The following is a 54,714-nucleotide window of genomic DNA, read 5'->3' as shown; positions in this document are numbered from 1 at the left end:
CAATTTTCCATCAGCGCCAACAATATAGTGCATCCAACTGCGTGATAGCTCAGTCAGAAGTATCAGAAAATACGCCCGATTGCTTCAAGAGATGCTCGCTTTTTTATACCGTCGCCCAGTAATATATAAATCGTATTAAACGTTTTGAAGATAAATCCGTCCTCGAATTTGCAAAGGGGGCTGGTGCGCACGAAGTCACCGACATCCCATCGACGACGACTGTCATAAATAACATCTTTTGCGTAAATAATGACTGGTTGCCGTTGTGTTTTGGTTAATTCCTCTAATTGCTTAGGAGTGACATCAAGATCAATCCATTCCCAGCCTGATACGATGCAGTATCCAGCGTAAGGATATCGGTCTTGAACAATTCTTACAGCTTCATCCTGATCAACCTTCGCTCCATGCATTGGGATGCCATCGCCGTAAAGAATATCAAGGGTCTCACTAATTTCGTTCATGGTTATTATCCTGCATTCCTGTTTAATGAAGATGATGATTCATAGAGAGAGCTGTATTTGCAATTTGCTAACTGATCAGGCGCAAGACCAACTTTGCTGTCAATCTGTATCACTCCGAAAATAGTTCGCAGGTGATGAAACACCACGCTTCCTTCTGAGCTTGCTTCGATAATATCTATAACCTCTGCAACGGTTATTCCTAATTCGCTTGGCACTACCACTTGCATTGACTTAATGAAAACATTCTCGTGGGAAGAAGAGAGTGCGCCTTTGACTTGCTGAATATCATTGGTCTCGATTATGCCGGCAATCGATTTGTCGACAGTGCGTGCAATGGTCAGGCTCATCCAGAGTTGATCTCCGCGCTTGGTCAAGCTCCATTTTTCGGGTAAGGACGAAGTAGATAGAACGTCTACCGTTTTTTGTTGAGAGCTCATACCGTTTGTGCCTCGACTTCACTTGTTAGCTACCCAGCAGAGAGGTGGCTGGATTTCTTGGGAGCGATTTTGGGCGGGGAAATCAACTGGCAGTGCATCGCCCCAATTATTTAATTGGCATGTATTGACAATTATTAGGTAATGCTTAGCGCCACATCATTAGTGTATTCGCTAACGATGTGGCGCGTCAAAGCTGTTCTGATGCTTAATTTTGAGCGCAAGAAAAATGAGGTTCGAAGAGGTTTTGGGGCAGGTGCTCCGGGATGCGAGGTTACAGGCAGGTCTAACACGTACTGAGTGCGGTGAGATCCTCCACATTTCAAACCTAAGTAAAGTTGAGAATGGCCAGGCCCTCCTGCGGATAGATACGCTTGCTGCCCTCTGTGAGGCGCTGGGAGTAGGACTCTGCGATGTGCTTTTGGTTGTTGAAGCGCGCCAATCTGGACTGAGCATTGAACAGCAGATCGCGGTGAGTAATAAGAGGATTGGGGCACTGCTGAGTGCTGGGCGTTTTGAGCCGGTCGCTCAAGATGACGCGCTTCGTGGGGTTCGGGGGCGAAAAGCGGATACTACTCGTGATGCAGTAAAGCGCTTGCAGCGGCAAGGGCTTACTAAGGAAGAGATCGCTCGGGAGCTCGGGGCTGGTCTTCGGACTGTGCAGCGGTATTGGTCTAAAGGGGAATGAGGGCTAGTTACTCGGCTTTCGCGTACCTGCACCGCTGACAGTGGATACTTTTGGGAGTTGTCGATTCTTTATTTCCTATAAATAGTCCAATAAAAAAATCATATTTATCAGTATCCTTCACTCACTCACGCACTGTTTTTGGGTTGTTTAGGGTTAACTAAGACCGAAATGTATACCCAGGAGCAGAAGAAATTCCGTGCCCGCGATGAAATGCAGGTGCTGGAGGAGATTCGCCGTGCCGGTGAGCGGCTGATCGTCCAGCGGGTATTTCTCGCCGATGGCGATGCCCTGGTGCTGCCGACGCGCCGTCTCTTGAGCATCCTTGAGGCGATCCGCCAGCACCTGCCCGACGTCGAGCGGGTGTCCAGCTACTGCCTGCCGCGCAACCTGCGCAAGAAATCGGTCGAGGAGCTCAGGGAGCTGGCCGATGCCGGGCTGAAAATGGCCTACGTCGGCTGCGAGTCGGGTGACGACGAAGTGTTGGCGCGGGTCAATAAGGGTGAGACCTTCGAGTCCAGTCTGAGCGCCCTGGACAAGCTTGGGCAGGCGGGGATCAGCCGTTCGGTGATGATCCTCAACGGCCTGGGTGGCACGGTCTTGAGTGAGCAGCACGCGGACAACTCGGCGCGCTTGATGAATGCGGCGCAGCCGGAGTTTCTCTCGACCCTGGTGGTCAGCTTTCCCCAAGGCGAAGTGCGTTTTCGCCAAGGCTTTGCCGATTTTCAGCCGCTCAATCAGCAGCAGCTGTTTGTCGAGGTCGAGCGTTTGCTGCTAGGTCTGCAACTGCGCGACACAGTTTTTCGCAGCGATCACGCCTCCAATTATCTGGTGCTCAAGGGCAGCCTGGGCGCTGACAAAACGCACCTGTTAGCCCAGGTGCGTGAGGCCATCGAGCGCCCGCAGCAGGCTGGGCTGCGTCAGGAATGGCAGCGCGGTCTGTGACTGGCGTGGATTCTGCATCGCTGCGCTGTTCGCCGGTTTTCCGTCACCGGCCGTGGGAGAAATGCGATGCGTAGTCTGATTGTCGTGCTGGTGCTGCTGGCCCTGAGTGGCTGCATGAAGGTCAGCGACCTGGCCGATGGCGCTGGGTATCATTTGCGCGATGCGGGCGTGCTCGACCACGGGCGTACCGAACGCATGGCCTCGCGCCGTGTACAGCAGGACTCGTTTATCTATATCGCCCAGGGCCATTTCGTACCGCCGGGCGATGCCTACCCGCGGCCTAATGTGGTCGCGGAAGAGGCCTTCAAGGGCTTTGTCGAGTATTTCCCGATGGTGCGCCGCGCACGCGCGCCGGCAGGGCTGGAAGAGGCGATGAGCGAGGCGCGGGCCGCTGGTGCGCATTACCTGCTGTACAGCCGTTTTGCCTACGCCGATGATCGTATCGGCACGGTGGAGGAGTGGGAGGATCAGGAAGCGCTGGATCGCCTCGGCACCGACCGCAGCGTGCTGCAGTTGATGCTGATCGAGACTAATACCCACTATCTGGTCGACACCGCGCGCATTCGCAGCCGTGGCGGCTTTCTGACGTTCTACGATGCCAAACCGGAAGATTTGCTCGGCCCGCCGCTGCAGGACTACGCCCGCAGCCTGCTCGGGCTCAGCCAGTAAGGAATTCGAGATGAGCGACCCAGGCAAGGCCAGCGATCTGTTGGCACAGATCCCCAAGAGCGAGAAAGGGCTGCCGCCTGTGCACCTGTGGAACCCGGATTTCTGTGGGCATATCGACATGCGTATCGCTCGTGATGGCACCTGGTACTACATGGGCACGCCGATTGGTCGCAAGCCGATGGTCAAGCTGTTCTCCACCATCATTCGCCGCGACGGCGACGATTACGTCCTGGTGACGCCGGTGGAGAAGGTTGGCATCACCGTCGATGATGCGCCGTTCGTGGCGGTCAGCGTGCAGGTCGAGGGGGAGGGCGAGGCGCAGGTACTGCGCTTCACCACCAATGTCGAAGAAGAGGCCGTTGCCGGCGCTGAGCACCCGCTACGGGTCGAGCTGGATGCGCAGACCCAGGAGCCTGCGCCTTACGTGCATGTGCGCAGCAACCTGGAAGCGCTGATCCATCGCAATGTGTTCTACCAGTTGGTTGAGTTGGCAGTGCCGCGTGAAGTCGACGGCAAGACCTGGCTGGGTGTGTGGAGCAGCGGGCAGTTCTTTCCGATCGGACCGCTGCCGGATTGAGGTCTTTGCCTCTGTCCGAGTAGGCGCTACAGCGGTTATCTCGGGTGGGTTAGCGGTGCATGATGCCGTGAGGCGTGCCTCGATAATCGAGCGCCGCGTAACCCACCGAGTTCACCGCAATAACGATATCGCCAAAGAAAAAGGCTCCCGAAGGAGCCTTTTGTGTTTTTACATGTTGGGGTAGTTCGGCCCGCCGGTGCCTTCCGGGGCCACCCACGTGATGTTCTGCGCCGGGTCCTTGATATCGCAGGTCTTGCAGTGCACGCAGTTCTGCGCGTTGATCTGGAACTTCTGCTCGCCGTCTTCCTGGGTGACGATTTCGTAAACGCCGGCCGGGCAGTAGCGCTGCGCCGGTTCGTCGTACAGCGGCAGGTTCTTGCTCAACGGAATGCTCGGGTCGGTGAGCTTCAGGTGACAGGGTTGTTCCTCTTCATGGTTGGTGTTGGAGAGGAATACCGAGCTGAGCTTGTCGAAGCTGAGTTTGCCGTCCGGTTTCGGGTAGCTGATCTTCTGCGCGTCGGCCGCCGGCTTCAAGCAGGCGTAATCCGGTTTGGTGTCGTGCAGGGTGAAGGGGATCTTGCCGCCGAAGATGTTCTGGTCGACATAGTTGAACGCGCCGCCTCCCAGAACGCCAAACTTGTGGATCGCTGGGCCGAAGTTACGGCTGCGGAACAGTTCGTCGTACAGCCAGCTGGCCTTGAAGGCGTCGACATAACCAGTCAGTTGGTCGCCGCCTTCGCTACCAGCGAACAGCGCATCGGCCACCGCGTCAGCGGCGAGCATGCCGGACTTCATGGCGGTGTGGCTGCCCTTGATCTTGGCGAAGTTCAGGGTGCCGAGGTCGCAACCGATCAGTGCGCCACCGTTGAACACCATCTTCGGCAGCGAGTTGAGGCCGCCCTTGGCGATGGCGCGGGCGCCATAGGCGACGCGCTTGCCGCCTTCCAGGTACTGGGCAATCACCGGGTGGTGTTTGTAGCGCTGGAATTCGTCGAACGGCGACAGGTGCGGGTTGCTGTACGACAGGTCGACAATCAGACCGACCACTACCTGGTTGTTTTCCAGGTGATAGAGGAACGAACCGCCGGTGTTTTCGCTGTCGACCAGCGACAGCGGCCAGCCGGCGGTGTGTACCACCAGACCTTGTTCGTGCTTGGCCGGATCGATGTCCCAGATTTCCTTGATGCCGATGCCGTAGTGCTGGGCATCCGCCTCGGAGTCGAGGTTGAATTGCTTGATCAGTTGCTTGCCGATATGGCCACGGCAGCCTTCGGCGAACAGGGTGTATTTGGCGCGCAGTTCCATGCCTGGGGTGTAGTAACCCTCTTTTGGATGGCCTTCGCGGTCGACGCCGAGGTCGCCGGTGAGGATGCCGTAGACTGCGCCTTTTTCGTTGACCAGGGCTTCTTGAGCGGCGAAGCCTGGGTAGATTTCTACGCCGAGATTTTCCGCCTGCTGCGCCAGCCAGCGGCACAGGTTGCCCAGAGAGATGATGTAGTTACCCTGGTTGTGCATGGTTTTCGGCACAAACAGGTCAGGGATCTTGCTGGCTTTTTCGGCATTTTTGAGCAGGTAGATGTCATCGCGCTTGACCGGAGTATTCAGCGGTGCGCCGAGTTCTTTCCAGTCCGGGAACAGTTCGTTCAGTGCGCGCGGCTCGAATACGGCGCCGGAGAGGATGTGCGCACCGACTTCGGAGCCTTTCTCGACCACGCAGACGCTGATTTCTTTACCCGCTTCGGCGGCTTTCTGCTTCAGTCGGCAGGCGGCGGACAAACCGGCAGGGCCGGCGCCGACGATGACGACGTCGAACTCCATAAATTCGCGTTCCACAGGCTATCTCCTACTCAAGGCTCTCTAATTTTATTTGACGATCAGGCTCGTTCCCTGGGCGATGCTGGCGCATTATATCTGCACCCTCCCAGCGGGCCAATACAAACGTTTGTTTGAATTTTCTGTAGGCCTGCTAGAATCCTACTACATCGCGGATGACTGGCTGGTTCGCTGTATTGACCAGGCTAGGTCGTGCGGTCAAGATACGGGCGGTTTTGCGCTCGCCGTCTGGGCTGAAAGTCGGTTCCGGCCGATTTGCATCACCCGCCATGTTCGCTTTGGCGACATTCCTATTCACCGGAGAGTAACGAGGAATCCATGAAGGTTCTTGTAGCTGTCAAACGAGTGGTCGACTACAACGTCAAGGTTCGCGTCAAGGCGGACAACAGCGGCGTTGATCTTGCCAACGTCAAGATGTCGATGAACCCCTTCTGCGAAATCGCCGTGGAAGAAGCGGTACGCCTGAAAGAGAAAGGCGTGGCGAGCGAAATCGTCGTCGTCACCATCGGCCCGGCCACTGCTCAAGAGCAGCTGCGTACCGCGCTGGCCCTCGGTGCCGACCGTGCCATCCTGGTTGAGTCGGCCGATGAGCTGAACTCGCTGGCCGTGGCCAAGCTGCTCAAGGCTGTGGTCGACAAAGAGCAGCCGCAGCTGGTGATCCTGGGCAAACAGGCGATCGACAGCGACAACAACCAGACCGGCCAGATGCTCGCCGCGCTGAGTGGCTACGCCCAAGGCACCTTCGCCTCCAAGGTTGAAGTGGCTGGCGACAAGGTCAACGTGACCCGTGAAGTCGACGGCGGTCTGCAGACCGTTGCGTTGAACCTGCCGGCGATCGTCACCACCGACCTGCGCCTGAACGAGCCGCGCTACGCGTCGCTGCCGAACATCATGAAGGCCAAGAAAAAGCCGCTGGAAGTGGTCACGCCGGACGCCCTGGGCGTTTCCACCACCTCCACCGTGAAGACCCTGAAAGTTGAAGCGCCGGCTGCTCGCAGCGCGGGTATCAAGGTCAAGTCCGTGGCTGAACTGGTCGAGAAACTGAAGAACGAGGCGAAGGTAATCTAAATGACTATCCTGGTTATCGCTGAACACACCAATGCCGCCCTGGCGCCAGCCACGCTGAACACCGTGGCTGCTGCTGCAAAGATCGGTGGCGACATCCACGTGCTGGTTGCCGGTGCCGCGTGCGGCGCCGCCGCCGAAGCCGCCGCCAAGATCGCTGGCGTGGCCAAGGTGCTGGTGGCTGACAACGCCGCTTTCGCTCACCAGCTCCCGGAAAACGTTGCGCCGCTGGTTGCCGAGCTGGCGCAAGGTGCCTCGCCGGCTGCCTACAGCCACATCCTGGCGGCTGCCACCAGCAACGGTAAGAACATCCTGCCGCGCGTTGCCGCCCAGCTGGACGTTGATCAGATCTCCGAGATCATCGCCGTCGAAAGCGCCGACACCTTCAAGCGTCCGATCTATGCCGGTAACGCCATCGCTACCGTGCAGTCTTCGGCTGCCGTGAAAGTCATCACCGTGCGTTCCACCGGTTTCGATCCGGTGGCTGCCGAAGGTGGTAGTGCTGCCGTTGAAGCGGTGTCGACTGGCGCTGACGCCGGCAAATCGGCGTTCGTTGGCGAAGAGCTGGCCAAGTCCGATCGTCCGGAACTGACCGCTGCCAAGATCGTCGTTTCCGGCGGCCGTGGCATGCAGAACGGCGACAACTTCAAGCACCTGTACGCCCTGGCCGACAAGCTCGGCGCTGCCGTGGGTGCCTCGCGCGCCGCGGTTGACGCCGGTTTCGTGCCGAACGACATGCAGGTCGGCCAGACCGGCAAGATCGTCGCGCCGCAGCTGTACATCGCCGTTGGTATCTCCGGCGCGATCCAGCACCTGGCCGGCATGAAAGACTCCAAGGTGATCGTTGCGATCAACAAGGACGAAGAGGCACCGATCTTCCAGGTGGCTGACTACGGCCTGGTGGCTGACCTGTTCGAAGCCATTCCGGAGTTGGAAAAACTGGTGTAAGCCAGCGATTTCCGCGCTACACAAAAACCCGCTCATTGAGCGGGTTTTTTGTTAGCGCTGTACTCGTTAACGGTTGCTGCGCTCCAGCGCCTCAAGCGGTTTTAATCGCGAAAAAGCGGCAGTCGATCCGCACACAGGCGCCATGCGCTGGTTGGGTGCAGGGGCTTTGTGATGTCTTGAGCGCGTTGCCTGAACCGCTTGCGGTCAAGACCATCCCCGCAAAAGCCTGACTACTCAGGCAGCGCATAATCGAGACAAAGCCTTTTTTGCCACCCTACGGTGCCGTCACTCACGCACGCTGGCATTGAGAAACGCCTGATAATGGGCAGCGGTTTCCTGGGGGCGTTCGATCATCGGGGCGTGGCCGCAGTCCTGCATGATGACCACGCTTGGCTGCTTGAGCAGCGCTTGCATGACCTCGATGCTGGACACGTCCAAGACCCGGTCGTGCTCGCCCCAGAGCAGCAGGGTCGGTGCCTGGATTTTCGGCAGTTCGGGCTCCAGGGGGATGTAGCGCTCGACCAAGTGCTCGAACACCTGCTGGTAGTGGGCGCTGTTGGCGATGGCTTGCTCCGCCAGGTAATGCTTGACCCCGCGCGGTAGGGGTGGCGGTTCGACGAAGACAAACTCCAGCAGGCGTTCGAAGTCTTCAGGGGCTTTTACCACCAGTGGATTGGCGTCGCCGCGCTCCAGTCGGGTGATAAATTCGCTCTTGCGCGGGGCGTCGATGCCGCCATTGTCGAACAGCGCCAGGGACGCCACCTGCTGCGGGTAGCGCGCGGCATACAGGGCGGTGATATGGCCACCCATGGAGTTGCCGATCAGGTGCAGGCGTTTGATCTTCAGCGCTGCGGTGAAGGCCGCGAGGCGCTCGGTCTGGGTGCCGACGTCGTAGCTGGCCTGTGGCTTGCTGCTGTCGCCAAAGCCAGGCAGGTCGAGGGCGATGACGTGGTAGCGTGCGGTGAAATGCCGGGCGAAGCGCAGCCAGTTGTCCTTGTTGGCGCCAAAACCATGGACCATCAACAAGGTTTCGCCGCTGCTCGGGCCGCCCTCGTAGTAATGAATGCTAAGATCGCCCACGGTGAGTTGTTTGCTGTCGAGTTCGGCCAACTGCCGCTCGACCAGACGCATGCTGGTGACCAGTGCGGCGGGGCTGAAATAGAGTGTGCCGGCGATGCCTGCAAGTAGCAGCATCAGGCCCAGTATCAGTTTTTTCATGGCGCGTCCTTATCGCGAATTATTATTGAGCTGGTAGTACGCTAGCATGAAGAATGCATCTCCCGTCGTGTATGCGCCATGGATGCCCATCAAAGGTTGAGCCGGGAAGTCGCTAATGTTTGAGCGTGGTCTATTAAAGTCTTTGCTGTTGCTGGTTGGTTTGCTCGTGTTACCTGGTCTGGCCGCCGCTGCCAAGGGTAAGTGCGAGCGCCTGGTGGCGACCGGCAACCCCGAGTATCCGCCATACCTCTGGCGCGACCCGCAAAATCCGCAGCAGTTGATCGGCGCCAATGCCGATTTGCTCAAGCACCTGGCCGACGAGTTGGGGGTGGTGATTGACGTGATCTACACCGGTCCGTGGTCGCGCGCCCAAGATGAGGTGCGCACCGGCCGCGTCGACCTGATCGCCGGTGCGTTTCTGACTCTGCCGCGTCTGGAAAGCATGGACTACGTGCATCCGGCCTTTTTCTCGACGCCCAGCGTGGTCTGGGTACGCCAGGGCGAAACGTTTCCCTACAGCGGTTGGCAAGACCTGCAAGGGCACACGGGTGACACCTTGGTGGGCAATAGCTTTGGTCAGCAATTTGATGCCTATGCCCAGGTCAATCTGACTCTGGAGGGCGTCTCCAGCTTGACCCAGGCGTTCCAGAAGTTACTGCTCGGGCGCACCGATTATGTGCTCTACGAGCGCTACCCGGGGTTGGCCCTGGCTGAAACCCTGGGGATGGAAGACGATCTGCAAGTGCTGGAACCGCCGATTTCCAGTGAGGGGCTGTACCTGACCCTGTCGCACAACTCTGCCTGCAACGATCCTTGGTTGCGCGGACAGCTGGCGAAAAAAATGACAGAATTGTCCGTTGCCGGCCTGCCGGAAACGCTGTTGCAGCGCAATTTGTTGCGTTGGAAGGAACAGCAGTTGCAACCCGCAAGTGTCCAGAATCCGTAGGAATTTTTCGTGACTAATCGATTTTTATGCGTCGCATTGGCGCTGCTGGCATTGGCTGGTTGCGCCAGTGATCCGGCGCCGACCGAGCAATTGCGCCTGACCGAGCAAGCCCTGGCACAAGCCAAGGCCGTTGGTGCCGATGAGCATGTGGCTGAGCTGAAGCTGGCTGAGGAGAAATTGCTCCAGGCTCAAGCCGCCATGGCCGAGGAGTCGTTCAAGGAGGCACGCATGCTTGCCGAGCAGGCCGAGCTGGATGCGCGTCTGGCAGAGGCGCGAGTGCTTACGCAAAAAAGCCAGGATCAACTGACGGAGCTGAATAATCGGATCAATCGTCTGCGCCTGCAGTTGAGGGATTTGCAATGAATACTCCTGCTCAGGTGATTGGCGGCGCGCTAGTGGTGTTGCTGTTAAGCGGTTGTGCCGGCTCGCAGCAGCGCAGCGGCGAAGCGCTGGAGGCGGCGCGCACTGGTTTTCAGTCCGTCAAGGAAAACCCCGATGTGCTGCGCAGCGCACCGAAAGACGTGATCCGCGCCGGTGAGTCCCTGGCGCGTGCCGACCGTCTGTCGAGCTATTGGGGGAGCGCGGACGACGTCAGCCATTACGCCTATCTCAGCCAGCGTTACAGCGAGATTGCCGGCCAGCACAGCGCTCTGAGTCTCAATCAGGAGCGTGCGGCCAAGCTCGAACTGGAGCGCCAACGCCTACAGTTGGCACTGCGCGAAGCCAAGCTGCTCAGCGTGCAGGAGCAGAGCAATTGGCTGGAAGAGCAGATGGTCAGTTTGGCCACCACGGAAACCGAGCGTGGGTTGGTGATGACCCTGGGCGATGTGCTGTTCGATGCCGGACGCGCGGAACTGAAGGCCTCGGCCAACCGTACCGTGTTGAAGTTGGTGCAATTCCTCCGTCTCAATCCGCGTCGCGTGGTGCGCATCGAGGGCTACACCGACAGCCGTGGTGATAAGCAGGAGAACCTTGAACTGTCCCGCGCGCGGGCGCAGATCGTGGCCGATGTGCTGGTCGATCTGGGCATCGACGCCAAGCGCGTGCAGGTGGAAGGGCATGGTGAAAGCTTCCCCGTTGCCGAGAATGCATCGGCCAGAGGCCGCGCGCAAAATCGTCGCGTCGAGATTGTCTTCTCCGACGAGCAGGGCCGTTTGGGCGCTAGTCGCTAAGCCCCCAGTTAGGCCCCGATAAACCCCGGCCGTTAACACGGTCGGGGTTTTTTATGTGTTAGGGCGCAATTGCGTATTGCATGTGCCGCCAGGCTTTTGCAGATAAATCCGCGAAAATCTTCGAAAACTGCAGATCTTTCGCTGCACGCGGCCGCGCTCTGCATCAACAGTTAAGGCAATGCCTGGCTCTCGTCTGATGCTTCTTCTGAACAGTCCGCTATGGTTTTTGATTAAACCGTTACAGTTCATGGCGCAAGTCAACTGTATTGGCCACAATCAATAAAGCTGTGCCGGTACAGATCGAAATGGCTCGATTACTGTTACGGTCCAGTGATTCGGAGAAGGCGGCCATGACCAGTCTGTTGCTCTACCAGCGTATCGCCCAGCAATTGGCGGAAGATATTCGTCGTGGCGTTTACCAGCCGGGAGAGCGCGTGCCATCGGTGCGCAAGATGAGTTCGCAGCTCAGTGTCAGCCACGCCACGGTGTTGCAGGCGTACGCCAACCTGGAAGACCTCGGGTTGATCCGCGCGCGACCGCAATCCGGTTTTTACGTGCACCAGACTCCCGCCTTGACTGCGCCAACCCCGGACATCGCCCGGGTTGAACGACCAGGCCTGGTGACGCGCAGCAGCATCATCAATCAGGTGCTCACCGAGTCGCGCCGCGAAGGGGTGTTTCCCCTCGGCGCGGCGGTACCGCATGTCGACTATCTGCCGGTACGTGCCTTGCACCAGCAACTGGCCAAGGTCACCCGCTTCCACAGTGCGCGGGCGTTCAGTTACATGTTCAGCCCGGGGTTCGAGCCGCTGCGGCGCCAGGTGGCGATTCGCATGCGCGATGCCGGGGTGGTGGTCGACCCTTCCGAGGTGGTGATTACTCACGGCTGTGTCGATGCGCTGCAGATGTCGTTGCGGGTGCTGACCAAGCCGGGCGACCTGATCGCTGCCGAGTCGCCGACTTACTATGGCCTGTTGCAACTGGCTGACTTGCTGGGCCTGAAGGTCATCGAAATCCCCAGCGACCCGACTACCGGCATCAGTATCGAGGCCTTGCAACTGGCGGCCAGCCAATGGCCGATCAAGGCGCTGGTGTTGACGGCGCGCCTGAGCAACCCGTTGGGCGGCACTATCCCCGAAGAGCGCCAGAAACACTTGCTGCGCCTGGCGGACAACTTCGATATCCAGATCATCGAGGACGATATCTACGGCGAGTTGATGTTCGAGCAGGGGCCGACCAAGGCACTCAAGGCCCACGACCGCGAGGGGCGGGTGGTGTACTGCTCAAGCTTCTCGAAAACCCTGTCACCCGGTGTGCGCATCGGCTGGATGATTGCCGGCAAGTATCAGGATGAAATCCAGCGCTTACAGACGTTCAGCACCCATTCGGCGTGCAGCGTGACGCAGATGGCGGTGGCCGCGTACCTGGAGAACGGCGGCTACGACCGCCACCTGCGCTATATCCGCCAGGAGTACCGCAAGAACCTCAGCGCCTTCCAGTTGGCGGTGCAGCAGTATTTCCCCGAGGGTACGCAGATTACCCGGCCCAATGGCGGTTTCATCCTTTGGGTCAGCCTGCCGGCCCGGGTCAATACCAAAGACCTGCACGTGCGCGCGTTGCAGCAGGGCATCAGCATCGCGCCGGGGCTGATCTTCAGCAATACCGAGCAGTTCAACCACTGCGTGCGGCTGAATTGCGGCATCCCGTGGAACCGTGAAGCCGAGCGGGCGTTGATGACCTTGGGGATGCTGGCCAATCAGCTGTGTCAAGAAACCACCGGCACGTTCTAGCAGGCCGTTGAAAAACTACCGACGTTGCCGATACGGCGTTAAAAACGGCTTGCCAGTGCTGCGACACCGAGCAACTTGCGGCTGAACGGCCTCGCCTGGAGTGGATCGGGCCGCGCAGGTTAGGCGCCCGTTGCCGGTCGCGATGCTCCAGCAAGATCCTGGCTACCGTTAACCCGAATCGAACAGGCACTGCGTCTACTCAAGCGAAGAGATTTTCGCCCCGAGGAGACGTGCCATGTTCAAGGTTATCGCCTTATCCCCGCAGCCGTTGCTGCACGGTTTCGCCGGCAGTCTGCTGCTGGCGTTGACGGCCTGTAACGCGACTCAGCCCGAACCACCGCGGGTTCAGGCCCCTGAACCGGTGCGCGAAGCGCTCTTGCTGGCTCGCGAGTCGCGCGAGCAGCCGCTTGTGCAAAAAGCCGAGATGGCGCGCTACGGCGTTTCGTCATGGCCCGCCGCGGCACTGCCGGCGGCGCCCCTGGCGGACAGCGTTTCGCCGGCTTACCGTGAGGCGTACCGCGAGCAGTATCAGCAGCTCGCCGCCAATCCGGTGCATGCCGTCGCCGCAACGCCGATGTCGACCTTCAGCCTCGATGTCGACACCGGTAGCTACGCCAACGTGCGGCGCTTCCTCAATCAGGGCCAGCTACCGCCCAGCGACGCCGTGCGCCTCGAAGAACTGGTCAACTACTTCCCCTATGCCTACCCGCAGCCGAGCGGGGATAGCCCATTCGGCGTCGCCACCGAGCTGGCGCAAACGCCATGGAACCCCAATAGCCGCCTGCTGCGCATCGCCATCAAGAGTGGGGAGCGTAGCGTGGCATCACTGCCGCCAGCTAACCTGGTGTTTTTAGTGGATGTCTCCGGCTCGATGGACCGCCGCGAAGGCCTGCCGCTGGTGCAGAGCACCCTGAAGTTGCTGGTCGAGCAGTTGCGCGCCGAGGACAAGGTTGCCCTGGTGGTGTATGCCGGTGAGTCGAGTGTGGTGCTCGAATCCACTGCCGGCTCGCACAAAGCCAGGATTCGCGCGGCCATCGAGCACCTGCGCGCCGGCGGTTCGACCGCCGGCGAGTCGGGCATCCAATTGGCATACCGCCAGGCGCAGCAAGGATTCATCGATGGCGGTATCAACCGCATCCTGCTGGCTACCGATGGTGACTTCAATGTCGGCATCAGCGATTTCGACACGCTCAAGGCGCTGGCCGCCGACAAGCGCAAGAGCGGCATTTCTCTGACTACCCTGGGTTTCGGCACGGACAACTACAACGAGCAGCTGATGGAGCAACTGGCCGATGCCGGCGATGGCAACTACGCCTATATCGACAACCTGCGTGAAGCGCGCAAGGTGTTGGTCGACCAGCTCGGCTCGACCCTGGCAGTGGTGGTCAAGGATGTGAAAGTGCAGGTTGAGTTCAATCCCGCCCAGGTCGCCGAATACCGTTTGTTGGGTTACGAGAACCGCCTGCTGCGACGCGAGGACTTCAGTAACGATAAAGTCGATGCCGGTGAAATCGGCGCCGGGCAGAGCGTCACTGCGTTGTATGAAATCGTCCCCGCAGGCGGCCAGGGCTGGTTGGAGCCCTTGCGCTACCAGGCCAAGGCCGAACCCGCCGCGCGCTCGGGCGAGCTGGCCTTGCTGCGTATCCGCTACAAGACGCCGCAGCACGCACACAGCCGGTTGCTGGAAATCCCCATCGAGGCGCCGCGCCAGGTGGCCGCCATGGCCGACGCCAGCGAGGACCTGCGCTTTGCCACGGCGGTGGCGGCCTTTGCCCAGCAGCTCAAGGGCGGCCAGTACACTGGCGCCTTCGACCTGGCGGCGAGCGCCGAGCTGGCCCGCAGTGGCAAGGGCGAGGACCGTTTCGGCCTGCGTGGCGAGTTCGTACAGCTGGTCGAATTAGCACAGAGCCTGCACACTCAGCAGCCTGTTCCCGACACTGCCAAGGTCGATTGAGTGTGACTGCCAATCCGGTTGCGAGTATTCCCGGCGATGACGACGCGCAGTTGCTGCGCCGCTATCGCCAGGGCGATGGCGAGGCTTTCGCGCAGCTGTATCAGCGCCATCGCCTCGGCCTGTTCCGTTTTCTCTGTGGCCTGTGTGGCGACCCGGTGCTGGCCGAAGAGGTGTTCCAGGAAACCTGGCTGAGCCTGATCCGTAGCGAGTCGCTGCAACGCGAGGCGGTGCTGTTCAAGACCTGGCTGTACCAGATTGCGCGTAACCGGCTGATCGACCATTGGCGCAAGCACGGCAAGCAGCAGGGCTTGCAGGACGAGTACGATGCGCAGCTGCACGACCAGCCCAGCAGCGAGGCAGGCCCCGAGCAACAGCTCAACCTGAGCCGCGACCGCCAGCGTTTGCAGGCGGCACTGGACGACTTGCCCGCCGAACAGCGCGAAGTGTTCCTGCTGCGCGCCCATGGCGATCTGGAGCTGCACGAGATCGCCGAGTTGACCCATACCCCGGCGGAAACGGTGAAGAGCCGCCTGCGCTATGCGTTGCAGAAGTTACGTCGGCTGCTGGCTGATCCCGCCGCCGAAGAGGTGTCCGCATGAAAGACCCACACGCCACGCCCTCGACCGCCGAGCAGCAACTGCTCCAGCATTACCGTGCGCACCATCACGACGAGCCTTCAGCGGCGCTGGATGCGCGTATTCTGGCCGCTGCCGCCGCACAGGTGGCCACGCCGCCAGCAAGCGCCCTGGCCCGCCTGCACGCCTGGCTATTCGGCGCTGCGCCGCGCATGCGCTGGTCGGTGGCGCTGGGCAGCGTCGCGCTGCTGGGCCTGGGGCTGGGCTTGAGCCTGAATACTCTGGAGCAGGCGCCGCCTGCCTACGACCACCCACTGCCCGCTGCACCGGCCATCCAGCGCTATGCCGCACCGGCGCCAGCAGCCCCCGCGCCGCTGGAACGCAAGGCCTTGGCCGAGTCCGCGGCGGCTCTGGCCGAGTCCGCGGCGGCTCTGGCCGATTCGGTGGCGACAGAGGAGCAGGCGCGCGCGTCCAGCAGTGCACCGCTGGCGCGCAGCAAAGTCACGGCCGCGCCCTGGTTGGACGAGTTACACGAGGTGCTGGCGTTGCGCGCCCGCGGCCAGCAGGCCGAAGCCGATACCTTGCTCGACAGGCTGCGGCAGCGTTATCCGCAGCAGGACATCGATAAACGCTTGCAACAACTGGAGCAGGCCGATAAGTGACAACGGGCTTGTCAGGCGCGTTGCGGCGCGCCAGCATGGCGGCTTCTGCCACACCTGCCCAGACCGATCATGACTGCACTGCGTTACCTAGCCCTGGCCTTGCTCATTCCCTTGTTCAGCGCGTGCGACACCAAGCCGACGCCAGCCAAGGTCGCCCCCGCCGCTACGCCGCCGGCAGCGGTCGAGGAAAAACCGCTTAGCGACAATGTCGAGCCGGCGACTGAGCCGAAGGCCGAGACCGTGCCGGTAAAACCGCATGCCACGCCGACCGTGAAGCATGCCGAACCGACGGCGCCAGCCGTGGTGGCCAAACCGCCTGTCGAACAAGCGAAGACCAAGCTGGATCTGTCGCTGCCGCCTGAGCTGGCCGAGCAGCTGAATGCCGAGGACCACGGCGGCGAAGTGGCGCTGGCGCCGCTGCTGCCGCCGCTGTTCGAGGAGAGGAAACCGGTGGCCAACCCGTTCCAGCTCAGCGGCCGTCTGCTCACCAATGAGGCCGACAAGGACTACTGGGATTCGGTGGAAGGCGCCGAGTTGCAGTTCGAGTTCAAGCGCTGAGATTGCCCCCAGCCGCTCAAAAACGGTATTGCTGCGCGTGAATCGCCGCGAACAGCAGCGTGTCCAGCGGCTGAAACGTATCCGTGCCGGGTAGCCTGACCCAGAGGGGTTCACTGACCACTTGCGGGTTGTAGGCCATCTGCTTGAGGTCACTTTTCTTGTATTTGAAGGTGCCGGTGGTTTCCACCTCGTCGAGCAGGCGGATAAACAGCGGCGCGGCATACACCGGCAGTTCGCTGTCCAGATGCGCCGCCAGCGCTTTGCCATCCAGCCTCTCACCCTCGCGCAAACGCAGTGCGGCCATGCCGCAGCGGCCGTTGGTACCAGGGATTTCCACGCCATACACCACCGCATCCTCGACGCCGGGGACGGCGCCGAGGACGTTTTCCACCTCGGTGGTGGAGACGTTCTCGCCTTTCCAGCGGAAGGTGTCGCCGAGGCGGTCGACGAACTGCGCGTGCTTGCAGCCGATATCGCGCATCAGGTCGCCGCTGTTGAACCAGGCATCACCCTTCTTGAACACGTTGCGCAGGATCGCCGCCTCGCTCTTGGCCGGGTCGGTGTAGCCGTCGAACGGCCATTTGGCGCTGATCTCGCTGATCAGCAAACCCGGCTCGCCCTTGTCGGCCTTCTGCAGAAAGCCCTTGGCAGTGCGGATGGCGCAGTCGTTTTCCAGGTCGTAGCGCACGATGGCGTAGGTGGCGGGGGAGAAGCCCACGGTGTTGTCGAAGTTGAAGACGTTGGTAAAGCCGATATTGCCTTCGCTGGAGGCGTAGAACTCGGTGATCTGCTCAACCCCGAAACGCGCCTTGAACTCGGCCCAGATCGACGGGCGCAGGCCGTTGCCGATCATGCAGCGCAGGCTGTTGTTCTGCTCTGCGGCGCATTCGGGCTGATTGAGCAGGTAGCGGCACAGCTCGCCGATATAGCCGAAGCAGGTGGCCTGATAGCGCTGCACATCCGGCCAGAAGGCACTGGCGGAGAACTTGCGGCGCAGGGCGATGGCCGCGCCGCCAGCGATGGCCGCGCTCCAGCACACGGTCACGGCATTGTTGTGGTAGCAGGGTAGAGTCAGGTAGAGCACGTCCTGAGTGCCCAGGGTCAGGCCGGAATGGCCGAAGCCGCCGTAAGCCTTGATCCACTTGCCGTGGCTCATGATCGAAGCCTTGGGCAGGCCGGTGGTGCCGGAGGTGTAGATTAGGAAGCACGGGTCTTTCAGCTGCACCTTGGCGCTGTCTGGCGGGTTGTCGCAGGCCTGGCTGCGCGCCAGTTGCATCAGATTGGTCCAGCCGTCCGGTGCCTGGCCGGCGTCCTCCAGGCAGTCCTGGTCGGCCACCCAGTAACGCGGTGTCTGTGGGTTATCGAGCTGTTCGGCGACTTCAGTGAAGGCCGTCAGCAATTCCTCGCCGATCAGCATAAAACCCGGCTTGACCAGATTCAGGCTGTGCGCCAGCACCTTGCCGCGCTGAGTGGTGTTGACCAGCGCACCGACCGCACCGAGCTTGCTTAGTGCGGCTAGGATCGCCAGCAGCTCCAGGCGATTTTCCAGCATCACCGCCACCACGCTGCCATGGCGCACGCCTTCGGCCTTGAACGCCCAGGCCAGGCGATTGGCCCAGGCGTTGAACTGCGCATAACTGAGGCTGCGCGACTCATCCAGCAGCGCCGGGCGTTCAGGGTGCTGTTGCGCGGTGCGCTCCAGCGCCCAGGCCAGCGACAAGTTCTTCTCGCGATTACGGATACCGGCGTAATACAGGCCGCGCAACATGCGTGGCACGCGTGGCAGGTGCTGAGGCAGGCGGGCAAGGAAACGCAGTGGGGAAATCAGGTCGGCTTGGCTCATGGCTCTCGCGCTTAGGGTGGTTATGCGGGGGCGAAGCCCAACTCTAGGTAGGCCTTGAGCGGTCCGCTATGGCCCTGGTGCACATGGCGGCAGGCAGATCGGCAAATGGCTACTGGTGAGCCTGTTTGTGTAGGAGCGGGCCACGCCCGCGAAAGCTCTCCAAGCAAAAGCTTCGCTAGGCGTTCCCCCCGCTCCTACGGGACGTGTATTCCTCACATCCATGTGGGTCACAAGCGGGTGCTTAGAGACGCGGTCGGAGTGGTTTCAATCGACGAAGAGATCCGGGATCAGCGCGCCGCCTTGTGGGTCGAAGCGGTAGTGCTCGAACTCGCTGACACCCTGTTCACGCAGAATTTCCTCGTCGATCAGCAAGCGCCCGGTGATGCTGCGGCCGCTGCTGTTGAGAATGGCGTGGGCGGCGTCGGCCATGATGGCTGGGCTGCGGGCGCGCTTGAAGGCGTCGCGGCTGCCCAGTTCGAACTCGATGGCGGCGGTGGCGATCATGGTTTTCGGCCACAGCGAGTTGACGCTGATGCCGTACTTCTTGAACTCCTCGCTCATGCCCATTGTGAGCATGCTCATGCCGTACTTGGTCACGGTGTAGGGGCCGTGCTGGGCAAACCACTTGCTGTCCATATTCAGCGGTGGCGAGAGGTTGAGGATATGCCCGCCCGCGCTCTGTTTACCCGCGGCGGAGCCGCTTTCTTTCAAATACGGCAGGGCGGCCTGGCTGCAGACCATCACCGCGCGGGTGTTGATCTGGAACATCAGGTCGAAGCGCTTGGGTTCGAGTTTTTCTACGCCCACCAGCTTGATTGCGCCGGCGTTGTTGATCAGCGCATCAATGCCGCCGAAGTGTTCGGCCGCCTGGATCATGGCGTTTTTCACCGCGTTCTCGTCACGTACATCGACTTGCAGGGCCAGAGCCTTGCCGCCGACTGCTTCAACTTCGGCGGCCACCGAGTGGATGGTGCCGGGCAGCTTGGCATGGGGCTCGGCGCTTTTCGCTGCGATCACGATATTGGCGCCATCGCGCGCGGCGCGCAGAGCGATTTCGCGGCCGATGCCGCGGCTGGCACCGGTGATAAACAGGGTTTTGCCTTGCAGTGACATATGCGTGCTCCCGAATTGTTATGGTTTTTTGTGGAGTAGTGGGAGGGGCTTTAGCCGCGACAAGCTGCGAATCCGTCGCGGCTAAAGCCCCTCCCACAGTATGTGGCTAAGCCTCTGCGGCTTCGATTTCCACCAATAGCTGGCGGTTTTTCACCTGATCGCCGCGGCTGATGCCAATGCGGCGTACCACACCGTCGATGCTGGCCTTGAGTGGGTGTTCCATCTTCATCGCTTCCAGTACCACCAGCAGTTGGCCCTTGCTGACCTGGCTGCCTTCCTCGACCAGCACCTCGACAATCGCGCCGTCCATCGGTGCCTTGACGCTGCCCGAGCCTGCACTGGCGGCGCTGTTGACCGGCAGGTGGGTGATGTCGGTCAGTTGCAGGTTGCCGTTATGGCCGTATAGCCAGAGGTTGTCGCCGGCCAGGTGGTAGGCCAGGCGCTGGCGAATACCGTCCAACTCCAGGGTGGCCCAGCGACCATCGCTGGCCAGCAGTTTGAGGCTGACTTGCTGCTCGCCAATCGTCGCCAGCAGGCTGGGTTGTGGGCCGTCGCCCAGCACTTCCAGCTCCACGGCAAATGGCTGTTCGCCCTGCTTGAGCAGAAAGCGCCAAGGCGCGCTGCCGGCGTTGCGCCAACCGGCTAGGCCGCCCTGGTGCGCACGGGCATTGGCCGATTGCTGGAACAGCAGGGCTGCTGCTGCGGCCAATTCGCTGGCTTTGGGCGGTTGTGGGCTCAGGCTTGGGTCGCTGGCGAAATGCTCGGCGATAAACGCGGTGGTGGCATTGCCGGCGGCAAACTCTGGGTGGCTGAGCAGGTTGGCGAGAAAGCGCTGGTTGCCGTTGACGCCGAGCAACACGCAATCCTCAACCGCGCGCACCAGCTTGCGCCGCGCTTCCTCGCGGGTCGCGCCATAGGCGATGACCTTGGCCAGCATCGGATCGTAGAACGGCGTGATCGCCTGGCCTTCGACCAGGCCGTGGTCGATGCGAATGCCTTCGCGCAGTGCCGGCTCCCAGCGCAAGGCGGTGCCGGTTTGCGGGAGGAAATTCTGCGTGGCGTCTTCGGCGTACAGGCGTACTTCCATGGCGTGGCCGGTCAGGCGGACCTCATCCTGTTTCAGCGGCAGCGGCTGGCCCTCGGCCACACGGATCTGCCAGGCCACCAGATCCTGGCCGGTGATCAGTTCGGTGACCGGGTGTTCGACCTGCAGGCGGGTGTTCATCTCCAGAAAGAAGAATTCACCGCTCTGATCCAGCAGAAACTCCACGGTGCCGGCACCGACGTAGTTGACCGATGCGGCCGCTTTCACTGCCGCCGTGCCCATGGCCTGGCGCAGCTCGGCCGTCATCACCGGACAGGGCGCTTCCTCGACCACTTTCTGGTGGCGGCGCTGCACCGAGCAGTCGCGCTCGCCGAGGTAGACGATGCTGCCGTGCTGGTCGCCGAACACCTGGATTTCCACATGGCGTGGCTGGATTACTGCGCGTTCGAGAATCAGCTCGCCGGAACCGAAGGCGTTCTGTGCCTCGGAGCGGGCGGTGCGGATTTGCGCCAGCAGCTCACTGGATTCATGTACCAGGCGCATGCCCCGGCCGCCGCCCCCGGCGCTGGCCTTGATCATCAGCGGGTAGCCGATGCGCTGGGCTTCGCGGTTCAGGGTTTCGTCGTCCTGGGCGGCACCTTCATAGCCGGGAATGCACGGCACGCCGGCTTCGAGCATGGCGATTTTCGACAGGCGCTTGCTGCCCATCAAGTGGATGGCTTCCACAGTCGGGCCGATAAACACGATGCCAGCGGCTTCGCAGGCGCGGGCGAAGTCAGCATTTTCCGAGAGGAAACCATAGCCGGGGTGGATCGCATCGGCCCCGGTTTTCTGCGCCGCCTGGATGATGTTGTCGATCAGCAAATACGACTGATTGACCTGGGCCGGGCCGATGCACACCGCTTCATCTGCTTCCTGCACATGGCGTGCGCCGGCGTCGGCCTCCGAGTAGACGGCCACGGTGCGGTAACCGAGGTCCTGGGCGGTGCGCATCACCCGGCAGGCGATTTCCCCGCGGTTGGCGATCAGGATTTTGTTAAAGGCGGGCATCTGTGTGCTCCTGCTGGTCGTAATCGGGGTGTGCGCTTGTAGGGTGGACATGGCGTAGCCTTGTCCACCACTGGCGATCCTGGCGGACAAGCCTTCGGCATGTCCGCCCTACGCTTATTCTGTGGCCCACTTCGGCGTGCGTTTCTGCATAAAGGCCATGGTGCCCTCGACGCCTTCGGCACCGGTTACCGCCGCAGCAAACTGCTCGGCGGCGCGGTCCAGCAGTGGCCCGAGGGTTTCGCTTTCTGCGGCCAACAGCAGGGCCTTGGTCTGGGCGTTGGCCTGGGGCGCGCACTGGCGTACCTGGCTAAGTACCTGGTGCAGACGGACGTTGACTGCTTCGCTATCGGTTTCGCTGAAATGCACCAGGCCCAGGCGTTCGGCCTCGCTGCCATTGAAGCGGGCAGCGGTAAGAGCCAGGCGACGGGTCTGGGTCAGGCCGATGCGCCTTACCACAAATGGTGCAATCTGCGCCGGTAGAATGCCCAAGGTGGTTTCCGGCAGACCGAACTTGGCGTCCTGCTGGCAGATGGCAATATCCGAGACGCAGGCCAGGCCGAAACCGCCGCCGAGCACTGCGCCTTCCAGCACGGCAATCAGCACCTGTGGCGCGTTCTGCGCTTCTTCCAGCAGGCTGCCGAAGGCGCGGTTAAGGCTGCGGTAGGCGTCGCCACCAGCTGCACGCGCGCCAGCCATATCCTTGATATCGCCACCGGCGCAGAAGTGCCCACCGGCACCACGCAGCACAATGGCGCGCACGCTTAGGTCATGGCGCAGGCTTTCCAGCACCGCGCGCAATTCGCTGACCATGGCCAGGCTCATGGCGTTGCGGCTGTCCGGGCGGTTAAGGGTGATATGCAGCACGCCGGCATCGAGGCTTAGCAGCAGGGTTTCGCAGTTCGGTAGGTCAGCCATGGCAGGCTCCTTGATGTATTCGCAAGGGAAGCGCGTAGGGTGGACGTCGCTTTTCACGTCCACCACGAAGGTGGATCGGTACAGCGTGATCCACCCTACGGTTCAGCCCTTCTTTATGGCCTGCCATCCCTGGCGGCCACCCTTCGGGCCGTCGCTACGCGACGTTAAAAATAGCTCCAGGCTATTTTTTCTTGCCAGGCAGAATGCCCATCAGCTTGCAGATAATCCCCAGCATGATTTCGTCGGCACCGCCGCCGATGCTCACCAGGCGCACGTCGCGGTAGGCGCGGGCCACCGGGTTTTCCCACATGTAGCCCATGCCGCCCCAGTACTGCAGGCAGCTGTCGGTGACTTCACGGCCGAGGCGGCCGGCCTTGAGCTTGGCCATCGAGGCCAGGTTGGTTACGTCGCGGCCACGTACGTACTGCTCGGTGGCCTGATAGACCAGGGCGCGCAGGCACTCGACTTCGGTTTGCAGCTCGGCCATGCGGAAGTGGATGACCTGGTTGTCGATCAGCGCATTGCCGAAGGTCTTGCGCTCCTTGCAGTAGTCGATGGTGGCGTTGATGCAGTGCTCCAGGCCCTTGATCATATTGGCCGCGCCGAACAGACGCTCTTCCTGGAACTGCAGCATCTGCATCATAAAACCAGCGCCTTCATGGCCGATGCGGTAGCGCTGCGGCACGCGCACGTTGTCAAAGAACACCTGGGCAGTCTCCGAGCTGCGCATGCCGAGTTTGTCCAGGTGCGGGCTGACCGAAATGCCTGGGGTGTTCATCGGCACCATGATCAGCGACTTGTTGACGTGCGGCTTGTCGTCGCTGGTATTGGCCAGCAGGCAGATAAAGTCAGCGGACGGGGAGTTGGTGATCCACATCTTGCTGCCGTTGATCACATAGTCACTGCCGTCTTTCTTGGCGGTGGTTTTCAGCCCAGCCACATCGGAGCCAGCACCGACTTCGGAGACGCCGATACAGCCGACCATCTCGCCGGCAATCGCTGGTTTGAGGAATTCTTCGCGCAGCTCATCGGAGCCGAAGCGCGCCAGAGCCGGGGTGCACATGTCGGTCTGCACGCCGATGGACATCGGGATGCCGCCGCAGATGATGGTGCCGAACTCTTCAGCCGCGACGATCGAGTAGCTGTAGTCCAGGCCCATGCCGCCGAATTTTTCCGGCTTGGAGATGCCCAGCAGACCGAGGTCGCCGGCTTTCTTGAAGATTTCGTGGATCGGGAAGCGGCCGTCCTTTTCCCACTGCTCGACGTGCGGGTTGATTTCCCGGTCGACAAAGTTACGGACCGTGCGGCGCAGCTCTTCGTGTTCTTGGGTAAAGATCATTTTGTTGTTCTCCTAGCGATCTCAATAAATGGGGTGAGGTAGGGCGGGTGCAACCCGCGTGATAGTTACGCGGGTTGCACCCGCCCTACGGTCAGAGGCGGGCTACGCCGAACGTATTCGATTTAAGGGGGCGTACTTCGGCTTCGGCACAGATATCCAGCAGGTAGCCGAGCAGCTTGCGCGTATCGCGCGGGTCGATCAGGCCGTCGTCCCACAGGCTGGCGGTGCCGTAGAGCGCGGTGGATTGGCTGTCGAGTTTCTGTGCGGTGACGGTTTCCAGCATGTCGAGCATCTTCGGGTCGGCTTCCTTGCCTTCCTTCAGGTGTTTTTCCTCGGTGACGATGCGCAGCACCTTGCCGGCCTGGGCACCGCCCATCACGGCGGTCTTGCTGTTGGGCCAGGCGAAGATAAAGCGCGGGTCGAGGCCGCGGCCGCACATGGCGTAGTTGCCGGCACCGTAGGAGCCACCGACTACTATGGTCAGTTTCGGCACCGTGGCGTTGGCCACCGCCTGGATCATCTTCGAACCGTGCTTGATCACGCCGAGCTGTTCCGATTCGGTGCCGACCATAAAGCCGGTGGTGTTGTGGAAGAACAGAATCGGTGTGTTGCTCTGCTCGCACAGCTGGATAAATTGCGCCGCCTTGGCCGCGCCTTGCGGGGTGATCGGGCCGTTGTTGCCGATAAAGCCGCAGGGCTGGCCTTCGATCTGCAAGTGGCCGCAGACGGTCTGGTTGTCGAACTCGTTCTTGAAATCGAGAAACGCCGAGCCATCAGCGATGCGGGCGATGATTTCGCGCACGTCGTAGGGCTTCTTGGCGTCTGCCGGCACCAGGCCCAGTAATTCGTCTACTGGATATAGCGGCTCGTTGTAGGCCTTGGCTGGTTGCGCTGGCAGTTGGGCATTCCACGGCAACATGGCGAGAATTTCGCGGGCGATACGCACGCCATCGGCGTCGTTTTCCGCCAGGTATTCGGCGGTGCCGGCGACCTGGGCGTGCATCTCGGCACCGCCCAGTTGCTCATCGGTGGCGATCTCGCCGGTGGCGGCTTTCAGCAGCGGCGGGCCAGCGAGGAACATCTTGGCCTTGCCGCGTACCACCACCACGTAATCCGACAGCCCCGGCTGATAGGCCCCGCCAGCGGTGCTGGAACCGTGCACCACAGTGATCTGCGGCAGACCCATGGCGGACATGCGCGCCTGGTTGGCAAAGCCGCGTGCGCCTTCGACAAAGATATCGGCGGCGTAGTTAAGGTTGGCACCGCCGCTTTCGGTCAGCGCCACCACCGGCAGCTTGTTCTCGAAGGCGATCTGCTGCAGGCGCAGGGTCTTCTTCAGGCCGGTGGGGGAGATGGTGCCGCCCTTGATTGCGCTGTTGCTGGCGGTGACCAGGCAGCGCACCCCGGCGATATAGCCGATACCGGAAATAATCCCGCCGCCGGCCTGGGTGCCGTCCTTGTCGTCGTGCAGCTTGTAGCCGGCCAGCGACGACAGTTCGAGAAACGGTGCACCGGGGTCGAGCAGCAGGTTCAGGCGCTCACGCGGTAGCAGCTGGCCGCGCTTTTCAAATTTTGCTTTGGCCTCAGCAGCCTTGTTCAGGCAGTTCTGTTCGATTTCGCGAAAGCTGGCCACGGCTTTGAGCATGGCCTCTCGGTTGTTGGCGAAGTCTTCGCCATGCACGTCGATCTCGGAGTGGATTACCGGCATCGCATCACTCTCCCTGGTCTTTCAGCACATCGGGTAGGTAGGCCCGATGGAAACCGTTGTAAGACTGGCTTTGCCCGGCCTTGGCCTTGAACAGCGGGAAGGCGCGGCTGCCCTGGCTGGCGGCGCCGTCGATGCGCACCGTGTTGCCGCTGATAAAGGCGGCGCCCGGCGAGAGCAGAAAGACGATGGCGGCTGAGACTTCCGATTCTGTGCCGATGCGCTTGAGCGGCACATGCTCGCGCAGGGTCGGGATCACCGCCTTGAACGCGCCTTCGTAGGTGTCCATGCCGCTGGAGGCGACCCAGCCCGGCGCTACGGCATTGACCCGCACCCCGGCGTGGCCCCACTCGACAGCGGCGGTCTTGGTGAAGTTCTCCATACCGGCGCGCGCCGCCCCGGAGTGGCCCATGCCGGGCATGCCGCCCCACATATCGGCGAGCATATTGACGATGCTGCCGCCGGTCTTGCTCATGCTCTGGTTGAACACTTCGCGGGCCACCAGAAAGCCGCCGACCAGGTTGGTGCGCACCACGGTCTCGAAGCCTTTCTGGTTGATCGAAGCGAGCGGCGAGGGGTACTGGCCGCCGGCATTGTTGACCAGGTGGTGGATCGGCCCGCGCTCGCTGACCACTGCCGCGACCATGGCCTTGACCGATTCCTCGTCGCGGATGTCGCAGACTTGGAAGCTGACGCTGCCGCCATCCTCACGGATTTCGCCGGCGGTCTTTTCCAGCTTGTCCGCCTTGCGTCCGACCAGCACCACATGAGCGCCGAGGGCGGCCAGTTCATGGGCGGTGCAACGGCCGATGCCGCTGCCGCCGCCGGTGACCATAATGGTCTGGCCGCTAAACAGGCCGGGTTTAAAGACTGAGTCGTATGCCATTGTTGTTATCGTCCTAGTCGTAGGGTGAACAATCGCGAAGCGTTGTCCACCAGGAACTGGTGGATGGGTGAAGCGTCATCCACCCTACAAAGTTGCCGCCAAGGCCTGCGGCACCGGCACAGGAAATTCCAGTAGCTGTTGAGCGAAGGCCTTGCCCTGCGGGTCGATGCGCAAAGAGGCAACGCCGCCGCCACCGAGGGCGTTCTCCAGCAAGAAATTCAGGCTGTGGCTGCCGGGCAGATACCAGCGGCTGACCTTGCCGGTTTGCGCATCAAGCGCGTGCTGCATCCATTCGGCCACGGCACCCTCACTCAGTGCAGCGGCGATCCAGGCCAAGTACTCGGGCTTTCTGGCCATCACGCCGATATTGCTGTGGTTGCCCTTGTCGCCGGAGCGCGCCACGGCCAGCTTGACCAGCGGCACGCAGGCATCGGCCTGGCCGCTTGGCAGCGGGGCAGCGATATCGGCCGCAATCTGCGCGCTGTCCAGCACCGCGATCTGTGGCAGTGCGACGGACGTGCGCTCACCGTTGAGTTCCACTTCGAGTGCGCAGGCGCTTTTGTCAGCGAGGAAGCTAAATAGGCGGATCACCGGGTAAACGGTGGGGCGGCCGCCGACTATGCCGGTCAGGCCCGGTGCCATGCCGGTGGCGGCCTGGGCGATCTCGCGGGAGAACAGGATCAAGGCTTCTTTCTTGGCATGGCGCACGGCGATCTTGACCACGATTTCGCGGCTATCCGTGCGCTGGCCACGGGGGCCGTAGGTGGCTTCGCTGCCCAGCAGCTCGATGCTGACTTCCTTGTAGGGCCCCCAGCCGCGCTCGGCGAACATTTCCTCGGTTTTGTTGATGATCGCCTGGCTGACGCGTTGGGCTTTCTTCACCGCATCGATGCCAGCCATCAGGCAGCTGGCGGTGCAGCGGAAACCGTCCGGGTGGGTGGCGCTGACCTTGTATTGATCAGTTGGCGGCAGGCCACGTGCGCCTTTCAGCTCAACGCGGTTTTCGCCAACTTGGCTGAGTTGCACCTGGGTGAAATCGCAGAGCACGTCGGGCAGGTAATAGGCCCGTGGATCGCCGATTTCATAGAGCATCTGCTCGCCCACGGTAAAAGGCGTGACCAAGCCGCCGGCACCCTCCGGCTTGGCCACGACAAAACTGCCATCGGCGCTGACTTCCACTACCGGGAAGCCGATATGTTCGTAGTCCGGCACGCTTTGCCAATCGGTGAAGTTGCCGCCGGTGCACTGCGCGCCGCATTCGATGATATGCCCGGCCAATGCGGCCTGGGCGAGCTGGTCGTAGTCGCTCCAGCTCCAGCCGAATTCATGCACCAGCGCGGCGCTGACCACGGCGCTGTCGACCACGCGGCCGGTGATGACGATATCCGCGCCGAGCTTGAGTGCTTCGACTATGCCCGGTGCACCGAGGTAGGCGTTGACCGAGACACAGAAGGGCGGCAACGGCGCGCCGCTGAACATTTCCACGGTGCCGGCCTTGGCCAGCTCACCGAGCTTGGGTTGCAGGTTGTCGCCATGCAGCACGGCGATCTTCAGATTGACCCCGGCCTGCTCGCAGGCGGCGGCTAGGGCGGCGGCGCAGGCAGTGGGATTGACCCCGCCGGCGTTGCTGATTACGCGGATATTCTTCTGAGCGATGTCCTGCAGCAGCGGCGCGAGGGTTTCCACAAAGTCGGTGGCGTAGCCGGCATCCGGCTTCTTCATCCGCGCGCCGGCCATGATCGACATGGTCACTTCGGCCAGGTAGTCGAAGACCAGGTAATCCAGTTCGGTGCCCTGTACCAGCTGGGCGGCGGCAGTGCTGGTATCGCCCCAGAAGGCGGAAGCGCAGCCGATGCGTACGGTTTTAGTCATTGGAATGGTCCGCAACACAGGATTAAGGTGATTTGAAGGCTACCAAGCAAGCGCTTGGTTTAAAAGCCCCGCAGTGAGTCTTTCTAACCTAAAGTGTGGCCAAGCGCTTGCTTGGTTGGCTGGCGCAGCATAAATTTCACCAATAACGACAAGCACTTGCCGAAGGCTTCTGAGAACGCTGGGTAAGTTGCGGCGTTCGATGAATTTCCTGAAATGAACAGGAACATGGGGAGTAACCAGCGTGGACGATCAACAAGCTCAGGCGGTGATGCGCGATCTGGTGGCCAGTGGGCAGATCACCGACCCGGACAGCGCGCGTGGCAAGCTGCTGCAAACCGCCGCCCATCTGTTCCGCAGCAAGGGCTACGAGCGCACCACGGTGCGCGACCTGGCCAGCGCTGTGGGCATTCAGTCCGGCAGCATCTTTCATCACTTCAAGAGCAAGGACGAGATTCTGCGTTCGGTGATGGAGGAGACCATTCGCTACAACACCGCGCTGATGCGCGCCTCGCTGGCCGAGGCCAGCGACCTGCGTGGCCGGGTGCTGGCGCTGATTCGTTGTGAGCTGCAATCGATCATGGGCGGCACCGGCGAGGCCATGGCGGTGCTGGTGTATGAGTGGCGCTCGCTCGCTGAGCCGAGTCAGCACTTTATCCTCGCGTTGCGCGACACCTATGAGCAACTGTGGCTCGACGTGCTGGGCGAAGCCAAGGAAGCAGGGTATTTCAAGGCCGACCCGTTTATCCTCCGGCGTTTCCTGACCGGCGCGTTGAGTTGGACCACCACCTGGTTCCGCCCGGAAGGGCCGATGAGCCTGGATCAGTTGGCTGAAGAGGCGCTGTCGTTGGTGCTCAAGGAAGTTTGAGCAAGATCGGCTAGGCTCAGGTGGCTTTTCGACAGCATTGTCGCGGCAAGGGAATGTCCGCTTGGCACACACAGGGCGCCGTTCGCGGCGAGGTGTTGGTGATGAGGTGCGCCGTTTGCGCGTGGTATTCAGAGGTTTGCTGCTTGCATTGTGTGGGTTGTTCGCTCTGCCGGTTTTTGCCGAGCAGCAGATTCGCGTCGGCGCCTACCATTTCCCGCCTTATGTGATTAAACCGGAGAGCCGCACCCCCAGCGGCCTGTTACCGGAACTGTTGCTGGCGTTGAATCAGCTGCAGAGCGATTACCGCTTCGTGCTGATGCCGACCTCGGTGACGCGACGTTACCGCGACCTGCAGAGCGGGCGTTTCGACCTGATGCTGTTCGAGTCGCCAGAGTGGGGCTGGCAGGACACGCCGCACACTGCGCTGGACCTGCAAATCGAAGATGCCGAGGTGTATGTCGCCCGGGCGCAACCGGGGCGCGATGAAGCGTATTTCGAGCAGCTCAAGGGTAAGCGCCTGGCGCTCTATAGCGGCTATCACTATGGCTTTGCCGACTTCAATGCGAATCAGCAGTTTCTCAGCCAGACCTACGACGCGGTGCTCACCTATTCCCATGACAACAATCTGATCATGTTGCTGCGCGGGCGTGCGGACATCGCAGTGATTACTCGTTCCTACCTACGCATCTACCAGGATCGCCACCCCGACCAGCGTTCGGCACTGCTGGTATCGCAGCGCGTCGATCAGGTGTACCGGCACCACGCCCTGTTTCGGCCGCAGGCGCCGCTGACTGCCGAGCGTTTGGCGACGTTGCTGCTTACGCTGAACAGCCGGGGGCAGCTGGATGATTTGCTGGCGCGTTATCACCTGGCAACTTCAGTACGTTCGCTAAATGACTGAAATCGCTCTATTCGGTCAGGATTTACTGGGGTAGGCTGGCGTCACACGCAAATAGGGATGTTGTGTCGTATGTCGCCGTCTATGCGTAAGGTTGCAGGTGTTTGGGGGTTACTCGCAGGGCTGTTGCTGGCTGGGCCGCTTGCTGCCGAGCAAGTCGTGCATGTTGGCGGTGCGTATTTTCCTCCTTATGTGTTCAAGTCGGATAACGCGCAGGCGCGCGCCTTGCTGCCGCAGTTGGTCGACGCCCTGAATCAGCTGCAACAGGAGTTTCGTTTCGTTGTCCTGCCGACCTCGATCCCACGGCGTTTTCGTGATTTCGAACAAGGGCGGATCGACTTGGCGATTTTCGAAAATCCGGCCTGGGGTTGGCAGTCCATCGCGCACAGTCGGGTCGACATGGGCCTGGAAGATGCGGAAGTGTTTGTCGCCCGAGCCGAGTCGGGGCGCGGCCAAGACTATTTCAAACAGCTGAGCGGCAAGCGCCTGGCCCTCTATCACGGCTATCACTACGGTTTCGCCGATTTCAACGCCGACACGGACTACCTCAACACGCAGTTCAACGCCACCCTGACGCACTCCCACGACAGCAACCTGCTGATGGTGCTGCGGCGGCGAGCGGACATTGCCTTGGTGACCCGTTCCTACATCGCCGATTTTCTCGAGCGCCATCGCCAATATGCCGGACAGTTGCTGATCGCCGAGCAGGTCGATCAGCGTTATCTGCATCACACGCTGGTTCGCCCTGGCGCGCCGATCAGCGCCGCGCAGTTCGCTGCTTTGCTGGAGCAATTGCGCAGTAATGGCAGGCTGTCGAGCATCTTCGCGGGCCGGCAGATCACGGTCAGGCCAAGCGCAGTGGATAGCTCAATAACAACAGATGTAGCAGATTGACCGCGCCGTGCAGGGCGATCGCCAGGCTCAGCCGACCGCTGTAGTGGAAGACCAGCCCGTAACCCAGGCCGGCCATGCCGGCAACCACGGCAAATAAGGGGCTGAAGGGGATATGCACCGCGCCGAACAACAGCGCGCCGATCAAAATCCCCGGCCATACACCGAGCCAGCCGATCAGGCGGGTTTGCAGCAAACCGCGAAACAGCAGCTCTTCGGCCAACACGCTGACGCCGAGATTGACCGCCAGCCACAATGCCAATCCTTCCGGCCATTTTACTTGCCAGCCAACCACACCCAAGGCCAGCGCCAGCAGTGGTATGCCCAGCAGCGTCAGTAGCGCCACGCCCCAGGCGCGCCGAGTGTCTGTGCGGCTCGCGTGCGTTTGCCCGAGCCACCAGGCCAGCAGGGTCAAGCCCAGCAATAACTTGTCCCAGGACAGGCGTAAGGCATAGGGCGGCGCATCGACGCTGAGCAAGCGCGGCGACCACAGCGGCCACGGCCTGAAACCTGGCAGTAGGTGAGCGGCGAGGGCGATGCTGGCGAGCAGGCTCAGGCCCCACCAGGGCGGCGGCGACAAAACCCGCTGGGCAAACAGCAGCAGGGCGATAAACGCCGCGCCGAGCAGCAGGCCCAGTGGTTGGATAAAGCCCAGGGCGAAGCCCATGGCCAGGCCGAAAGCCGGTAACAGCAGTCGCAAATGCAGCGGCATGGCGCCTCCTTGTGCAGGGGCGCAGTGTAGTGGCGCGGCCAGCAGGCGCTCAAGGCACGCTGAAATAGCGTTCGAGCAGGTGCGGATCGTCGAACTGCGCGCGGCCGATAAAGGCCGTGGCATGGCGACCCCACTGGCGCATGGCGCCGGGCGAGACAACGCCGGATGGCCACAGCAGCCAGCGTTCCAGGCGTTCAGTGCCGGGCACCAAACCATCGCTGGCGTACAGGCTGCGCTGGCCCTGCGGGTGTGGCAGTTGACGCAGCTGGTCGAGCGATGTGCGTTGGTAAAGCTGCGCCGGGTAGGCCGAGCGGCGCGCATCGACCCAATCCAGGCGGTGCTCGCCAGCACTCAACCACAGCGTTGGCGCCTGGTCGCCGGTAAATGCCAGGCGCTTGGCCAGGCGGGCTTCTGCCGTCGCCGGTTGGCGAAATTGCAGCGGCGAATCTGCGGGCAGGTAAAAGCTGTGCCAGCAGCCACAGGGGTGGATGCTGTCGTAGAGCAGGGCGTTGCCCTGTGGGTCGAGGGTGACGCGCCAGAGCAGGCCGTCCAGTTCGCCGCCATACAGGTCCAGCGCATGCGGTTTGGGCCGTTGGCTGAACCACAGTTGATAGACCAGCTGCAGGTGCCAGCGACCAGCCAGGAGGCTCCAGCTGGTGTGCTGATAGAGGCGTGGTTGTTGAGGATTGAAGTCGCGTGCGCCGTCGGTGCGAAAATACGGGCTGCCGATGCGATCGCTACGGCTGGCTTGTTCGATCTGCAAGCGTGGCGCGTGGCGTGCGAAAAGGGCGCTCAGCTGATCTGCGTTCGCCTGGGGCAGGCCCAGCGTATCGTTATGCAGCGCGGCAGATGTTGCGTCGGTGGGCGGGCGTAGCGGTCGGTAGCTCAACCAATGTGGGCTGTCCGCGGGCGCGGTGGCCTGGCGTGCGGCCTGCTGCCACGCGGCGATGCCGGTGCGAAAAACCCCATCGAACAGCGGATAGAGGCCGGCGGCGCGGGCCCAGTCGCGGTAATCGTCGGGTACCTGTGCGGCTTCGACTGCCCGGGCGAACGCTTGTGGATCGGCGGCAATGCGCGCGACCTCGGCGCTGCGACAGGCGTTGAGCGCTGTCTGCTGCGTCTCGCTGGCCCAGGCTTGGCGCGAGGCGGCGGGCAGTTGGGCGATTTCAATCTGGTTGGCTTCGGCATCGCGCTCGGCCAGGCGCTCAAGCCAGGCACGGCGTTGCTGGGGGCTTTGCGCGGTGCGGCCCAGTGCGGCGAGCAGCCGGTCGCTGCGCAGGCCGGCAACGTTGGGTAAGCGATGGTATTGCGCGTCCTGTCGGGCCTGGGTGTCGCGTTGCAAGTCGCTGAACAGCGCCGCACAGCCATCGAGTGGCGTGGCGGTAAAGCGCGTGCAGCCCAGTAGCAACAGAACCAGCACGCTAGCGCTGGCGAGAGTCCTTGGCGTCCTGGGCTTCCATCTCGATTTTACGTTCACGGACTTTCTGCAATTGTTCTTCGGTGAGGGGCAGCGGTTTGGCGGTGCGCAGCAGCACCATCAAGCCGCCGACGATAGAGCCGAGGACCAGAACGATCAGTAGCCAGATATACCAGGGCATGCTCGGTTCCTTGAGGGGGTGAACTCCCACCCTATACCGCTTGGGCGTACTTGTCAGTTCGGCAGTTGCGGCACGTCCTGCAAGGTGCTGTCGTCTTTCAGCGCCACGCCAGAGAGTTGCAGGCGCAGCGCTTCACGCGCCAGGTAGGCGAGCTTGTGCGCGGCGAGGGCGTAGGGCAGGCCTTCGGGGCGCACGTTGGAGATGCAGTTGCGCTGGCTGTCCATGGTGCCGGGCTGCGCTTGATAGGTGATGTACAGGCCCAGGCTGTCTGGCGAACTCAGCCCCGGCCGCTCGCCGATCATCACGATCACCAGGCGCGCGCGCAGGGCGGCGGCGATGCCGTCGCCAATCGCCACCCGGCCCTGCTCGGCGAGCACCACCGGGGTGTTGGCCCAGTCGCTGTCGAAGCGTTGGCGAAAGGCTTGCAGCAGTGGCAGGGCGTGGCGCTGCACGGCGCTGGAGGAGAGCCCGTCGGCGATGACGATGGCCAGTTCCGGCGCCGGCAGTTCGTGCCGCAGGCGGGCGTAGCAATCGTTATGCAGGTGGCGGCCATAGTCTGGGCGCAGCAGGTAGGTCTGGCGGTCTTCGGCGTTACTGCGCACTTGCAGGGTGCGAAAACCCTCGGCTTTGAGTTGCTGCTTCAGCTCGGCGAAGTCCAGCGGCCGGTGCACGGCATCGCGAGCCTGGGCGTGGGCCAGGCCGAACTTCAGTACCTCGCGAGTCGGCAGGCTAGAGCCGACGCGACCGAGGGCGATGCGCGCCGAGGTGTGGGCGCGCAGTTCGTCCCAGGGATTGTGCTGGGCCGGCTCTATCTTGGTCTGGGCCAGCTCGGTTTTGGTCTGGGTGGGTTTGTCGTCGCTCATGTTCGCTGCCCTCAGGCCACGCCGCAGACATGCGGCAGTTGTTGCAACAGGTGATGGCCGCGGCCAACCTCGCGCAGCCTGCCGGACGCCTCGGTGATCGCCATGCGCGCCAGCCAGGCGTCGAACTCCGGCGCGCGCTTGAGGCCGAGGACGTTGCGCAGGTATAGGGCATCGTGAAACGAAGTGCTTTGGTAGTTGAGCATGATGTCGTCGGCGCCGGGAATGCCCATGATGAAGTTAATTCCGGCCGCGCCGAGCAGGGTCAGCAGGGTGTCCATGTCGTCCTGGTCGGCTTCGGCATGGTTGGTGTAGCACACGTCGCAGCCCATCGGCAGACCGAGCAGCTTGGCGCAGAAGTGGTCTTCCAGGCCGGCGCGGATGATCTGCTTGCCGTCGTAGAGGTATTCCGGGCCGATAAAGCCGACCACGGTGTTGACCAGCAGCGGTTTGAATTCGCGGGCCACGGCATAGGCGCGGGCCTCGCAGGTCTGCTGGTCGACGCCGTGATGGCCACCGGCGGACAGCGCGCTACCTTGGCCGGTCTCGAAGTACATGCAGTTGTCGCCGACCGTACCGCGCTTGAGAGACAGCGCCGCCTCATGGGCCTCGCGCAGGATACTCAGCGACACGCCGAAGCTGCTGTTGGTCTTCTCGCTGCCGGCGATGGACTGGAACACCAGGTCGATCGGTGCGCCGGCTTCGATGGCCTGGATCTGCGTGGTGACGTGGGTCAGCACGCAGCTCTGCATGGGAATCTCGAAGTGCTGGCGCACCTCGTCCATCATCTGCCACAGGCGCATCAGGGTCGGCAGCGAATCGCTGGCCGGGTTGATGCCCACGGTGGCGTCGCCGGCGCCATACAGCAGGCCGTCGAGCAGGCTGGCGGCGATGCCGCGCACATCGTCGGTCGGGTGGTTGGGTTGCAGGCGCACGGAGAGGTGGCCCGGCAGCCCCAGGGTGTTACGGAAGGCGCTGACCACCCGGCACTTGCGCGCCACCAGGATCAGGTCCTGGTTACGCATCAGTTTGCTTACGGCGGCGGCCATTTCCGGGGTGATGCCCGCGGCAACGGCGGCCAGGGTAGCGCTGTCGCTGCTGTCGAGCAGCAGCCAGTCGCGCAGGTCGCCGACCGTCAGGTGGCTGATCGGGGCAAAGGCCTGCTGGTCGTGGCGGTCGATGATCAGGCGGGTGACTTCATCGCTTTCGTAGGGAATCAGCGCTTCGTCGAGAAAACGTTTGAGTGGCACATCGGCCAAGGCCAGCTTGGCCGCCATGCGCTCTTCGTAGGTGGCGGCGGCCAGGCCGGCGAGGTAATCGCCGGAGCGCGCCGGGCTGGCCTTGGCCAGCAGAGTCTTGAGGTCGGCGAAGCGGTAGAGCAGGGCGCCGACGCGGGTTTGGTAAGGCATGGGGCTGTGCTCCCGATACAGACCGAGGGCGACAACTATGCCAGCCCTCGACCCATTTGACTCAAGCGCCGCTGAGCATGGCGTCCGCCGGCGCGTTGGCGCGCGGGTGGCCGGTGAGGCTGAAGTAGACGAAACCGACCGCCATGAAGCCGAGGAAGATCAAGCCGATCAGGGTGTTGAACCAGGCCATGGCGATCATCGCCGCGGTCAGGCTCATGCCGCCGAGGTTGATCAGGCCGTCGCTGTAGATCGCCGCGATACCCATCAGGCCGACCGTGATACCCCATAGGCGCAGCGTGGGCTTGAGTGGTGTGGTCATAAATCCTTCCCCGCCGTGCTTGATGTGTTCGTCGTTGCTGTGCAGCGCCCATGCCAGAGCGCTGTGGCAGGCCGTAAAGGCGCTCGATCAGAGCGTTTCTGGAACAGTGCTGCTACTAGCGAGGCGGCGGCTGATTCACCCTGGTGCAGGTGTATTGGGTCGCGAATCGTTTCGGCGCACTGGCCTAAACCAAGATGACCAAATGATGACGATCTGCCGCTCGTGAGGCGCAGACGTGAAAAGTGTCACACGATGGCAACTTGGCGCTGGTTGAATGGCGGCTTTCCATCGCCAGGGAGTGCCACCCATGACCACCGCCAGCGCTCTAGCGCGCCTGCTCAAGCCGGTCGCGGGGCTGCCGCCGGCAATCAGCATCGCGGATGTCGCGGATCGCTTGTTGACCCCGGAGCACAAAGCGTTTCTCTCGCTGCCTATCGTCGATGCGGCGGGCCGCCCGCTTGGGCTGGTCAGTCGCACCACCTTGCAGGACATCTTCATGCAGCGTTTCGGCCGCGACCTGCGCGGCCGTCACCCGGTGAGCGAGGTGATGAACCCGGCGCCGCTGACCGTGAGCCTGGACACCAGCCTGGAAGAGGCCGCCAAGCAGATCACCGGACAGCTGCAATACCCGATCACCGAGGACTTCATCCTGGTCGACGGGGAGGGTCTGTACCGCGGCCTGGGCACCGTGCTCGACCTGCTCAAGGCCATGGAGGCGCGCATCGCCCAGCGCAATCAGGTGCTGCGCAAGGCGCTGGTGGACTTGAAGGAGTCGCAGACTCAACTGGTGCAATCGGAGAAGATGGCCTCGCTCGGGCAGATGGTCGCCGGCGTCGCCCATGAACTGAATACCCCGCTGGGCTACGTGAAGAACAACGTGCAACTGCTGCGCGAGCTCAGCGCGCCGCTGTTCGTGTTGGCCGAGGCGCAAGCGGCGTTGGCCGATTGCCTGAGCGACCCGGCCTGCGACGAGGCGCGTCTGGCCCTGGCTCTGGATACGGCCGCCAGCGCCCGCGACAACGCCGCGCCGGAGCTGCTGGTCGAAGACCTCACGCAGCTGTTCAGCGACACCCTGTATGGCCTGGAGCAGATCGGCGAGTTGGTGGTCGGGCTCAAGGATTTCGCCCGTCTGGACCGTGCCATGAGCGAGGAGGTCGATCTCAACGAGTGCGTGCGCAGCGCCCTGGTAATCGCCCGCAACAGCATCAAGGACAAGGCCGAGGCCGTGCTGCAACTCGGCGAGTTGCCGCGTATACCCTGCGCGCCGTCGCAGATCAACCAGGTGCTGCTCAACCTGTTCACCAACGCCGCCCAGGCCATCGATGGCTTCGGCCAGATTGTGGTGAAAACCTGGGCCGATGAGGCGGCGGTGTTCCTCTCCGTGCAGGACAGCGGTCGCGGCATGCCGCCGCCGGTGCTGGCGCGGATATTCGACCCGTTCTTCACCACCAAACCGGTGGGCCAGGGCACTGGGCTGGGCCTGTCAATCAGCTTCAAGATCATCCAGGACCACGGCGGCCTGATTCGCGTCGCCTCCGAACCGGGGCGCGGTACGCGCTTTTTGATCCGCCTACCACGCCCGCAACCCGCGGCGCTGGCCACCGCATTACAACGGAGCGCCTGAGATGCCTGCACCGATCCGCATCCTGTTTGTCGACGACGAAGAGCGCATTCTGCGCAGCCTGGCCATGCAGTTTCGTCGCCAGTACGAGGTGCTCACCGAGAGCGATCCGCGGCGCGCCCTGGAGCGCCTGAAAAGCGAGCCGGTGCAGATCATCGTCAGCGACCAGCGCATGCCGCAGATGAGTGGCGCCGAACTGCTCGCCGAGGCCCGCGAGATCGCCCCGGAAACCCTGCGCATCCTGCTCACCGGCTACTCCGACCTGGATGCCGCGGTGGAAGCATTGAACAGCGGCGGGATCTTCCGTTACCTGACCAAGCCCTGGGACCAGCAGGAAATGGCCTTCACCCTGCGTCAGGCGGCGGAAATCGCCACGCGTCAGGCGCAGGCGCCGGTGTTGCCGACTAGCAGCCGCCTGGCCGCGCCGTTGAGCGTGCTGCTGCTTGACGATGAGCCGGACACCCTGGCTGCGGTCGGCGAGTTCTGCGTCGAGGGTGGGCACAAGCTGCTGCGCGTGCGTAACCTGGCCGAGGCGCTGGTGCTGCTCAACAACGAGCCGGTCGATCTGCTGGTCAGCGACCTGAAACTGGCCGGCGAAGAAGTTGCGCCGCTGCTGAAAAGTCTGGCTCAGGCTCATCCGCGCCTGCTCAGCCTGGTGGTGACGCCGTTCTGCGACACTCAGGCGCTGCTCAAATTGATCAACGAGGCGCAGATCTTCCGTTATTTGCCCAAGCCGATCCGTCGCGGCCTGTTCGAGAAGGGCTTGAAAGCCGCCGCCGAGCAGGCGCTGTTATGGCGCGCGCAACCGGCGCAGGCGATCACCCGCCTGGCCGAGGTGCCACGCGAAGACCGCGAGCGGGAAAAGGTCGGCAGTTTATTGGGCATGCTAGGCCGTTTGCGCGAACGGCTGAGCGCCTGACACCGTGCGGGTGGACAAGGCTGCGCCATGTCCACCCGACACTCGCGCGGTTTTGCGTGCGGCTCCGCTTGCCCGTCACCGCAGAATGTAGGAGGGGCTTTAGCCGCGAGCTCTATCAGTGCTCACCACCGTTCTCGCCTTAGCGCCGCACCTGCTTGAGGGTTTCGGCGATCAGGAAGGCCAGTTCCAGCGATTGATCGGCGTTCATCCGTGGGTCGCAGTGGGTGTGGTAGCGGTCCGACAGGCCATCTTCGGTGATCGGCCGCGCGCCGCCGATGCACTCGGTGACGTTCTGCCCGGTCATCTCGATATGGATACCGCCGGCGTAGCTGCCCTCGGCCTGGTGCACGGCGAAGAACTGCTTCACTTCGGCGAGGATCTGCGCAAAGTCACGGGTCTTGTAGCCGCTTGAGGCCTTGATGGTGTTGCCGTGCATCGGGTCGCTGCTCCACAGCACCTGGCGGCCTTCGCGCTGCACGGTCTGGATCAGGCGTGGCAGGCCGGCTTCGACCTTGTCCGCGCCCATGCGCACGATCAGGTTGAGGCGGCCGGGGTCGTTGTCCGGGTTGAGGATGTCGATCAGGCGGATCAGGTCTTCGCTGCCCATGCTGGGGCCGACTTTGACCCCGATCGGGTTGCCGACGCCGCGCAGAAACTCGACATGGGCGCCATCCAGCTGACGGGTGCGGTCGCCGATCCACAGCATATGCGCCGAGCAGTCGTAGAAGCCGCCGGTGAGGCTGTCGCGGCGCACAAAGGCTTCTTCGTAGTTGAGCAGCAACGCTTCATGGGCGGTGAAGAAGCTGGTTTCACGCACTTGCGCCGAGCTGTCCATGCCGCAGGCGCGCATAAACGCCAGGGTTTCGTCGATGCGGTCGGCCAGCGCGCTGTATTTCTCGGCCAGCGCCGAGTTGGCGATGAAATCGAGGTTCCACTGGTGTACCTGGTGCAGGTCGGCGAAGCCGCCCTGGGCAAAGGCACGCAGCAGATTTAGCGAGGCGGTGGATTGATGGTAAGCCTGCAACAGGCGCTCCGGGTCCGGCACGCGGCTGGCGGTGTCGAAGCCGATGCCGTTGACGATATCGCCACGGTAGGCCGGCAGGGTCACGCCGTCGATGGTTTCGTCGTTGGCCGAGCGCGGCTTGGCGAATTGCCCGGCCATGCGTCCGACTTTCACCACCGGGCAGCCGGCGGCGAAGGTCATGACGATGGCCATTTGCAGCAGCACCTTGAAGGTGTCGCGGATTTTCGCCGCGCTGAACTCGGCGAAGCTTTCGGCGCAATCGCCACCCTGCAACAGAAACGCGCGACCCTGGGTGACCTCGGCAAACTGCCGGCGCAACTCGCGGGCTTCGCCGGCGAACACCAGCGGCGGATAACCGGCCAGGGTCTGCTCGACTTTGGCCAGATGAGCGGCGTCGGGGTAGTGCGGTTGTTGCTGGATCGGCTTGGCTCTCCAGCTATCGGGATTCCAGGGTTGCGACATTGCGGTTCTCGGCTCAATACAGGTTAGGCAGAAGGGCATGGTAACCGATCAGCCCGGCGCTTCAAGCCGATAGCCGCGATAGAGGCGCTGCATGCTTGCAGGTTAGCGCGGCCAGAGCAGCAGGGCGCCGGTGACCAGCAGTAACAGGTAGATCGCCAAACGAAAATGCCGCTCGCTGACCCGCCGATGCAGGCGTTCGCCCAGCCACACGCCGAGCAGCAGCAACGGCGCATAAGCGGCGACCTGCGGCAGCGCCGGCAGCAGACGGCCGTCGAGGAGAAACGCCAGGGTCAGCAGGCTGTTGAGGGTGAACCAGACGCTGATCAGGGTGGCGCGCAGGCGCGCCTTGTCCAGCGTGGTGCCGGCCAGGGCGTACACCAGCAATGGCCCGCCGGAGGCGAACAGGCCGTGACTGATACCGGCGCCGAGCGTAATCAGGCGCGTGAGCCACAACGGCCGCGGTGGCCGCGCAACCGCATGACGCAGATGCCACAGTTCCCGGCCTGCGAACCACAGCACGAGCAGGCCGAACAGTTGCTTGGTCAAGCCGGCATCCAGCCAGGGCAGCAGCGCGTAGCCGAGCAGGGTGCCGAGCAGCATGCCCGGCAGGATCATGTTCAGCAGCAGACGCCGTTCAATCAGCCGCCGGTGGCGCCAGCTGAGGTAGCCGCTCATGCAGATATTCAGCGCCACCAGAATCGGCAGCAGCTGCTCAATCGGCAGCAGCAGGGCACCGAGCGACAGGGCGATGACGATGCTGCCGAAGCCGGTAATGGCTTCCAGGGTGTACGCCAGCAGGATAAAAACGCCGAGGGCGATCCAGGCCCATTCCATCAGCCCAGCTCCGTGGCGAAGCGGCGGCTCATCTGCCGGTAATACAGGGCCGGGGCGAGGCGCCAGAGCAGGCTGGCCAACCAACTGCCGCGATCGGGGAACAGCCGCTGCTGGCGCTTTTCCTGGGCCTGGAGGATGCGCGCGGCCATCCAGTCGGCGCCGCGTACCTGGCCGACCGTCGAGCGCGCATGCCGCGCCGGTTGGCCGTCGCCGCCGAGGGCATGTTGCTCGATGGGCGTGTCGAGAAAACTCGGGTAGACCATCAGCAGGCCGATACCATCGCCCGCCACCTCGGCACGCAGCACTTCGAAGCCCTGCGCCAGGGCGGCTTTCGCCGCGCAGTATCCGGCGCGGCCGAGCACCGGCATCCAACCGGCCATGGAGCCGATGGCGACGATCTGTCCCTGGCTCTGGCGCAGCAGCGGCAGGGCGCCGAGGGTCAACTCCAGCGGCGCGTGGTAATCCACCGCCATGACCTGGCGAAAGACCCTCGGCTGGGTGCGCGTTGTCGGCGAGCGGTGGGTGATGCCGGCGTTGTTGATCAGCAGGTCGAGGCGGCCGAAGCGTTCCTCACAGGCGCTGAGCAGGCGCTCATGTAGGGCCGGCTCGGTGATGTCGCCGGCGATGCCCACGACGTGCGGATCGGCGAGTGTGGCGACCCGGACAGCCAGGCCCGCGGCGTCGATGTCGCTGAGCAGCAGCCGATCGCCGCGTGCATGGCAGGCGCGCGCCAGTTGCCAGCCGAGGCCGCTGGCGGCCCCGGTAATCAGCGTGACGGTCATTGCGAGGGCGCCTCGCCGAGGGCGGCGCGGGTCTCGGCCTGGGGCACGCGGCGCGACCAGAACAGCGCCAGGGCCAGCCCGGAAAGCAGTTGCCAGCAGCCCCAGAAGGCGGCGATCAGCAGCATGCCGCCGGCCTGCGGGAAGAAGGTGAAGATCAACGCCATGCCGAGGCCGGAATTGTGAATGCCGGTCTCCAGGGTCACCGCGCGCACTTCGGCCGCGGGCAGGCGCCACAGGCGTGCGCACAGGTAGCCGAGCAGCAGCGCCATGCTGTTGAGGGCCACCACCAGCCAGAAGAACAGATGGAAGTGCTCGATGAATTGCTCGAGATTCTTCATCAGAGCGCCGCCGACGAAGGCCAGCATCACCAGTAGAGAGAAGTGGCGCAGTGGTTTTTCCAGTGTCTGCGCCAGCTGCGGGCGCCGCTTGCCCAGCCACATGCCGAGTACCATCGGCAGCACCAGTACCAGCAGGACCATGGCCAACAGCTCGAGCGGGTCGATGCTGATTTCGCTCAGCAGTGCGCGGGTGTTGGGGTTGAGTCCGGCGTAGAGGGCGAAGTTGAGCGGCGTCAGCAGCCCGGCGCTGAGGCTCGACACGGCGGTGACACTGGCCGACACCGCGACATTGCCGCGGCCCAGCCAGGTCATGATGTTGGAGAAGGTGCCGCTCGGGCAGGTGGCGACCAGGATCAGGCCGAGGGCCAGGCTCGGGTCGATCGGCAGCAGTGTGGTGAGCAGGCAGGTGGACGCCGGCAGCAGGAAAAACTGCACGAACATGCCGATCAGCGGAGCCTTGGGCGCGCGCAGGATGCGGCTGAAGTCGTCGGCACGCAGTTCCAGCGACACGCCGAACATCATCAGCGCGATGATTGCGTTCAAGGCGATCATCGCGCTGGGCGAGAACTCAAGATTGACGGCTGGCATCGCGGTTTTCCTTGGGCGCAGCGGCAGGAGTGGGCTTCAGCGTGAGCTCGGCGCGGTGTTGGCGGATGGCTCGGCGGTAGCTGTCTTTATGAACGTAGTAGGCCATGCGCTCCAGTTGCAGATAGGCATAGCCGCCGTCCAGGCGCTGGCTGGCGTGGGCGCGCACGTGCTCACGGAAGCATTTGGCCGCAGGGTGGCCGTCGAGCTGCCGGCGAATGCACAACGCCACCAGCTCGGCCTGCTCGTCGCGGCCCTGCCAGCCGAGGCCCGAGGCTTCGACCATGCCCATCATGAACAGGTCGTCGTACTCGGGATGGAACACGTTGAGGTACAGCTGTGGTGCGCCGGCGCTGGCCGGCCAGTTGAGGTGGGCGCGGTCGATGAACGGGTAGTCGAGCCTGTAGCCGGTGCCTTGCAGAATCAGGTCGTACTCGGCCTGCTCGCCATCGCTGAAAGTCACCTGCAAGCCGTCGACCGTGGCGACGTCGCGGCGCGCCTTGATATCGCCATGCCCCAGGTAATGCAGCACCAGGGAGTTCATTACCGGGTGTGATTCGTAGAGTTTGTAATCCGGGTCGGGCAGGCCGTAGTTCGAGGGTTTGCCGACCAGGGCGCGCACCAGCAGGCCGTCGAGAAACTGCTTGAACGGGCGTGGCAATTTGATCGCGCCGCCCAGGGTGTCGGTGGGCCGGCCGAGGGTGAACTTGGGCAGGAAGTAATAACCCCGGCGCGTCGACAGATCGACCGAGGCGGCACGGTGCACGGCATCCACGGCGATGTCGCAGGCGGAGTTGCCGCAGCCGACGATCAGTACGCGCTTGCCGTCGAAACTCGCCGCTGAGCGGTAATCGCTGGAATGCAGCAACTCACCGCTGAAGGTGCCGGGGAGCTTGGGTCGATTGGGGGTGTGCAGGGTGCCGTTGGCAATCAATACCCCATCGAACAGCCACTCGCGTGGTGCGCCGTTGTGTTCGCTGGTGAGTTTCCAACCTTTCTCCAGGCGCTGCACGGCAAGCACGCGGGTGTTGAATTGATAGTGTTGATACAGGCCGAACTGCGTGGCGTAGTCGCGGAAATACCGGCGCATCTCACTGTGGTGCGGGTAGGGCGCCACTTCGTCGCGCATCGGAAACTCGCTGAACTCGGTGGTGCCCTTGGAGGAAATCAGGTGCGCCGAGTCGTACATGGTGCTGTGCGGGTTATCGATGTCCCACAGCCCGCCGACATCGCTGTGCAGCTCGAAACCGACGAAATCGATGCCATGCTTGTGCAGTTGCCGTGCTGTACACAGGCCCATGGGACCCGCGCCGATGATGGCGTACATAGTTTGAAACCTCGAGATGCCTGTTGTTTTTGTTGTGGCGCGTTAGGTTGCCCGGGCGAATCTTGCGCAGGCAAATTATTGCGTGACCCAGGCCTTGCGCTTCAATGACAATCGGCGCCTTTCCCGGGCGTCGCGTGGTCGGGGATGTCATGGTGGAGAGTGGTGGATGCCAGGTTTACCCCCGGTGGATGAGATGAAAGAAGAAGTCTTGCTCGCTGAAGTGCAGGACGCGTTTGGTGTGATCCGCGTGGTCGAGATCGGCGATTACCGCTTCCTCGAATTCGGCGATTCGATCGAGCAAAGCTGCGTGTTCACCGCCGACCCGAGCTGGTTGGAGTACGACTACACCCGCGCCATGTTCCTCGGTGCGTTATGCCACCCAGCACCGGAGAGCGCGCTGTTTCTTGGCCTGGGCGCTGGCAATCTGACCCAGGCATGCCTGAAGATCCTGACGCTCGACGATGTTGAAACCATCGAATTGCGTGCCGATGTGCCGCGTCTGGCTATGCAGTTTCTCGGTCTGGACGACGATCCACGCCTGACCATCCGCATCGGCGATGCGCTGGAACTGCTGGAGACGGCGGAAACCGCCGACCTGATCTTCGTCGACCTGTACACCGACCATGGCCCTGGCGTCGGCCATTTGGCCTGGCGTTTTCTCGAAAGTTGTCGTCAGCAGCTCAATCCAGGCGGTTGGCTGATCATCAATCAATGGGCCGGTAACGACGGCAAGCCGCTCGGCGCCGCGCTGCTGCGTGGCCTCTACCATCGGCATTACTGGGAGTGCCCGGTGAAGGAGGGCAACGTGGTGTTGCTGGTGCCGGCGGATCTCGATCAATCGCTCGATCTGGATGCGCTGCGCCGCCGCAGTGCGGCGTTGGCGCCGCGCCTGGGTTACTCCCTGCAATCGCTGATCGAAGTCTTGCGCCCGGCCAGTTGAACCGGCGTAGTGTGCCGTCTCAGAATAAAAGCACTTGCCGGGTTGGCGGCGCCACGAACCAGCGCGCACGCGTCCCCTGATCGTTATTTCTGCGCCACGGCCTTAGCGGCCTTTAAACTCGCCGGGGCGGCGTTCGAGCATGGCGCGTACGCCTTCCTGGGCATCTGCGCTGGCCATCAGGCGGGTCACGGTGGGGTGCAAGTTGGCGGCGGCGGCCGCTTCGCCGTCACGCACGGCCTGGCGCGCCGAGGCCAGCGTGGCTTGCACGCCGAGCGGTGCTTGGGCAGCGATGCGCTCGGCCATCCACAGGGCTTTGGGCATCAACTCTTCGCTGGCCAGCACGCCTTGCACCAAACCCAGGCGATAGGCTTCGTGGGCATCGAACTCATCGCCGGTGAGTAACCAGCGCATGGCGTTGCCCCAGCCAGCGGTCTGGTGCATGCGCAGAGTCGCGCCGCCGAATGGAAAAATACCGCGCTGCACTTCCATCTGCGCGAAGCGGGTGTTGCTGGCGCACAGGTTGATGTCCGAGGCGAGCATCAGCTCGATGCCGATGGTGTAGCAGTAGCCCTTGGCCGCGACGATCACCGGCTTGCTCACCCGCGGCCCGCCGAACACGCCCCAGGGGTCGCAACCGCCCGCGGGGATCTGCCAGCCGGCGGCAAAATGGGCGGCGACATTGGCCAGGTCCAGCCCAGCGGTGAAGTGTTCGCCATGGGCGAAGACCAGCGCCACGCGCGCCTCGTTGTCGCGTTCGTATTCGCCATAGGCCAGGCACAGGTCATTCAGCAGGTCGAGGTCGAACGCATTGCGTTTGGCGGCACGGTCCAGGCCGATCAACATGATCTGGCCTCGTTTCTCACGGCTTACGCGGCCGCTGGTGCTTTGAGTCATGGCAGAAGTCCTTGCGCAGGAGAAAAGACGTGAAGGGTATAGTGCCCACGCTCGGGCTTGTCCACGTCAATCGGGGCGGGTGGTTGCAGGCTATCAGAGGATGACCGTTTAGCGGTGCAGGTGTTTAATTCAGGGAAAACCAGCACATCGGCCAGGTTTTCCGGTATAGTGCGCGCCGGTCAATTCTTGGCCACGTTCAGGTAGCACAACTCGCCCGAAGGTTAACTTTGGCAGTTAGTCCGTTTTGCGGACTATCCTTGACGATTCATTTATCACACGTTTTCGCAAATCCCCGCCGACATGGCTGCCAGGGTGACTCTCGGGTCTTACACGGCATGCGCAGCTTTGGAACATGGGTCTTTGCGGATGCACTAGAGGCAGACCCATGACCCAGGAAATCGGCGGCTTCGCCGCACTCGAACTTCATCCCAATGTTCTCGCTGCTGTAATCGCTACTGGCTATGAAGAGCCGTCGGCTATTCAGATTCAAGCGATTCCAGTGATCCTCGCCGGCCACGACATGATCGGCCAGGCACAGACCGGCACCGGTAAAACCGCTGCTTTCGCTCTGCCAATCCTCAGCCGTATCGATCCGACCAAGCGTCAGCCACAAGCACTGATCCTTGCGCCGACCCGTGAGCTGGCATTGCAGGTCGCCACCGCATTTGAAACCTACGCCAAGCAAATGCCGGGCGTAAATGTGATTGCCGTATACGGCGGCGCGCCGATGGGCCCGCAGCTCAAGGCCATCCGTAATGGCGCACAAATCGTCGTCGCCACCCCAGGTCGTCTGGTTGATCACCTGCGTCGCGACGAGAAAGTGCTGTCGACCATTCAGCACCTGGTCCTCGACGAAGCGGACGAGATGCTCAAGCTGGGCTTCATGGACGACCTCGAAGTGATCTTCAAGGCCATGCCGGAAAGCCGTCAGAGTGTGCTGTTCTCGGCTACCTTGCCGCATTCGATCCGTGCCATCGCGGAAAAACACCTGCGCGACCCCAAGCACGTCAAGATCGAAACTAAAACCCAGACCGTGACTGCCATCGAGCAGGCGCACCTGATGGTCCACGCCGACCAGAAGCACGCCGCCGTACTGCGTCTGCTGGAAGTCGAGGAATTCGACGCGCTGATCGGTTTCGTGCGTACCAAGCAAGCCACCCTGGATCTGGCCGCCGCGCTGGAAGCCAAGGGCTACAAGGCTGCCGCGCTGAACGGCGATATCGCGCAAAACCAGCGTGAGCGGGTGATCGAGTCGCTGAAAGATGGCCGTCTGGACATCGTCATCGCCACCGACGTGGCCGCTCGTGGCCTCGACGTACCGCGTATCACCCACGTGATGAACGTGGACATGCCCTACGATCCGGAATCCTATGTGCACCGTATCGGGCGTACCGGCCGTGCCGGGCGTACCGGTCGCGCCTTGCTGCTGGTGACCCCGCGCGAGCGTCGCATGCTGCAAGTGATCGAGCGCGTGACGGGGCAGAAAGTCGGTGAGGTCAAGTTGCCGAACGCTCAGCAAGTGCTGGATGCGCGCATCAAGAAACTCACCAACAGCCTGGCGCCGCTGGTGGCCGATGCCGAAGCCAGCCACGGTGATCTGCTTGATCGTCTGACTGCCGACATCGGTTGCAGCCCGCGCGCCCTGGCCGCGGCCCTGCTGCGCAAGGCCACCAATGGCCAAGCGCTGACCCTGGCTGAAGTCGAGCGCGACCAGCCGCTGGTGCCAAGCAGCAGCGGCCCGCGTGAACGTAGCGAGCGCAGCGAACGTGGTGAGCGTTCCGAGCGCGAAGGCAGTCGCGAGCGTCGCGCGCCGGTCCCGCTGGCCGAAGGCCGTGCCCGTTGCCGTACCGCGCTGGGCGCGCGTGACGGTATCGCCGCGAAGAACCTGCTGGGTGCCATCCTCAATGAAGGTGGTCTGGTGCGTGAAGCCATCGGTCGCATCCAGGTGCGCGAGAGCTTCAGCCTGGTCGAGCTGCCGGAAGAGGGCCTTGAGCGTCTGCTGACCAAGCTGAAAGACACCCGCGTTGGTGGCAAGCCACTGAAGCTGCGTCGTTATCGCGAAGATTGATTCGCGCTGTATAAAAAAGCCCCGCATCGTCGTGATGCGGGGCTTTTTTGTATCTGCGTGGGCTCACGTGAAGCTGTAGATATCCATCCCCAGTGCGCCGTAGGTGAAGCCGCTGTGTTCGACCTTGAACTGCCCGCCAGCGCCGCGGGCGAAGAACAGCGGCAGCAGGTGTTCGTCGCTGGGGTGGTTGCGGATGGCGGCGGGGGCCAGGTGGCGGTAGTCATGCAGCGCGGCTTGATCGTCGCTGGTCAGCTTGGCGACGATCCAGTCGCGAAACGCCTGCGCCCAGGGCTCGATCGCCTCGGGGCCCGCGTGCCAATCCAGTTCGCCCAGGTTGTGGGTGATGCTGCCTGAGCCGATCAGCAATATGCCTTGCTCACGCAGGCTGGCGAGGGCGCGTCCGACTTGGCTTTGCAGGGCTGGACCCTGGTGGCTGGGTAGCGACACTTGCACCACCGGAATATCGGCTTGCGGGTACATCAGTGACAGCGGCACCCAGGCACCGTGATCCAGCGGACGCTCGGGGTCGAGCTGCGCAGGCAAGCCGGCGTTGTTGAGGCGTGCGGCCACCTCGCTGGCCAATTGTGGGTGGCCGGAAGCGGGGTATTGCACGGCATAGAGCGCCGCCGGGAAACCCCGGAAATCGTGCCAGGTCTCCGGCTGGGGCGCACTGGCGACGCGTAGGTCACGGCTTTCCCAGTGCGCGGAGACCAGCACAATGGCTCGTGGTTTCGGCAGTTCGGCGGCCAGGCGCGCCAGGGCCGGGCCGCTGGCACCGGGTTCGAGGGCGAGCATCGGCGAGCCGTGCGAGATAAAGAGGCTGGGTAGCATGGTCAACTCCTGGCGAATGAACACGATATTCGATCAGCCATTCAGGAGAATCAAACAGGGATAGTTGGGCTATTTCATCGCTTGCTTCGATGGATTAAGGCTGGCTGTCACCAAAAGCCGCTTCGATATTGACGCCGAAGGTCAGCACGCCGAGCAAGCTGCCGTCACCTGGGTCGTGCAGCGGGGCACTGATCTGGGCCTGGAAGCTTTGTGTCGAGCCATCGTAGGCGATGGATTCGATCAGCAGTTGCTCGGCGGGCAGTGTGCGCGCGATGTTGAATTTGGCTTCGTCTCCCTGCCAGTAATCGCTGGTCGCACGGCTCATGCCGGCGGTCACGCCACGGCTATCGGTGAGGAACAGTTCGTTGAACAGCGGTTGATATTGCTGGTGCACGCCTTGCAGGAAAACCGAGGCCGGCTGCTGGCGAACGCTGTCGATAAAAGGCTGCTGGCGGCGCAGGTATTCAGTCATCCATTGCTGGTCGAGCCGCTTGATGGCTGCTTCGCTCAACGGCTGTCGAGCGGCTTCGCGCAGCGCCTTGAACAATACCTCCTGGCCGCCCCAGCGACGCAGGTGCAACTGCACCAGTTGCTTGAGATATTGCTGCTCCAGGGCGATCAGCGGCGAACTGGCAGGCGCACAGTTCTGCACCTGTTCGTTGAAGTCCTGGATGAAACCCGGGTGCTGGGTGAGGAATGCGCGGGAAAAATACACGCCCAATGGAGTGTAGCGGACGAAGCGCTGCTGCAGCTGGCGTTGCAAGTTGAGGTCGCGACTGGCGCTGTCCATCGCGCTCTGATCGGCGAGGATCAGGTCGATGCGTCCGCGTTGCAGCAGCTGGATCAGTTGTTCGAGTTTGGGCACCTTCTGCTGCACGTGGATACCACGGGTTTCCAGCCAGGCCAGGGTGTTGCTGCCAAGCACGCCGCCAATGCGCAGTTGCGGGTCCCACGGTGGCCGGTTGAGAACCTGGGCATCGAGGGCATACCAGTACCATTTTTCGATCAGCAGCGGTGCCGAGAGCTGGGCGAAGGCATCACTTTCGGCATCGGGTGCAGAGCTGAAAAAGCCTTCGGCAATATGCGTGCTGACATTTTGTTTGGCGCGCTTCCAGGAGGTCAGCTGGATGCTGTGCGGCTGTTCGAGTCGCTGGAAAATACAGTCCAGCACATCGATCGACAGCCCGCTGAGCTGGCCGTCGAGCAGGATTTGATAGGGCTCTTCCTGGCTGGTGTCGAGGCGGATGGTGCCCAGTTGCGCTGCCTGGCAAGGGGCGAACAGGCTGCTGATGAGGAGCAGCGTGGCAAGGGTCATCCTGGTCATGGGCGGCTCACTGGGAAATAGGCATAGCGGGCAGTTTAGGTCAGGATTGCCCAGTGGAAATTTCAGGAGTGGCTATGCACGCGACGTTTTGGCAGGCGCGGTGGGCGCGCAACGAAATCGGCTTCCATGCCCAGGAGGTCAACCCGTATCTGCAACGACATTGGCCTGCGTTGGGGGTGCCCGGCGAGGCGCGGGTGCTAGTGCCGTTGTGCGGGAAAAGCCTGGATTTGGCCTGGCTGGCGGCGCAGGGCTGGCGCGTGCTGGGCGTCGAGGTGGCGCAGAAGGCGATCGAGGACTTCTTTCGTGAGCATCAACTGCAGGCGCAGATGAGTCGGGAGGGAGCGTTCAAGGTCTACCGCAGCGGATCGCTGGAGATCTACTGCGGCGACTTCTTCGCCCTGACGGCGCAGCAGTTGAGCGATTGCCGGGTGTTCTATGACCGCGCCGCATTGATTGCCTTGCCTGCCGAGATGCGCGTTCGCTATGCCGCGCACCTGCGCCGTGTGCTGCCGCCGGATTGCCAGGGATTGCTGGTGACGCTCGACTACGAGCAAGCGCAGATGCAGGGGCCGCCATTCGCGGTAAGCGAGCGCGAGGTGCAGTCGTTGTTCGCTGAGCAGTGGCAACTGGCGTTGCTCGAGGCGCGTGAGGTGTTGGGTGAGAACGACAAGTTTCTTCAGCGCGGCTTGCAGCGCCTGGATGAGCGGGTGTATCGACTCGGGGCGCGGGTTTAACGCGCTGGCGGCTAACGGCGCCTGGGTGATTTATCCGCGAAAGTCGCTGCTCCTTGGCGATTCAAGCCGCGCCCATAAGGCGCTGGGCCGTCGCAACAGTTAACGGGCACAGAACCCATAAAAAAGGCGACCCGAAGGTCGCCTTTTTGCTGCTACTGGGTGGCTTAGCCGCGCTGACGCAGGGCTTCGATACGCGCTTCCAGCGGCGGGTGAGTCATCAGCAGGCCTGCCAGGCCGTTCTTCAGGCCGCCGTTGATGCCAAAGGCGGTCAGGCTGTCGGGCATCTGCACCGGTACGCCCTGTTCTGCGCGCAGGCGTTGCAGGGCGGCGATCATTGCGCCGGTGCCGGCCAGGCGTGCGCCGGCTTCGTCGGCCTTGAACTCGCGTTTGCGCGAGAACCACATGACGATGATGCTGGCGAGGATGCCCAGCACCAGTTCGGCGAAGATGGTCGCGACGAAATAACCGATGCCGTGGCCGCCTTCGTTCTTCAGGATCACCTTGTCGACGAAGTTACCGAAGATCCGTGCGAAGAACATTACGAAGGTGTTCACCACGCCCTGGATCAGCGCCAGGGTGACCATGTCGCCGTTGGCCACGTGGCCGATTTCGTGGGCCAGTACGGCGCGCACCTCATCCGGCGAGAAGCGCTCCAGCAGGCCCTGGCTGACCGCCACCAGGGCGTCGTTCTTGTTCCAGCCGGTGGCGAAGGCGTTGGATTCGTAAGCCGGGAAGATGCCCACTTCCGGCATCTTGATCCCGGCTTCGCGGGACAATTCTTCAACGGTTTGCAGCAGCCATTGTTCGTGGCGGGTGCGCGGTTGGCTGATGATCTCGGTGCCGGTGCTCATCTTCGCCATCCATTTGGAGATGAACAGCGAAATCAACGAGCCGGCAAAACCGAACACCGCACAGAAAATCAGCAGGCTGCCATAGTTCTGGCCGGTGAAGCGGTCTACTCCCAAGAGTTTGAGAGTGATACTGGCGATGATCAACACCGCCAAGTTGGTAGCCAGGAACAGCAAAATGCGCATCATGGTGTGAAACTACTCCTCACGGGAAAAGACATGCTGGTTATGCGGGCTATATAAGGGCGCGCCCCCGGCTCTTCAACCGAGGGACTATTTCAAACTGTGTCGCTTGCCCCGGCTAGAGCGCTTTCGAAGAGTAAACGGGTCAGGCGGGCGAGGCGTTCGCCATGCTGGTGTGCCAGCGCTTCGCGCAGTTGAAACGCCAGGGTAGCGTGCACGCGGCGCACGCTGGGCGGCAGTGCTTCGCCTTCCTTCAGGGCGTGGGGCACGCTGCGGCTCAGGCGCAGAAAGCCTTTCTCGGTGAGCACGGCTTGGTCCAGGGCGTCGTAGGCAATCGTCGAGTCGAAGCGCACATAGCCTTCTTCGGCCAGCCACAGCAGTGCGCCCAGGCAGCTCTGGTGGCGTTTGCTCGGCAGGCCGAACTCGTCCGGCTCTTCACGGCCGATCAGGTCTTCCACATACAGCGCCATTTTGCGTGGGAAGGCTTGGTAGAGCAGCAGCAGGGCGCCGGCCGTATCTTTGTAGAAATCGTCGATCTGCAGATCCATGGTGTCAGAACTTGGCAATTATCGAAGTGGGTAACAGCGGCAGCAGGCGTCCGAGAACCGCCCAGGGCCAGCCCGGTACGTAGGCGCTGACGTGGCGCTTGTCGATGTGTTTGGCAATCAGCGCGGCGCCGCGTTCGACGTCGATCAGAAACGGGCGACTGGCCATCTCGCGGTTCAGTGGTGTGTCGATGAAGCCGGGCAGGATCAGGCTGGTGTCGATGCCTTTGCCGAGCAGTTCGGTGCGTGTGGATTCCATGTAGCTGATCAAGCCGGCCTTGCTCGCCGAGTAGGCGGCGGTGTGCGGCAGGCCGCGTTTGCCGGCGACCGAGGCAACGGCGACCAGGTGACCGTGGCCTTGCTGACGGAACAGCGCAGCGGCGGCATCCAGGCAGGCAATCGCGCCGATCAGGTTGGTTTCCAGGGTCAGTCGGGCGCGCTCGAAGTGGCCGCCACCAGCTTTGCCGGTGAGGGCGATACCTGCGTTGGCGATTACTCCGTCGAGACCGCCCAGGGCGTTTGCCGCCAGGCCCACGGCATCCTGGCAGGCGGCATAGTCGGTGACATCCAGTGGCAAAACGACGATGTTGCGGCCAAAGCGTGCTTTCAGCTCGGCCGCCAGCAGGTGCAGGTGGTCTTCGCGGCGCGCCGCGAGGGCCAGGTCATAGCCTTTGCCAGCCAGTTCGCGGGCCAGGGCGGCGCCAATGCCGGAACTGGCGCCGGTGAGCAGATAACGTTTGGCCTGGTCCATGGCGATCTCCGGTTACTGGCGATAAGTCTTGAGGAAGCTGCCGATGCGCCCGATTGCCTGCTCGAGATCGTCGATCCGCGGCAGGGTGACCACGCGGAAGTGGTCCGGCCATGGCCAGTTGAACGCCGTACCTTGGACGATCAGCAGTTTTTCCGAGAGCAGCAGGTCGAGGACGAATTTTTCATCGTTGTGGATCGGGCAGATTTTCGGGTCGATCTTCGGGAATGCATACAGCGCGCCCATCGGTTTGACGCAGCTGACCCCGGGAATGTCGTTGAGCAGTTCCCAGGTACGGTTGCGCTGCTCCAGCAGGCGGCCGTTGGGCAGCACCAGATCGTTGATGCTCTGATAGCCGCCGAGGGCGGTCTGGATCGCATGCTGGCTCGGCACGTTGGCGCACAGGCGCATATTGGCGAGGATGTCGATGCCTTCGATATAACTCTGCGCGCGGTGTTTCGGCCCGGAGATCGCCACCCAGCCGGAACGGAAACCGGCTACGCGGTAGGATTTCGACAGGCCGTTGAAGGTCAGGCAGAGCACGTCCGGAGCCAGCGAGGCGGTGCAGATGTGCTCGGCGCCGTCGTAAAGGATCTTGTCGTAGATCTCGTCGGAGAACAGCACCAGGTTGTGCTGGCGCGCCAGTTCGACGATGTCCAGCAACACCTCGCGCGAGTACACCGCGCCGGTCGGGTTGTTCGGGTTGATCAGCACCAGCGCCTTGGTGTTCGGGGTGATCTTGGCGCGCATGTCGGCAATATCGGGAAACCAGCCGGCCTGCTCGTCGCACAGATAGTGCACCGGTTTGCCGCCGGACAGCGCTACAGCGGCGGTCCACAGCGGGTAGTCCGGTGCGGGGATCAGCACTTCGTCGCCGTTGTTGAGCAACGCCTGCATGGCCATGACGATCAGCTCGGAGACGCCATTACCCAGGTAGATGTCCTCGATGCCGACGCCTTCCACCTGCTTTTGCTGGTAATACTGCATCACCGCCTTGCGCGCGCTGAACAGACCTTTGGAGTCGCTGTAGCCCTGGGCGGTAGACAGGTTGCGGATTACGTCCTGGAGGATTTCCTCCGGCGCTTCGAAACCGAACGGCGCCGGGTTGCCGATATTCAGCTTGAGGATGCGATGGCCTTCCTCTTCCAGGCGTTTGGCGTGCTTGAGCACGGGCCCGCGAATGTCGTAGCAGACGTTGGCGAGCTTGTTCGATTTACTGAACTGCATGTAAGTGATCCCGAAATGAAGAAACGCCACGCCCCATGAGCTGATCCGGCGAACCTTGGCAGGTTGTAACGCGGGTGACAGACTGGGGTCGAATCATACGTGGCAGCCTGATCTTGGCAAAGGTACTGATCGGGCTTTTTTATGGTCTGCCATCCATGGCGGCCACCCTACTATCTGGCCATCGCTGCGCGACGTTAAAAATCGCTCCCGGCGATTTTTTCTATTGAGGAGTACTGCCTGTGGACAAGCTCGAAAAACCCCTGGAATCCTGGCGCGAAGAGCTCTCGGATAGCCAGTTTCACGTCTGCCGGTTGGGTGGCACGGAGCGGGCCTTTACCGGCGAATATCACGACAGCAAAACCCCGGGTATCTACCACTGCGCCTGCTGCGGTACGGCGTTGTTCGATTCGGATGCCAAGTTCGACTCCGGCAGCGGCTGGCCGAGCTATTTCCAGCCGGTCAGCAAGGAGGCGATTGCCAGCCTGGACGACTTCAGCCATGGCATGCACCGCATTGAAGTGAAGTGTGCCAAGTGCGATGCCCACCTTGGTCACGTATTTCCCGATGGCCCGGTGCCGACCGGTTTGCGTTACTGCATCAACTCGGTGTCGCTGAAGCTGGTGCCGCGCGAGTAGGGCTTGGCTTTTGTAGAGCGAATTTATTCGCGA

General features: G+C 62.4%; 53 protein-coding genes and 1 pseudogene. 23 read left to right on the top strand and 31 right to left on the bottom strand.

The annotated features are described in order from the left end of the window. Positions 1 to 62: 62 nt before the first annotated feature. Positions 63 to 461: a DUF6957 family protein gene (locus B3M58_RS10925; protein WP_296219074.1), complete on the bottom strand. Its 399-nt coding sequence runs from the start codon at positions 459 to 461 to the stop codon at positions 63 to 65. Between the two features lie 5 nt (positions 462 to 466). Beyond that, positions 467 to 808 carry a hypothetical protein gene (locus B3M58_RS10920; RefSeq protein WP_296219072.1) on the bottom strand — a complete coding sequence of 114 codons (342 nt, stop codon included), beginning with the start codon at positions 806 to 808 and terminating at the stop codon, positions 467 to 469. Between the two features lie 316 nt (positions 809 to 1,124). Here B3M58_RS10920 and B3M58_RS22610 point away from each other — a divergent pair, with 316 nt between their 5' ends. From B3M58_RS22610 to B3M58_RS10905, 4 genes are all read left to right on the top strand, one after another. Next, the gene (locus B3M58_RS22610; protein ID WP_414704076.1) at positions 1,125 to 1,583 is read left to right on the top strand and encodes a helix-turn-helix domain-containing protein; all 459 of its coding nucleotides are present in this window, start codon (positions 1,125 to 1,127) and stop codon (positions 1,581 to 1,583) included. A 168-nt stretch (positions 1,584 to 1,751) separates the two neighbouring features. Continuing rightward, positions 1,752 to 2,525, top strand: a complete 774-nt coding sequence (locus tag B3M58_RS10915; protein WP_414704075.1) for a radical SAM protein — start codon at positions 1,752 to 1,754, stop codon at positions 2,523 to 2,525. Positions 2,526 to 2,591: 66 nt separating this feature from the next. Next, positions 2,592 to 3,194, top strand: a complete 603-nt coding sequence (locus B3M58_RS10910; protein ID WP_296219071.1) for a DUF4823 domain-containing protein — start codon at positions 2,592 to 2,594, stop codon at positions 3,192 to 3,194. Positions 3,195 to 3,204: 10 nt separating this feature from the next. Next, complete coding sequence (locus B3M58_RS10905) at positions 3,205 to 3,771, top strand: DUF1285 domain-containing protein (RefSeq protein WP_296219070.1); 567 nt, start codon at positions 3,205 to 3,207, stop codon at positions 3,769 to 3,771. A gap of 168 nt (positions 3,772 to 3,939) precedes the next feature. Here the strand turns inward: B3M58_RS10905 and B3M58_RS10900 are convergent, their stop codons facing one another. Then, the gene (locus B3M58_RS10900; protein ID WP_296219069.1) at positions 3,940 to 5,604 is read right to left on the bottom strand and encodes an electron transfer flavoprotein-ubiquinone oxidoreductase; all 1,665 of its coding nucleotides are present in this window, start codon (positions 5,602 to 5,604) and stop codon (positions 3,940 to 3,942) included. Positions 5,605 to 5,922: 318 nt separating this feature from the next. On the opposite strand from B3M58_RS10900, the gene B3M58_RS10895 reads away from it, so the two are divergent. Continuing rightward, positions 5,923 to 6,672, top strand: a complete 750-nt coding sequence (locus tag B3M58_RS10895; protein ID WP_296219068.1) for an electron transfer flavoprotein subunit beta/FixA family protein — start codon at positions 5,923 to 5,925, stop codon at positions 6,670 to 6,672. Beyond that, the gene (locus tag B3M58_RS10890; RefSeq protein ID WP_296219066.1) at positions 6,673 to 7,617 is read left to right on the top strand and encodes an electron transfer flavoprotein subunit alpha/FixB family protein; all 945 of its coding nucleotides are present in this window, start codon (positions 6,673 to 6,675) and stop codon (positions 7,615 to 7,617) included. A gap of 285 nt (positions 7,618 to 7,902) precedes the next feature. On the opposite strand, the gene B3M58_RS10885 is transcribed toward B3M58_RS10890, so the two are convergent. Further along, the gene (locus B3M58_RS10885) at positions 7,903 to 8,835 is read right to left on the bottom strand and encodes an alpha/beta fold hydrolase (protein WP_296219065.1); all 933 of its coding nucleotides are present in this window, start codon (positions 8,833 to 8,835) and stop codon (positions 7,903 to 7,905) included. Positions 8,836 to 8,950: 115 nt separating this feature from the next. On the opposite strand from B3M58_RS10885, the gene B3M58_RS10880 reads away from it, so the two are divergent. The 8 genes from B3M58_RS10880 (at position 8,951) to B3M58_RS10845 (ending at position 16,492) form a co-directional block, all read left to right on the top strand. After that, on the top strand, positions 8,951 to 9,781 hold the full coding sequence (locus B3M58_RS10880) for a substrate-binding periplasmic protein (RefSeq protein WP_296219064.1): 831 nt from the start codon (positions 8,951 to 8,953) through the stop codon (positions 9,779 to 9,781). Between the two features lie 9 nt (positions 9,782 to 9,790). Continuing rightward, the gene (locus tag B3M58_RS10875) at positions 9,791 to 10,144 is read left to right on the top strand and encodes a DUF4398 domain-containing protein (protein WP_296219063.1); all 354 of its coding nucleotides are present in this window, start codon (positions 9,791 to 9,793) and stop codon (positions 10,142 to 10,144) included. Beyond that, positions 10,141 to 10,953 carry an OmpA family protein gene (locus B3M58_RS10870; protein WP_296219062.1) on the top strand — a complete coding sequence of 271 codons (813 nt, stop codon included), beginning with the start codon at positions 10,141 to 10,143 and terminating at the stop codon, positions 10,951 to 10,953. The genes B3M58_RS10875 and B3M58_RS10870 overlap by 4 nt, the downstream gene beginning before the upstream one ends. Positions 10,954 to 11,303: 350 nt before the next feature. Continuing rightward, on the top strand, positions 11,304 to 12,743 hold the full coding sequence (locus B3M58_RS10865; protein ID WP_296219061.1) for a PLP-dependent aminotransferase family protein: 1,440 nt from the start codon (positions 11,304 to 11,306) through the stop codon (positions 12,741 to 12,743). A gap of 235 nt (positions 12,744 to 12,978) precedes the next feature. Continuing rightward, positions 12,979 to 14,697 (top strand): vWA domain-containing protein, encoded by a 1,719-nt coding sequence (locus B3M58_RS10860; RefSeq protein WP_296219060.1) that lies wholly within the window; start codon positions 12,979 to 12,981, stop codon positions 14,695 to 14,697. A gap of 2 nt (positions 14,698 to 14,699) precedes the next feature. Continuing rightward, the gene (locus B3M58_RS10855) at positions 14,700 to 15,296 is read left to right on the top strand and encodes an RNA polymerase sigma factor (protein ID WP_296219058.1); all 597 of its coding nucleotides are present in this window, start codon (positions 14,700 to 14,702) and stop codon (positions 15,294 to 15,296) included. Further along, a complete protein-coding gene (locus tag B3M58_RS10850) occupies positions 15,293 to 15,934 on the top strand; it encodes a hypothetical protein (protein WP_296219056.1) in 642 nt (213 codons plus the stop codon). Before B3M58_RS10855 ends, B3M58_RS10850 begins: the two co-directional genes overlap by 4 nt. A 69-nt stretch (positions 15,935 to 16,003) precedes the next feature. Continuing rightward, positions 16,004 to 16,492: a hypothetical protein gene (locus B3M58_RS10845; protein ID WP_296219055.1), complete on the top strand. Its 489-nt coding sequence runs from the start codon at positions 16,004 to 16,006 to the stop codon at positions 16,490 to 16,492. 16 nt (positions 16,493 to 16,508) lie between these two features. On the opposite strand, the gene B3M58_RS10840 is transcribed toward B3M58_RS10845, so the two are convergent. The 9 genes from B3M58_RS10840 to B3M58_RS10800 all read right to left on the bottom strand — a co-directional run bounded on the left by B3M58_RS10840 (position 16,509) and on the right by B3M58_RS10800 (position 28,487). Beyond that, positions 16,509 to 18,335: a long-chain-acyl-CoA synthetase gene (locus B3M58_RS10840; RefSeq protein WP_296219053.1), complete on the bottom strand. Its 1,827-nt coding sequence runs from the start codon at positions 18,333 to 18,335 to the stop codon at positions 16,509 to 16,511. A gap of 264 nt (positions 18,336 to 18,599) precedes the next feature. After that, the gene (locus B3M58_RS10835) at positions 18,600 to 19,448 is read right to left on the bottom strand and encodes an SDR family oxidoreductase (RefSeq protein ID WP_296219052.1); all 849 of its coding nucleotides are present in this window, start codon (positions 19,446 to 19,448) and stop codon (positions 18,600 to 18,602) included. 106 nt (positions 19,449 to 19,554) lie between these two features. Further along, on the bottom strand, positions 19,555 to 21,543 hold the full coding sequence (locus B3M58_RS10830; protein ID WP_296219050.1) for an acetyl/propionyl/methylcrotonyl-CoA carboxylase subunit alpha: 1,989 nt from the start codon (positions 21,541 to 21,543) through the stop codon (positions 19,555 to 19,557). A gap of 114 nt (positions 21,544 to 21,657) precedes the next feature. Then, positions 21,658 to 22,458, bottom strand: coding sequence for an enoyl-CoA hydratase/isomerase family protein (locus B3M58_RS10825; protein WP_296219049.1), 801 nt, complete (start codon positions 22,456 to 22,458; stop codon positions 21,658 to 21,660). A gap of 181 nt (positions 22,459 to 22,639) precedes the next feature. After that, on the bottom strand, positions 22,640 to 23,797 hold the full coding sequence (gene atuD / locus B3M58_RS10820) for a citronellyl-CoA dehydrogenase (RefSeq protein WP_296219047.1): 1,158 nt from the start codon (positions 23,795 to 23,797) through the stop codon (positions 22,640 to 22,642). Positions 23,798 to 23,888: 91 nt separating this feature from the next. After that, the gene (gene atuC / locus B3M58_RS10815) at positions 23,889 to 25,505 is read right to left on the bottom strand and encodes a geranyl-CoA carboxylase subunit beta (RefSeq protein WP_296219045.1); all 1,617 of its coding nucleotides are present in this window, start codon (positions 25,503 to 25,505) and stop codon (positions 23,889 to 23,891) included. A 4-nt stretch (positions 25,506 to 25,509) separates the two neighbouring features. Continuing rightward, positions 25,510 to 26,388, bottom strand: coding sequence for an SDR family oxidoreductase (locus B3M58_RS10810; protein ID WP_296219044.1), 879 nt, complete (start codon positions 26,386 to 26,388; stop codon positions 25,510 to 25,512). An 84-nt stretch (positions 26,389 to 26,472) separates the two neighbouring features. Beyond that, entirely contained in the window at positions 26,473 to 28,260 is a 1,788-nt protein-coding gene (locus B3M58_RS10805) for an acyclic terpene utilization AtuA family protein (protein ID WP_296219043.1), read from the bottom strand. Between the two features lie 83 nt (positions 28,261 to 28,343). Beyond that, positions 28,344 to 28,487, bottom strand: coding sequence for a hypothetical protein (locus B3M58_RS10800; RefSeq protein ID WP_296219042.1), 144 nt, complete (start codon positions 28,485 to 28,487; stop codon positions 28,344 to 28,346). A 14-nt stretch (positions 28,488 to 28,501) separates the two neighbouring features. Here B3M58_RS10800 and B3M58_RS10795 point away from each other — a divergent pair, with 14 nt between their 5' ends. The 3 genes from B3M58_RS10795 (at position 28,502) to B3M58_RS10785 (ending at position 30,917) form a co-directional block, all read left to right on the top strand. Continuing rightward, entirely contained in the window at positions 28,502 to 29,125 is a 624-nt protein-coding gene (locus tag B3M58_RS10795) for a TetR/AcrR family transcriptional regulator (protein WP_296219040.1), read from the top strand. A 106-nt stretch (positions 29,126 to 29,231) separates the two neighbouring features. Further along, complete coding sequence (locus B3M58_RS10790; RefSeq protein WP_296219039.1) at positions 29,232 to 30,026, top strand: substrate-binding periplasmic protein; 795 nt, start codon at positions 29,232 to 29,234, stop codon at positions 30,024 to 30,026. An 81-nt stretch (positions 30,027 to 30,107) separates the two neighbouring features. Continuing rightward, entirely contained in the window at positions 30,108 to 30,917 is an 810-nt protein-coding gene (locus B3M58_RS10785; RefSeq protein ID WP_296219037.1) for a substrate-binding periplasmic protein, read from the top strand. Here B3M58_RS10785 and B3M58_RS10780 read toward each other — a convergent pair. The 6 genes and pseudogenes from B3M58_RS10780 to B3M58_RS10755 form a co-directional block, all read right to left on the bottom strand. Next, positions 30,868 to 31,626, bottom strand: a complete 759-nt coding sequence (locus tag B3M58_RS10780) for a CPBP family intramembrane glutamic endopeptidase (RefSeq protein ID WP_296219036.1) — start codon at positions 31,624 to 31,626, stop codon at positions 30,868 to 30,870. The two genes, B3M58_RS10785 and B3M58_RS10780, sit on opposite strands and share 50 nt — an antisense overlap. Positions 31,627 to 31,675: 49 nt before the next feature. Continuing rightward, positions 31,676 to 33,046 carry a hypothetical protein gene (locus B3M58_RS10775; RefSeq protein ID WP_296219034.1) on the bottom strand — a complete coding sequence of 457 codons (1,371 nt, stop codon included), beginning with the start codon at positions 33,044 to 33,046 and terminating at the stop codon, positions 31,676 to 31,678. A 1-nt stretch (position 33,047) separates the two neighbouring features. Next, positions 33,048 to 33,224, bottom strand: coding sequence for a DUF2897 family protein (locus tag B3M58_RS10770; protein ID WP_296219032.1), 177 nt, complete (start codon positions 33,222 to 33,224; stop codon positions 33,048 to 33,050). Positions 33,225 to 33,277: 53 nt separating this feature from the next. Beyond that, on the bottom strand, positions 33,278 to 34,087 hold the full coding sequence (gene eutC, locus B3M58_RS10765; RefSeq protein ID WP_296219030.1) for an ethanolamine ammonia-lyase subunit EutC: 810 nt from the start codon (positions 34,085 to 34,087) through the stop codon (positions 33,278 to 33,280). Positions 34,088 to 34,098: 11 nt separating this feature from the next. After that, a complete protein-coding gene (locus tag B3M58_RS10760) occupies positions 34,099 to 35,493 on the bottom strand; it encodes an ethanolamine ammonia-lyase subunit EutB (RefSeq protein ID WP_296219029.1) in 1,395 nt (464 codons plus the stop codon). Positions 35,494 to 35,554: 61 nt separating this feature from the next. Next, a pseudogene (locus B3M58_RS10755) lies at positions 35,555 to 35,773 on the bottom strand (ethanolamine permease); the annotation flags it as partial. A 346-nt stretch (positions 35,774 to 36,119) separates the two neighbouring features. On the opposite strand from B3M58_RS10755, the gene B3M58_RS10750 reads away from it, so the two are divergent. Beyond that, complete coding sequence (locus tag B3M58_RS10750; RefSeq protein ID WP_296219028.1) at positions 36,120 to 37,436, top strand: ATP-binding protein; 1,317 nt, start codon at positions 36,120 to 36,122, stop codon at positions 37,434 to 37,436. Position 37,437: 1 nt separating this feature from the next. Beyond that, a complete protein-coding gene (locus B3M58_RS10745; protein ID WP_296219027.1) occupies positions 37,438 to 38,352 on the top strand; it encodes a response regulator in 915 nt (304 codons plus the stop codon). Between the two features lie 139 nt (positions 38,353 to 38,491). Here B3M58_RS10745 and B3M58_RS10740 read toward each other — a convergent pair whose 3' ends face one another. The 5 genes from B3M58_RS10740 to B3M58_RS10720 form a co-directional block, all read right to left on the bottom strand. Continuing rightward, a complete protein-coding gene (locus tag B3M58_RS10740) occupies positions 38,492 to 39,838 on the bottom strand; it encodes a class II 3-deoxy-7-phosphoheptulonate synthase (RefSeq protein WP_296219026.1) in 1,347 nt (448 codons plus the stop codon). Positions 39,839 to 39,940: 102 nt separating this feature from the next. After that, entirely contained in the window at positions 39,941 to 40,672 is a 732-nt protein-coding gene (locus tag B3M58_RS10735) for a sulfite exporter TauE/SafE family protein (protein ID WP_296219024.1), read from the bottom strand. After that, the gene (locus tag B3M58_RS10730; protein ID WP_296219023.1) at positions 40,672 to 41,454 is read right to left on the bottom strand and encodes an SDR family NAD(P)-dependent oxidoreductase; all 783 of its coding nucleotides are present in this window, start codon (positions 41,452 to 41,454) and stop codon (positions 40,672 to 40,674) included. The genes B3M58_RS10735 and B3M58_RS10730 overlap by 1 nt, the downstream gene beginning before the upstream one ends. Next, positions 41,451 to 42,380, bottom strand: coding sequence for a bile acid:sodium symporter family protein (locus tag B3M58_RS10725; RefSeq protein ID WP_296219021.1), 930 nt, complete (start codon positions 42,378 to 42,380; stop codon positions 41,451 to 41,453). Before B3M58_RS10725 ends, B3M58_RS10730 begins: the two co-directional genes overlap by 4 nt. Beyond that, a complete protein-coding gene (locus B3M58_RS10720; protein ID WP_296219019.1) occupies positions 42,361 to 43,704 on the bottom strand; it encodes a flavin-containing monooxygenase in 1,344 nt (447 codons plus the stop codon). Before B3M58_RS10720 ends, B3M58_RS10725 begins: the two co-directional genes overlap by 20 nt. Before the next feature lie 166 nt (positions 43,705 to 43,870). On the opposite strand from B3M58_RS10720, the gene B3M58_RS10715 reads away from it, so the two are divergent. After that, on the top strand, positions 43,871 to 44,644 hold the full coding sequence (locus tag B3M58_RS10715) for a spermidine synthase (RefSeq protein WP_296219018.1): 774 nt from the start codon (positions 43,871 to 43,873) through the stop codon (positions 44,642 to 44,644). Positions 44,645 to 44,746: 102 nt separating this feature from the next. Here B3M58_RS10715 and B3M58_RS10710 read toward each other — a convergent pair whose 3' ends face one another. Further along, positions 44,747 to 45,538 (bottom strand): crotonase/enoyl-CoA hydratase family protein, encoded by a 792-nt coding sequence (locus tag B3M58_RS10710; protein WP_296219017.1) that lies wholly within the window; start codon positions 45,536 to 45,538, stop codon positions 44,747 to 44,749. 352 nt (positions 45,539 to 45,890) lie between these two features. On the opposite strand from B3M58_RS10710, the gene B3M58_RS10705 reads away from it, so the two are divergent. After that, the gene (locus B3M58_RS10705) at positions 45,891 to 47,606 is read left to right on the top strand and encodes a DEAD/DEAH box helicase (protein ID WP_296219016.1); all 1,716 of its coding nucleotides are present in this window, start codon (positions 45,891 to 45,893) and stop codon (positions 47,604 to 47,606) included. A gap of 63 nt (positions 47,607 to 47,669) precedes the next feature. Here the strand turns inward: B3M58_RS10705 and B3M58_RS10700 are convergent, their stop codons facing one another. Beyond that, entirely contained in the window at positions 47,670 to 48,437 is a 768-nt protein-coding gene (locus tag B3M58_RS10700) for a DODA-type extradiol aromatic ring-opening family dioxygenase (RefSeq protein ID WP_296219015.1), read from the bottom strand. Between the two features lie 94 nt (positions 48,438 to 48,531). Beyond that, a complete protein-coding gene (locus B3M58_RS10695) occupies positions 48,532 to 49,761 on the bottom strand; it encodes a transporter substrate-binding domain-containing protein (RefSeq protein WP_296219013.1) in 1,230 nt (409 codons plus the stop codon). Between the two features lie 74 nt (positions 49,762 to 49,835). On the opposite strand from B3M58_RS10695, the gene B3M58_RS10690 reads away from it, so the two are divergent. After that, on the top strand, positions 49,836 to 50,495 hold the full coding sequence (locus B3M58_RS10690) for a thiopurine S-methyltransferase (protein ID WP_296219011.1): 660 nt from the start codon (positions 49,836 to 49,838) through the stop codon (positions 50,493 to 50,495). Positions 50,496 to 50,659: 164 nt separating this feature from the next. Here the strand turns inward: B3M58_RS10690 and htpX are convergent, their stop codons facing one another. The 4 genes from htpX to B3M58_RS10670 all read right to left on the bottom strand — a co-directional run bounded on the left by htpX (position 50,660) and on the right by B3M58_RS10670 (position 54,046). Then, complete coding sequence (gene htpX, locus B3M58_RS10685; RefSeq protein ID WP_296219009.1) at positions 50,660 to 51,532, bottom strand: protease HtpX; 873 nt, start codon at positions 51,530 to 51,532, stop codon at positions 50,660 to 50,662. A gap of 89 nt (positions 51,533 to 51,621) precedes the next feature. Beyond that, a complete protein-coding gene (locus B3M58_RS10680; RefSeq protein WP_296219007.1) occupies positions 51,622 to 52,074 on the bottom strand; it encodes a hypothetical protein in 453 nt (150 codons plus the stop codon). Between the two features lie 4 nt (positions 52,075 to 52,078). After that, complete coding sequence (locus tag B3M58_RS10675; protein ID WP_296219005.1) at positions 52,079 to 52,822, bottom strand: SDR family NAD(P)-dependent oxidoreductase; 744 nt, start codon at positions 52,820 to 52,822, stop codon at positions 52,079 to 52,081. A 12-nt stretch (positions 52,823 to 52,834) separates the two neighbouring features. Next, entirely contained in the window at positions 52,835 to 54,046 is a 1,212-nt protein-coding gene (locus B3M58_RS10670; protein WP_296219004.1) for a pyridoxal phosphate-dependent aminotransferase, read from the bottom strand. Between the two features lie 239 nt (positions 54,047 to 54,285). On the opposite strand from B3M58_RS10670, the gene msrB reads away from it, so the two are divergent. Then, complete coding sequence (gene msrB, locus B3M58_RS10665) at positions 54,286 to 54,681, top strand: peptide-methionine (R)-S-oxide reductase MsrB (RefSeq protein WP_296219002.1); 396 nt, start codon at positions 54,286 to 54,288, stop codon at positions 54,679 to 54,681. Positions 54,682 to 54,714 lie beyond the last annotated feature (33 nt).

Origin of the sequence: Pseudomonas sp. UBA2684 (genome assembly GCA_002354655.1) — a bacterium.
GTDB lineage: Bacteria > Pseudomonadota > Gammaproteobacteria > Pseudomonadales > Pseudomonadaceae > Aquipseudomonas.
Note: the sequence above shows the minus strand (reverse complement) of the source record. Positions and strands in the feature narration are given on the sequence as shown.

Coding starts and splice junctions, on each gene's coding strand:
- B3M58_RS10925 (WP_296219074.1), bottom strand. CDS start 461: ATGAACGAAATTAGTGAGACCCTTGATATTCTTTACGGCGATGGCATC.
- B3M58_RS10920 (WP_296219072.1), bottom strand. CDS start 808: ATGAGCCTGACCATTGCACGCACTGTCGACAAATCGATTGCCGGCATA.
- B3M58_RS22610 (WP_414704076.1), top strand. CDS start 1,125: ATGAGGTTCGAAGAGGTTTTGGGGCAGGTGCTCCGGGATGCGAGGTTA.
- B3M58_RS10915 (WP_414704075.1), top strand. CDS start 1,752: ATGTATACCCAGGAGCAGAAGAAATTCCGTGCCCGCGATGAAATGCAG.
- B3M58_RS10910 (WP_296219071.1), top strand. CDS start 2,592: ATGCGTAGTCTGATTGTCGTGCTGGTGCTGCTGGCCCTGAGTGGCTGC.
- B3M58_RS10905 (WP_296219070.1), top strand. CDS start 3,205: ATGAGCGACCCAGGCAAGGCCAGCGATCTGTTGGCACAGATCCCCAAG.
- B3M58_RS10895 (WP_296219068.1), top strand. CDS start 5,923: ATGAAGGTTCTTGTAGCTGTCAAACGAGTGGTCGACTACAACGTCAAG.
- B3M58_RS10890 (WP_296219066.1), top strand. CDS start 6,673: ATGACTATCCTGGTTATCGCTGAACACACCAATGCCGCCCTGGCGCCA.
- B3M58_RS10885 (WP_296219065.1), bottom strand. CDS start 8,835: ATGAAAAAACTGATACTGGGCCTGATGCTGCTACTTGCAGGCATCGCC.
- B3M58_RS10880 (WP_296219064.1), top strand. CDS start 8,951: ATGTTTGAGCGTGGTCTATTAAAGTCTTTGCTGTTGCTGGTTGGTTTG.
- B3M58_RS10870 (WP_296219062.1), top strand. CDS start 10,141: ATGAATACTCCTGCTCAGGTGATTGGCGGCGCGCTAGTGGTGTTGCTG.
- B3M58_RS10865 (WP_296219061.1), top strand. CDS start 11,304: ATGACCAGTCTGTTGCTCTACCAGCGTATCGCCCAGCAATTGGCGGAA.
- B3M58_RS10860 (WP_296219060.1), top strand. CDS start 12,979: ATGTTCAAGGTTATCGCCTTATCCCCGCAGCCGTTGCTGCACGGTTTC.
- B3M58_RS10850 (WP_296219056.1), top strand. CDS start 15,293: ATGAAAGACCCACACGCCACGCCCTCGACCGCCGAGCAGCAACTGCTC.
- B3M58_RS10845 (WP_296219055.1), top strand. CDS start 16,004: ATGACTGCACTGCGTTACCTAGCCCTGGCCTTGCTCATTCCCTTGTTC.
- B3M58_RS10840 (WP_296219053.1), bottom strand. CDS start 18,335: ATGAGCCAAGCCGACCTGATTTCCCCACTGCGTTTCCTTGCCCGCCTG.
- B3M58_RS10835 (WP_296219052.1), bottom strand. CDS start 19,448: ATGTCACTGCAAGGCAAAACCCTGTTTATCACCGGTGCCAGCCGCGGC.
- B3M58_RS10830 (WP_296219050.1), bottom strand. CDS start 21,543: ATGCCCGCCTTTAACAAAATCCTGATCGCCAACCGCGGGGAAATCGCC.
- B3M58_RS10825 (WP_296219049.1), bottom strand. CDS start 22,458: ATGGCTGACCTACCGAACTGCGAAACCCTGCTGCTAAGCCTCGATGCC.
- atuD (WP_296219047.1), bottom strand. CDS start 23,797: ATGATCTTTACCCAAGAACACGAAGAGCTGCGCCGCACGGTCCGTAAC.
- atuC (WP_296219045.1), bottom strand. CDS start 25,505: ATGCCGGTAATCCACTCCGAGATCGACGTGCATGGCGAAGACTTCGCC.
- B3M58_RS10810 (WP_296219044.1), bottom strand. CDS start 26,388: ATGGCATACGACTCAGTCTTTAAACCCGGCCTGTTTAGCGGCCAGACC.
- B3M58_RS10805 (WP_296219043.1), bottom strand. CDS start 28,260: ATGACTAAAACCGTACGCATCGGCTGCGCTTCCGCCTTCTGGGGCGAT.
- B3M58_RS10800 (WP_296219042.1), bottom strand. CDS start 28,487: ATGTTCCTGTTCATTTCAGGAAATTCATCGAACGCCGCAACTTACCCA.
- B3M58_RS10785 (WP_296219037.1), top strand. CDS start 30,108: ATGCGTAAGGTTGCAGGTGTTTGGGGGTTACTCGCAGGGCTGTTGCTG.
- B3M58_RS10780 (WP_296219036.1), bottom strand. CDS start 31,626: ATGCCGCTGCATTTGCGACTGCTGTTACCGGCTTTCGGCCTGGCCATG.
- B3M58_RS10770 (WP_296219032.1), bottom strand. CDS start 33,224: ATGCCCTGGTATATCTGGCTACTGATCGTTCTGGTCCTCGGCTCTATC.
- eutC (WP_296219030.1), bottom strand. CDS start 34,087: ATGAGCGACGACAAACCCACCCAGACCAAAACCGAGCTGGCCCAGACC.
- B3M58_RS10760 (WP_296219029.1), bottom strand. CDS start 35,493: ATGCCTTACCAAACCCGCGTCGGCGCCCTGCTCTACCGCTTCGCCGAC.
- B3M58_RS10750 (WP_296219028.1), top strand. CDS start 36,120: ATGACCACCGCCAGCGCTCTAGCGCGCCTGCTCAAGCCGGTCGCGGGG.
- B3M58_RS10745 (WP_296219027.1), top strand. CDS start 37,438: ATGCCTGCACCGATCCGCATCCTGTTTGTCGACGACGAAGAGCGCATT.
- B3M58_RS10740 (WP_296219026.1), bottom strand. CDS start 39,838: ATGTCGCAACCCTGGAATCCCGATAGCTGGAGAGCCAAGCCGATCCAG.
- B3M58_RS10735 (WP_296219024.1), bottom strand. CDS start 40,672: ATGGAATGGGCCTGGATCGCCCTCGGCGTTTTTATCCTGCTGGCGTAC.
- B3M58_RS10730 (WP_296219023.1), bottom strand. CDS start 41,454: ATGACCGTCACGCTGATTACCGGGGCCGCCAGCGGCCTCGGCTGGCAA.
- B3M58_RS10725 (WP_296219021.1), bottom strand. CDS start 42,380: ATGCCAGCCGTCAATCTTGAGTTCTCGCCCAGCGCGATGATCGCCTTG.
- B3M58_RS10720 (WP_296219019.1), bottom strand. CDS start 43,704: ATGTACGCCATCATCGGCGCGGGTCCCATGGGCCTGTGTACAGCACGG.
- B3M58_RS10715 (WP_296219018.1), top strand. CDS start 43,871: ATGCCAGGTTTACCCCCGGTGGATGAGATGAAAGAAGAAGTCTTGCTC.
- B3M58_RS10710 (WP_296219017.1), bottom strand. CDS start 45,538: ATGACTCAAAGCACCAGCGGCCGCGTAAGCCGTGAGAAACGAGGCCAG.
- B3M58_RS10705 (WP_296219016.1), top strand. CDS start 45,891: ATGGGTCTTTGCGGATGCACTAGAGGCAGACCCATGACCCAGGAAATC.
- B3M58_RS10700 (WP_296219015.1), bottom strand. CDS start 48,437: ATGCTACCCAGCCTCTTTATCTCGCACGGCTCGCCGATGCTCGCCCTC.
- B3M58_RS10695 (WP_296219013.1), bottom strand. CDS start 49,761: ATGACCAGGATGACCCTTGCCACGCTGCTCCTCATCAGCAGCCTGTTC.
- B3M58_RS10690 (WP_296219011.1), top strand. CDS start 49,836: ATGCACGCGACGTTTTGGCAGGCGCGGTGGGCGCGCAACGAAATCGGC.
- htpX (WP_296219009.1), bottom strand. CDS start 51,532: ATGATGCGCATTTTGCTGTTCCTGGCTACCAACTTGGCGGTGTTGATC.
- B3M58_RS10680 (WP_296219007.1), bottom strand. CDS start 52,074: ATGGATCTGCAGATCGACGATTTCTACAAAGATACGGCCGGCGCCCTG.
- B3M58_RS10675 (WP_296219005.1), bottom strand. CDS start 52,822: ATGGACCAGGCCAAACGTTATCTGCTCACCGGCGCCAGTTCCGGCATT.
- B3M58_RS10670 (WP_296219004.1), bottom strand. CDS start 54,046: ATGCAGTTCAGTAAATCGAACAAGCTCGCCAACGTCTGCTACGACATT.